Source organism: Candidatus Dorea massiliensis AP6 (assembly GCF_964245105.1).
GTDB classification, from domain to species: domain Bacteria; phylum Bacillota; class Clostridia; order Lachnospirales; family Lachnospiraceae; genus Laedolimicola; species Laedolimicola intestinihominis.
Genome location: NZ_CAXTKW010000004.1, coordinates 1 through 57,671 on the forward strand (window position 1 = coordinate 1; position 57,671 = coordinate 57,671).

A 57,671-nucleotide genomic window follows, 5' to 3' on the forward strand; every position below is an offset into this window, starting at 1 on the left:
GGGACGGGATAAACGCTGAAGGCATCTAAGCGTGAAGCCCCCCTCAAGATGAGATATCCCATTCGAAAGAAGTAAGATCCCTTGAAGACGACAAGGTAGATAGGGCAGAGGTGGAAGTGCAGTAATGCATGGAGCTGACTGTTACTAATAGGTCGAGGGCTTGACCAAGAGTGTGAAGCGAAAGCGGAACGCGAAGCGTCATAGGATAGAAAATGTCTAAGAAGATATGCAGTATATAGTTTTGAAGGTACAAGGAAGTACCTGAACACTTGACAAGGGTTGGGTGATCAGGTATTATGGTATCTGAATTAAATATTCCTCGATAGCTCAGTGGTAGAGCGTTCGGCTGTTAACCGAAATGTCGTAGGTTCGAGCCCTACTCGGGGAGTTAAGAAAACCTGTAAGCGTTGCTTGCAGGTTTTTTTGGGTCTACAATACCGTGTTACATTGAAGCGTGAAAGTCAGGCTTTTTATAGAACAAAAAATTTTCGAAGGAAGGTACATTCTTTTTTATTGCATCAAAACAGGCAGTAATTCAGACAATAGGGAATCATTAAGAGTATGATGATAGATAATTATTTTGAATAGATGAGGATAAAATAAGACCTCCCAGAATAGAAACTTGAGGTGACCCCTCAAAGTTAGACTTTTACGAGACGACTTCGGTCGTCTCGTTTTTCTTTATGCAGTTAAAAGATGGAGTCGGTATTGGACAGGACTCCTCCATCCTAACTTTTCTTTTATTCGTTTCTCATTGTAGTATTTTATAAAACGTTCTATTTCAAATTTTAATTCCTCGTAGCTATAATAAACAATACCGTAGTAAATTTCCTGTTTGAGCAGTCCAAAGAAGTTTTCCATTACTGAATTATCCAGACACTTTCCTTTTCTGGACATACTTTGAAATATTCGTTCCTCTTTTAATCTGTGGGAGTATGCTTTCATTTGGTATGCCCACCCCTGGTCAGAATGAAAAGTTCTTCTGTATGGGCAATCTGCAGTAACCTCGATTGCTTTATCTAAAGCATCCATTACGTTCTTTGCAGAAGGTCTTTGATCTATTCCATAGCTAAGTATTTCGCCATTGCACATATCCATGAATGGATCGAGATAAAGCTTATGTATCGTCATACGGCCTTTTTCGTCAACTTCATAATACTTGAATTCACTGGTATCTGTAGTGATCTTCTGATGAGGTATGTGTGTATTAAAACGTCGATGGATTCTGTTAGGTGCAACCGTACCAACCCTGCCTTTATAGGAACTATATTTTCTACTTTTATGAGTGTATGATGTTACCTGTAAGCCAAGTTTTTGAACAATACGTTGAACTTTCTTTTTGTTTATGGAATATCCCTGATTGCGAAGGTCTCCAAGAATCCTGCGATATCCATAATTTTTATGTTCTTCACGGATCTCGAGTACCTTTTTCTCAATTTCCTGATCTGGATTTCCTCTGTCAAAACGCTTTTGCCAATACATATATGTGGCTTTTGGCATTCCAGTATATGAGAGAAGGTCTTTTAATTTGAACTGTCTTCGGAGACTGTTGATGATTCTTGCCGTTCTCTCATTTTTGCTTCGTCCTCTAAGCGCAGTCTCCTCAGTTCTTTTAAAAACGCATTCTCTATTCTTAACTTTAGAAGTTCATCTTCCAGTTCTTTTACGTGCTCTACACTTGTGTCAACAGAAGATTCTTCTAATGGTACTATTTTGGAATTTTCAACTGATTTATTCAATGTTTTCTTTCGACCTTTCTTATGTGGTCTCAACGCATCAGGGCCAGCTGCTCGAAAGCGATTCACCCAGTTCGCAATCATACCGGAATTGGTAATACCTTCTTGCAGTGCCAAATCTTGATATGAGATTTCACTTGATAAATATAATTCTACAACAGAAAGCTTTTTTTCGAAAGAATATATATCATTTTTTCGAGAACGCAATAATCCTTCATCTCCCAAAGTTTGATAATTGTGAACCCATTGCTCAATATTTCTTTTAGCAGGGACTCCATACGTTTTAGAAAGATATTTGTACCCGCCTTCTCCGTTTAAATATGACAAAACAACTTTCTTTTTAAATTCAAAAGAATATTTAGCCATAAAAATACCGACCTCCAATCGTTAGATTTTTAGGTCTAACTTTTGGGGGTCGGTACAACTGGAAGGTCTTATTTCATATTGAGATTATACACAATACCTCGTGGTACATTCTTAGCAGAGCTCATCAGCCAGTGCTTCTATCTGCGCGCGGCTATCTTCGCTTAAGGCAGACAGAATACGAACGGTATTTTCTGCAAAGGTAAGCTTCTTACTGTTTTCCAGTAAAGCTTTCATACCTTTGGCAGCAGTCGGAGCCCAGGAACCATTTTCTATGAAGGCCACGGTGCGGTTCTGGTAGTTACGGTCGGTCAGGTGCTCGATAAAATCGCGCATGAACGGGAAAATGCCTGCATTATAGGTGATGGTAGCCAATATCAGCTTACTGTAGCGGAATGCGTCCTCGACGGCCTCGGCCATATCGGCGCGGGCCAGATCGTGAAGGATAACGTTCGGGCACCCCTTAGTGCGGAGCTTATCAGCCAGCAGTTCGACAGCCTCCTGTGTGTGACCATAGACAGAGGTATAGGCGATAACGACGCCGTCCTCTTCCGGCTGGTAGGATGACCAGGTGTTATAGAGATTCAGGTAATATCCCAGATTTTCCGTGAGCACCGGTCCGTGCAGGGGGCAGATGATTTGAATATCCAGGGTAGCGGCCTTCTTCAGCAGATTTTGTACCTGTACGCCGAATTTGCCCACGATGCCGATGTAGTAGCGGCGTGCCTCGTAGGCCCAGTCCTCATCCACGTCGAGAGCGCCGAATTTGCCGAAGCCGTCGGCGGAGAACAGTACTTTGTCGCAGGTATCGTAGGTCACCATGACTTCCGGCCAGTGAACCATGGGAGCGGCCACGAAGGCCAGGGTGTGCTTGCCGAGACAGAGCGTGTCGCCTTCTTTGATGACAACCTGTCTGTCAGCATAATCCGTGCCAAAGAACTGCTTCATCATGGCAAAGGCCTTTGCGCTGGACACGACGGTGGTATCCTGATAAAGCTCCATAAATTTGGCGATATTGGCGGAATGATCCGGCTCCATGTGCTGTACGATCAGGTAATCCGGATGGCGGTCGCCCAGAAGAGCGCCGATCTGATCCAGCCATTCCTGTCCGAAACGCGCGTCTACGGTGTCCATAACGGCGATTTTCTCATCCAGGATGACATAGGAATTGTAGGCCATGCCGTTCGGAACCACGTACTGACCCTCGAAGAGATCCACATCATGGTCATTGACGCCCACGTATCTGATATCTTTGGTAATTTCCATTGTAATACGCTCCTTTTAGTTAAGATAGGCTAATTATAGCATATTTGAAATAAGGTGTATAGAACAGAAAAGTCGAAAGAAAGGAGAAATGAAGAGAAAGTAAATAGAGTGCAGAAGCTTTTTCGTTCATCTGGATTCAGAAAAATCTGGATAAAAGAAAAAATCTGCACTCATGAACATAACTTATGATTCAGAAAAGTATTTTGGTAAAAGGTAGGAAAATATCTTTACAATACTTCCGGTTCATCTCTGCGCAGTTCCAGGTACACATGTCCCATACTTACATAGAAATAGGGACGTATCCACAGAAAACCGATGCCCATGGAACCGATACCCAGCAGGCACAGAGGCAGGAAGCCCAGCCACAGGCGCAGAATGCGGAAATACTGACCCTGCATGAGGCGGCGGCTGGTTTGCAGCGCGTCTTTGGCGGAGCAGTATGGGTCATCCAGCAGCACAAATTCGGTCAGACACCAGGGGATGGATATCAGTACTGCCGGGATGCAGGCGAGAACCGCATAGGCCGCCATATGAGTCAGAAGCTGAACGACTTCTGCGGACATATTTGCAATGTCAATACTCAAAGGAAGCTTCAGGTAACAGTACAGCGCAGGCGCGAACCAGACTAGAGATACCGCGTAGCGGAACAGATAGGTCAGGATAAAGGTATCCGGCTGATTGCGGAAAGCATAGAGAAAGGGCCAGGGCTGTACGATGGGTTCTTTTTTGCAAAGAGAATAAAGGTAGCGGATCAGTCCTATTGTAAGGAGGGAATTCAGGATCATGACAATCAGATTCAAGATCCAGAACAGCGCCTGATTCAAAGAAAGCGGTGATTCTCCAAGACTGGTACTCTGCAAAACGATGGTCAGTGCCAGGGTAAATATGGTCAGACTGATGGTTAAATTGACTGCAAAGAAATAATTTCCCTGCAGGGTCATGCGGGCCTGGCGGCGGATTTCCTTTGGTTTCATCATAAGGAGCCACCTCCTGTCATCGGAAGCTGTGTGGGCAGCTGATTATAAAGGTCGGAAATTGCTTTCTGCAAAGCATCCGGATCCATCAGCGTCTCCAGACCGAAAAGCTGAATGGCCAGATAGAAGCCGAGTACCAGAATTACCACAGTGATCAGGATAGCAAGGATAGAAACGGTCATGCCGCCTACAGCTTTTGGGGAAAGCCGGTAGCTGTCACCTTTGGACAGATGGGCGAACAGGATACTCATACAGCCAAGAGGCAGAGCCATATAGATGAAATAAATGCTGATAACCGAAAGGAGCGTCAGAACGCCGAGAATCAGAGAGAGATTCGCCATCCGGTTCGGCTTTTTTCTATAAGGATTAAAAGGTGGCTGTTGAAAATTCATATTTGGTTGTTCGGTATGATTATAGTCCATAAAAATTCCTCCTAATTAAACATGATAACATAGCTGATAATGAAAGACAAATAAATCTTACATACGGGCCGAAAAAGAAAAATCATGAAAAAGGCGCAAGCAGGAGAATGATACAGGCGGTCAAGTTATGGCTTGCGGGGAAAGGAGGATTTTCGTATAATAAGAGCAGTGCCGTGACCGGAAAAGGTCAAGGAGAGACAGGAGGAACACTCTTATGGATATTATCAGGAAACTGACAGAGGAGCTGGGCGTTCAACGCTGGCAGGCAGAGGCCGCGGTCAAGCTCATCGACGAGGGAAATACAATTCCATTTATTTCCAGATATAGAAAGGAAGCGACGGGGTCGTTGAACGACGAGGTGCTGCGAAATCTGCATGAGCGTCTGACGTACCTTCGCGGTCTGGAGGATAAGAAAAATCAGGTGCTGGGAAGCATCGAGGATCAGGGAAAGCTGACGGAAGAGTTGAAGACGCAGATTCTGGCGGCAGAGACCCTGGTGGCCGTGGACGATCTGTATCGCCCGTACCGGCCCAAGCGGCGTACCCGGGCGACCATTGCTAAGGAAAAAGGTCTGGATGGTCTGGCGGATGTGATTCGTTTGCAGTTGACGAAAAAGCCGCTGGAGGAAGAGGCGGCAGCTTATATTTCCGAGGAAAAGGATGTGCTGACGACGGCAGATGCTATTGCAGGGGCCGGGGATATCCTGGCAGAAGCTATTTCTGATGAGGCTGACTACCGGTCCTATATCCGGAAGGCGACCTTCGACGAGGGTCAGCTTCTGTCCGAGGCCAAGGATGAGAAGGCCCAGACCGTCTACGAGATGTATTACCATTATGAGGAGCCGGTGAAAAAGGCGGCCGGACACCGGATTCTGGCCCTGAACCGGGGCGAGGCGGAGAAGGTGCTGACTGTCCGTGTGGAAGCGCCGGAGGAGCGCATTTTACGCTATCTGGAGAAGAAGGTTATTGTGCGGGACAATCCGCATACGACGCCGGTGCTGAAAATGGTGATCGCGGACAGCTACAGCCGTCTGATTGCGCCGTCCATTGAGCGTGAGATAAGAAATGAGCTGACCGAGAAAGCGGAGGATGGAGCCATCAGTGTCTTTGGCAAAAATCTGAAGCAGCTTCTGATGCAGCCGCCCATCGTGGGTCAGGTGGTGTTGGGCTGGGATCCGGCCTTCCGTACCGGCTGTAAGCTGGCTGTGGTGGACGCCACCGGCAAGGTGCTGGATACGGTAGTCATTTACCCGACGGCGCCCCAGAACAAGGTGGCAGAGGCCAAAGCGACCCTGAAAAAACTGATTACCAAGTATGGCATTACTCTGATATCCGTGGGTAACGGAACCGCCTCCCGGGAGTCCGAGCAGGTTATCGTGGAGCTCATCAGGGAGCTGCCCACGCCAGTTCGTTATGTGATTGTAAATGAGGCCGGTGCGTCCGTCTATTCCGCCAGCAAGCTGGCCACCGAGGAATTTCCCAATTTCGACGTGGGACAGCGAAGCGCCGCGTCCATCGCCCGCCGCTTGCAGGATCCGCTGGCAGAGTTAGTGAAGATCGATCCCCGCTCCATCGGCGTCGGTCAGTATCAGCACGACATGAACCAGAAGAAGCTGGGAGAGGCTTTGTCCGGCGTCGTGGAAGATTGTGTAAATAAAGTCGGTGTAGACCTGAATACGGCCTCTGCGCCGCTCCTGGAGTATGTGTCCGGTATTAACAAAACCCTGGCGAAAAATATCGTAGCTTATCGGGAAGAAAATGGTCGCTTTAGCAGCCGCAGAGAGCTTCTGAAGGTGGCTAAGCTGGGTCCCAAAGCCTTTGAACAGTGTGCAGGTTTCTTACGCATCACAGGTGGCAAGAATCCTCTGGACGCCACCAGCGTACACCCAGAGTCCTACGCCAGCGCCGAGAAGCTGCTGACTACCATGGGCTACACCACAGAAGATTTGAAGAAGGGCGGAGTTAAAGGCCTGTCCGGGAAGATTCATGATTATAAGCATCTGGCAGAGAAGCTGGAAATCGGCGAGCTAACTCTGCGAGATATCGTCAAGGAACTGGAAAAACCGGGGCGGGATCCCCGCGATGAGATGCCTAAGCCCATTCTCCGTACGGATGTATTGGAAATGAAGGATCTGAAGCCGGGTATGATACTGAAAGGAACCGTGCGTAATGTCATCGACTTTGGCGTATTTGTGGACATCGGCGTTCACCAGGATGGTCTGGTGCATATCTCACAGATTACCGATCGATATATTAAGCACCCGCTGGAGGTGCTGAGTGTGGGAGATATCGTGGATGTGAAAGTCTTGAGCGTAGATTTACAGAAAAAACGAATCGGATTGACGATGAAAGATGTAAAATAAAATTTTTATGGTAAAACGGTAGCCCACTGCCGGGATAAAAAATAAATAGGTTGAAGGATACGCAGATTTTTCTACTCCTCGCAGGCGGCTTATACGCACCCGACCGGCCAACTCGGCCTTACGGCCTCAAACAGGGCCTCCTTCAGGTGCTGCCTAGCCTGCTCGTCCCTACGAAAAATCAGCTAACATCCTCCAACCTATTTATTTTTTATCCCGACAGTTCATCGAATGTCGTTTCGTTTATGTTTCTGGTAGTGTTACTTTTTATAAAGGATACGGATGGAATTCAGCACGCACAGCATAGCCACGCCCGTATCGGCGAATACAGCCAGCCACATATTCGGGTGTCCGGCCAGACCCAGAATCATAACCGCGATCTTGATAACCAGAGCGAAAACCACGTTCTGAACCGCAATACGGTTGGTGCTGCGGGCGATGGAGATGGCGGTGGGTATAGACTCCATACTGGAGGTCATGAATACCGCGTCAGCTGCCTCGATAGCCGCGTCTGCGCCGCTTCCCATAGCCGCGCCCACGTCAGCGCCGGCCAGAACCGGAGCGTCGTTGATGCCGTCGCCCACGAACATTACATTGCCGTTCTGCTCTCGGAGCCTGGTCATGATACTCAGCTTATCCTGGGGAAGAAGCTTTGCGTGAACCTCGTCGATACCGGCCATCTTCGCTACCGCCTCAGCGCTCTCCTGGGCGTCGCCGGTCAGCATGACAGTGCGAAGACCCATTTTCTTCAGACGGGCAATGGCGGATTTCGCGTCAGCCTTCAGGGTATCGGAAATAACCAGATATCCGGCCAGCTTGCCGTCCACAGCCAGGAAGACCTCGGAGCCGTAGCCAGTGTCGATGGCAGCGTCCATAGTTACCCCATTTTCATCCATCAGCTTCTGATTACCGCAGAGTACCTTGCCTGCCGCAAGGGAAGCGGAGATACCGTGGCCTGCGATTTCCTCCAGAGAAGCGGGATTCTCGAGAGCGATACCCTTCTCCTGTGCAGCGGTTACGATGCTGACAGCGATGGGGTGCGTGGAGAACTGTTCGCAGCTTGCGGTGATGCGGAGCAGCTCATCCTCGGAAATAGTTCCGGTGGCAACCACCTTCTGAAGCTTGAAGTTACCCTCGGTCACAGTACCAGTCTTATCCATAACCACAGCGCCCAGGTTGCTCAGAGCCTCCATAGCCACGCCGCCCTTGAACAGGATACCCTTCTTGGAGCCTGCGCCGATACCGGAGAAGAATGCCAGCGGTACGCTAAGCACAAGGGCGCAGGGGCAGCTCATAACCAGGAACGTAATTGCGGTATAAATCCATTGATGCCAGTTGTCGGTCACCAGAGACGGCAGGATAGCGGTTACCAGAGCCAAAGTTACAACGATGGGCGTGTAAACCTTGGAGAACCGGGTAATAAAGCGGTCGATCTTCGGCTTGCTTGCGGCTGCATTTTCTACGGAATCCAGAATACGGGTTACCATAGATTCGGACAGCGGCTTCTCCACGCGAATCTTCAGCTGACCGGAGGTGTTCACACAGCCGGAGGTGATGTCGTCGCCGGCTTTTACAGCCACCGGAACGGGCTCGCCGGTAATCGGTGAGGTATCCAGACGGCTCTCACCTTCAATGATTTCACCATCCAGAGGAATCCGGTCGCCCGGACGAATGAGCAGGATATCGCCCACCTTGGCGTTTTCAGCCGGGATGACTTTAATATCGTTGCCCTGTACCAGATTGACGACCTCGGGACGCATATCCACAGCGTCCATGATCTGTCCGCGGCTTCGCTCTACGGCCTTGTGCTCGAAGAACTCGCCGATGCGGTAGAAGAGCATAACGCCCATGGCCTCGGGATACATGCCGATGGCAAAAGCGGCCACAGTCGCCAGGCTCATCAGGAAATTCTCATCGAAAATCTGTCCATGGGAAATATTTTTTGCGGCGGTCAGAAGCACGCCTGCGCCAAGGATCAGGTAGCCGATGACAAATACGGGCAGGGTTACGATGGCAGCGACGCCTATGTGGCTTAAAATCTCGCCGACTACGAAGAAAACCGCGCCGATGATAATGGAAATGAGTTCTTGCCGTTCTTTTTTCTCATCATCTTCTTTGGCAGACTTTGCTGCAGCGTCTTTGGCAGCGGATTTCGGTGACGGATCACGCTCTACGATGGTGACTTCCGGCTCCAGTGCTACGCTGACACGGCGAATCTCGTCGATGAGAGCGTCCGGATTTTTGGCGGTGATGCGGAGCTGCTTGGTGGCGAAGGTCAGGACGGCATTTTCCACGCCGGGTACTTCATTGATACGCTCCTCTACCTTGGCCGCGCAGTGGGCGCAATCCAGGCCATCGATGATGTATACTTTCGTTTTTGCAGATGCATTCACGGTTTTGGGAACAATTTTCACTTCGGACTCAATGGAAGAGCAGATGTGCTGCATTTCCGGCAGCAATGCGTCCGGATCAGCGGCCAGGACACGGAGCTGCTTGGTGGCGAAGGTGATGGTTGCTTCCTCTACGCCGGGCAGGGCGTTGATTTTCTCTTCCATCTTGGAAGCGCAGTGGGCGCAGCCAAGATTCTCGATGATGTAGACCTGGCGGCGTGTGTTGGCGCTGTGCTCATGATGATGCTCATGGCCGTGGTCATGACCGCAGCCGCAGGAATCACCGTGGTCATGTTCGTGGTGGTGATGCTCATGCTCTTCATGATCGTGACCGCAGCCGCAGGAATCACCATGTTCGTGGTGATGATGCTCATGTTCTTCATGACCGTGATCGTGGCCGCAGCCGCAGGAATCGCCATGGTCATGATCGTGATGATGATGTTCATGATCTTCGTGTTCATGGTCGTGCCCGCAGCCACAGGAGCCGCCATGGTCATGGTGATGATGCTCATGCTCATGTTCTTCGTGTCCATGGTCGTGCCCGCAGCCACAGCTGCACTCATCGTCATCATGTTCGTGATGATGGTGGTGCGTATGCTCCTCGTGGTCATGATCGTGCTCACAGCAGCAATCGTCGTCATAATGTTCGTGATGATGGTGGTGCGTATGCTCTTCATGCTCATGATGATGTTCGTGCTCATGGTCATGATCGTGCTCACAACCGCAGCCGCAGTGCTCGTGCTCCTCATGCTCGGATACGGGATTCAATTTGTCCTTTTCCATATCTGCCATTTTATAGATCTCCTTTGAAGAATTATATTTATATATGATTAACTGTTCATATGATGATTTAACCACATTTATATAGGAATGTCAAGAGGCAATTCAGATAAATATAAGAAATCTTGCAATCACCACCGCGGTAAAGTATAATAAGACATAATTTAGGAAACCGAGGCGTAAATTATGACTTATGAGGAAGCGAGAGCTTTTATTGATGATACGGCGAAATACGGATATGTGCTGGGACTGGATACGGAGCGGGAGCTGCTTCGGCGGCTTGGAAATCCCCAGGATGATCTGAAGTTTGTGCATATCGCGGGAACGAACGGAAAGGGATCTACACTGGCGTATATTTCTACGATTCTGAAAGAGGCCGGATATAAGGTGGGGCGGTACATTTCCCCGACGATTTTTGATTATCGGGAACGGATTCAGGTGAACGAGGAATATATTTCGGAGGAAGCGGTAGCCAGACTGGCCGATAGTGTAGAGGCAGCAGGACAGGCGATGCTGGCGGAAGGTCTGCATCATCCCACGGCCTTCGAAGTGGAGACGGCCATGGCCTTTCTTTATTTTAAGGAAAAGCAGTGCGACCTGGTGGTGCTGGAGTGCGGCATGGGCGGTATGACCGACGCGACCAATGTAGTGAAGACCACGGTGATATCCGTATTTGCGGAGATCGGCATGGATCACATGGGCTTTCTTGGTAATACGGTAGAGGAGATCGCCGCAGTCAAGGCCGGAATCATTAAGCCGGGCACGATAGCGGTCAGCGCTGCGCAGCGACCGGAGGTCAGTGCGGTGTTGCAAAAGACCTGTGCGGAAAAGGACACGGAATATCGTGAGGTTCGAAAATCCGATATCAAAGATGTAAGATACGTATTTGAAAATCAGACCTTTACTTATAAGGAAGAGACGAAGCTGAAGCCCGGACTCACCGGAAGCTGGCAGATTGATAATGCGGCGTTGGCGGTGGAGGCAGTTCAGGCTCTTCGCGACTGCGGATGGAACATTTCCGATGAGGCTCTTCGAAAGGGGCTGACGGAGACTGTATGGCAGGGGCGCTTTACGACAGTGAGCCGCTATCCGCTCTTTATCGTGGACGGAGCGCATAACCGTGACGCAGCCGATCGGCTGCGAGAGACGCTGGAGCTTTATTTCCCGGAAAAACGGAAGGTCTTTATCGCCGGAGTGCTGGCAGATAAGGAATATGATTATGTGATGAGTCAGCTGACGCCGCTTGCTGACCGGGTTATCACGGTCATGACTCCGAACAATCCCCGGGCGCTGGCTGCGGATAAGCTGGCTGAGGATGTGAAGAAATATAATCCGGAGGTGGAGTCGGCTGGCAGCTTAAGGGACGCGGTACACCGGGCACGGGCCTATGCGGGCGAGGATGATATGATTCTGGCCTTTGGTTCCCTGTCTTATCTGGGCGATTTGATACGGGAGATCCAGGAGCAGCAATAAAGGAGTAAAAGAGGACGGACGATGAGAGATTTAAAAGAGCTGAGAGTGGAAATAGACCGGATTGACCGGGAGATGGTGGCGCTTTTTGAGGAGCGCATGGGTATCTCCAAAGAGGTGGCGGAGTATAAGATTGCCACCGGAAAGAAGATCCTGGATAAGGAGCGGGAAAATCAGAAGATTGAGGCGGTTAAAGCGCTGACCCACAATGATTTTAACGGTCACGGGGTGGAAGAACTGTACAAGCAGATCATGGGTATCAGCCGGAAGCTGCAGTATCAGCTGATGGAGGAGAAGGCGTTGGGACGCCTGCCCTTTATTATGGTGGATGAGCTGGAGAAGAAAAATGTCCGGGTGGTTTACCAGGGCGTGGAGGGCGCCTATGCCCAGCAAGCCATGTTCGCATTTTTCGGTGAGGATGTGAACCATTTCCATGTGGAGCGGTGGCGGGACGCCATGGACGCCATTGCGGAGGGTATGGCGGACTACGCGGTGCTGCCCATCGAGAATTCCACGGCGGGTATTGTCAATGACAGCTACGACTTGCTGGAAGAATATGATAATTATATTGTGGGCGAGCAGATTATTTCGGTGCAGCATGCGCTTCTCGGGATGCCGGACGCGGAAATTTCTGATATCAAGACGGTATTTTCCCACCCGCAGGGGCTGATGCAGTGCGCGAAGTATCTGGATGAGCATCGGGACTGGAAGCAGATCAGTGTGCTGAATACGGCGGTGGCGGCCAAGAAGGTGGCTGATGAGAAGAATAAGGCGCAGGCGGCCATTGCCAGTACACTGGCGGCGAAGCAGCAGGGCCTGAAGGTGCTGGAGCAGGGCATCAACCGCAGTGAGCATAATTCAACCCGGTTTGTGATTGTGACGAATCAGCCGATTTTCCGCAAGGATGCGGAGAAGGTCAGCATTTGTTTTGAAGTGACCCATGAGAGCGGCTGTCTGTACAATGTACTGTCGCATTTCATTTTTAATAATCTGAATTTGTGCCGGATTGAGTCCAGACCGATTCCGGATCGAAACTGGGAGTATCATTTCTTTGTAGATTTTGAGGGCAATCTCAATGACAGTGCGGTGAAGAATGCGCTGCGGGGAATCCGCGAGGAAGCTTTGAATATGAAAATTCTTGGTAATTATTAATTTTAAACATAGATTCTTGAGAAGTGAGGAGGAATTATAATGAACCCGTATGTAATTATGACTGACACGACCGCTGACTTACCGGAGAGCTACATCAGGGAGCATGGGCTTTCTATCCTTTCTTTAAATTATATTCTGGATGGACAGACCTACGATCGAGAGCATCCGCTGGATGTGAAGGAGTTTTACGCGAAGATGCGTGCCGGCTCCATGCCGACCACATCTCAGGTAAACCCGGAACAGGCGAAGACTGCCATGTGCGCATGTCTGGAAACGGGGCAGGATGTGCTTTATATCGCCTTTTCTTCGGGCTTAAGCGGCACATATAACAGTGGACGGATTGCGGCGGATGAGATCGCGGAGGCAGGCCTGTTCCCGGAGCGGAAGGTCGTGGTGGTGGATTCCCTGAGCGCGTCGCTGGGTGAGGGACTGCTGGTACACAAGGCTGTGATGTTGAAGGAAGCGGGAAAATCTCTTGAAGAGGTGGCGGACTGGGTGGAGCGGAACAAACTTCATATCTGCCATAATTTTACAGTGGATGATCTGTTTCATCTGCACAGAGGAGGCCGGGTGTCGAAAGCTACGGCGATTCTGGGAACCATGATGAATGTGAAGCCGGTGCTGCACGTGGACGATGAAGGACATCTGATTGCGGTTGGCAAGGTGCGCGGAAGAAAGAAATCAATTTCGGCTCTGGTGGATCGCATGGCAGAGCAGATGAATGGCTTTGCGGCGGAAAATGATGTGGTATTTATCAGCCATGGGGACTGCATCGAGGATGTGGAGTATCTGGAGAGGTTGATCCGGGAGAAGTTTGGGATTACGGAGTTTCTGGTGAATGAAGTCGGGCCGACCATCGGGGCGCATTCAGGACCGGGGACATTGGCGGTCTTCTTTGTGGGGGAGCCGCGGTAACAATATAACGGACGGAAATCCGGGAGAAGCCCCGGGGAATTTTTCTTGCGAGGTGTTCGGACGTTTCACGGACATCGTGGTGCAAGAGAAATCTGCCGGGGCTTCTCCCGGATTTCCTATGTTTGCGCATGTTTCCAGCGCATCTAGGGATACCCGTAGGGTGTTTCCTATGTTTGTGCATGTTTCCAGCGCATCTAGGTATACCCGTAGGGTATTTCCTGTATTTGCAAGTAAGGTTGTGTGCGCTTGCGCCTTCGGCGCATTGCGGGATTTACACTTCCTTAGCTTTATCTGCGGACGCAGTCGCGAGTGATTTCGGCGAGAGACGCGACGCCGCACATGGCCATGGTGTCTTTGAGTTCGGAGCCGATCTTGTTGATGTAAGACTCGACGCCTTCGCGGGCACCGCCGTAGACGGCTGTGACGAAGGGGCGGGCGATGATGACGGCGTCGGCGCCCAGGGCAAGGGCTTTGAAGACGTCGGTGCCGGAGCGGATGCCGCCGTCTACAAGGATTTTCATGGAGTCGCCCACTGCGTCTGCGATTTCTTCCAGGACTTCCGCGGTAGCGGGGCACTGATCCAGGACGCGGCCGCCGTGGTTGGAGACCACGATGGCTTCTGCGCCTGCTTCTTTGGCTTTCAGGGCGCCTTTGACGGTCATGACTCCTTTGACAATGAAGGGCACGCCGGCGGCTTCCCGGATGGCGCGAAGCTCTTCCACGGATTTGCTTCCGGCGGGTGGGTTCAGGTTCTGAAGGAACGGCAAACCTGCGGCATCGATGTCCATGGCTACGGCGAAGGGATGGGCGTCGTGTACCAGAGCCATTTTTTCACGGATGGTTTCGATATTCCAGGGTTTGACGGTGGGGATACCAAAGCCGCCTGCGTTTTTGATGGCTTTGGTGGCTGCTACCATGACGTTACTGTCGGTGCCGTCGCCGGTGAAGGCTGCAATGCCGAATTCGGCGCAGGCGGATACCAGAATGTCGTTGTAGCTTACGTCATTCAGGGAGTCGCCGTAGTGGAGATTCACTGCACCTACAGGGCCGGCGAAGAACGGATATTTGAAGGTTTTGCCGAACAGGTTCAGGCTGGTGTCGATGGGACGCTTTTCTGCCAGGGTGTCCATCTGGACGCGGATTTCCTTCCATTTGTTATAGTTGCGGATGGCGGTGTCGCCGATGCCTTTGGAGCCGGGGCCGGGCATTTTGTTGCCGCAGGCGCGGCCGTTGCATTCGGGACAGGCCTTGCAGATTTTGCCGACACGGCCTCTTGCGTTTTCGATGCATTCATTGTAGTTCATGGCAGGTACCTCTTTTTTATGTAGTAATGAAAAATCTTTGTTGATTATAGTATAAATTCCCCTTATTTACAAGAGAGGGTTGACAGATATCTTCAGCAAATGTAGAATAAAATATATATTCGGCAAATGCCGAAATAAAGAGTTTTACGAAGGAGAAATGCGAAAGGAGGTTTCGCGTATGAAGCGACTGCCGGATTCCGAGCTGGAACTGATGCAGATTATCTGGGACGCCGGGCATCCGGTGACCCGGTTGGAGATCGAGTATCAACTGCCGGTGGACCGGAAGCTTTCGGCGACCACGATTCTGTCCTTCCTGTCCCGTCTGCAGGATAAGGGTTTTGTGGACGTGTACCGGGAAGGAAAGAGCAATGTCTATGAGGCGGCGGTGCCCAAAAAGGCTTATCTACAGGAGGAAAGCCGCAGTATCTGGAAGCGGCTGTATCAGAATTCTGTGGGGAATTTTATGACGGCGCTGGGCAGCGGGGATGAGCTTTCTGATGAGGATTTGGACGAATTGCAGGATTTCCTGGATCGGGAGAGAAGGGAGCGTGGCAAATGAGGCAGGCGAAATATCGGAAGATTTTATGGGTGATTTTGCTGGCAGAGCTTGCACTGCTTCATTTGGGCGGGGTGCTGCGGCTGTATGTGCTGCGCTGGGAATACCCGCAGGTGCGCCGTCTGATATTGTTGTTTCCGATCTGGGCAGTGGGGACACTTTTGCTGGGGCTGTGGCAGTTGGGGTCTTATCAGCGGTTCCGTCGAAAAGCGATTGCGGCGATTGCGACGGTGGAGGAGGGCTGGATTCACAGCGCCTGCGAGCAGGCAGCCTCGGAGGTGGGGCTTTTGCGGGTTCCGCCCCTTTACCAGAGTGCCGCAGTGACGACGCCGATGCTTTTGGGATTTCTCACTCCGGTGATGCTGATTCCGGATACACGCTACAGCTTCGGGGAACTGAGAATGGTTTTTCTGCACGAGTGTACCCATGCGAAAAAGCGGGATCTCTGGTACAAGCTGATTTTCACAGTGGGAAGCTGTATCTTCTGGTTCCAGCCGGCGGTCTGGCTTCTGAAAAATGCAGCCCTTCAGGACGTGGAGGTAGCCTGTGACCAGAGCGTGGCGGTCGGAAGGTCTGAAGCGGAGCGGGACGCTTACGCGAAGTTCCTGCTGGATTCCCTGCGGCGGGGACGGGAGAAAAATAAGGCCTATTCGGCTTATTTCTATAACAGCAAGGCGGTCATGCGGGCCAGGCTTCGGGTGGTGACCCGGGAGCAGGAGCCGGGCTTCCTGGCAGGAGCGGCGGCCTTTTTGCTCCTGACGGCGGAGCTTGTGGTCTGCATCGGACTTCTGGGCGTGTCGGTACGCCGGGATGTGCGGGAAGAGGCATATCAGCAGGAGGCTGCGGTCAATCAGTACCTGGGTTATGACGCGCCGGACAGCTTCACAGATACGGCGGTGGCGGCCATGACAGGGCTTACGCCGGTGGATGGAGAAAATTATTATAACTGGCGGATGAACGCCATGGAGCAGTATCCGGAGACGGAGTGGGCGGATATGACGGAGACGGTGGACGGCCCCTGGCAGCTACGGGTGAAGACCCGGGCTTCCTATCTGGACGCAGTGTCGGATTTTGTGTACCGATACATCATGTATTATGAGGATCCGGAGCGTGGCAGCGCTTATAACCCGGAGGAGTCTAGTGGATATAATACGCTGGAGACCATTGACCGGACGCTGCTGGCGGGCGATGCGGACGAGTATGTGTGCCGCCTGCTGTTCCGGGATATTGTGTGGGCCGATGAGAGCACGGCAGACAGCCTTCCGGTGGAGGGCGAGCGCTATGGTGAAAATGGTACGGAATACCGCTACTATAACTGGGCGGTCCATGTGAAGCGCGTGGGGGAATATACCTATGAGCTGGTCGGCGTGGCGGAGACGGAGGCCGTGACAGCGGCTTTTGCGGAAGCTTATCCGGAGGATGCAGAGACTGTCTTTATATCCCTTGCGACGCTGGATTTGCGGCAGCAGGATCGCTGCCGGGCGGCCACGCAGGATGGCGTGACCCGGGTGACCTGGGACGATGGGGCAAACTGGACAGAGGTTCCGGTTTCCATGGAAAAGCTGACAGCCCGGGGAGACCAGATGGATGGGCAGCTCAGCGGCGCGCAGGAAAAGAGCTATGTGGTGTCTGATGAGGTAACGGCCTTTGCCTACGGCGGGTCCATGGAGGTTCCCGTGGCAGTGACTTTTACACATGATAAAGGAAATAACTGGAAAACAATTACCGTGACCAATGAGGCAGTCAGCGTGCGGCGGCTGTTCTTGAGCTTTCCGGATGCGGAGCACGGCTTTCTGATTTTCACCGGGGATCGGACCATGCACCAGGAGGGGAGCTCTGTCTACCGGACGGAGGACGGCGGCGAGAACTGGTTCGAGGTGAAGCCGGAGCAGGGGTACAGCGCAGATGGCGGTCATTCATTGCTGACAGGAGTGGCCTTTGTGACGGATCAGGCAGGCTTTGTGACCGGCGGCGACGGCTGTTATCAGACTACAGACGGAGGCCTGAACTGGAAGCAGTTGACGGTCCGGGTTCCAGCTGTGGAGTACGCGGAAAGCTACACGGTCTATTATCCGCCTGAGCGGCAGGGAGACAAGCTGGTGCTGTATCTGGGCATGGAGGAATACTCGGAGCTGGGCGGCACAAAGCTGCGCTATGAGTCGGAGGATTTGGGACAAAGCTGGAGTTATACGGGTGTGGTATATCGGAAGTAAAGTGCACAGAAAGGGCGCTGCGAAGCAAGGGGACGGCGGAGGTGACAGATAGATGGAAATGGTAGATAAGGCCACGGAGAAGCGCTGGAAGCGGAAAATGGGAAGGCTTTTGTGGACCAGACGGCTTTACAGCCCCTGGTTCCTTCTGGTCTATTACGGGTTCTGGCGGACCATGTTTCGCTTCTGCTGGCTGGGCGGTGTGCGGCGCAGGACCCCGGTTCTGACAGGCTGTATATTCCTGTTTTTCCTGTATTTTTTCTGGTATCTGTGGGAGAGGCATTTATACCGGAAAAACAGCTATCCGGGCGTCGTAAAGAAGCTGGAGATCGAAGAAAACCGTCTGGTTTTCGTGGATGGCAACCAGGTAAAGCTAGGGGAAATGCGCTGGTACCGTACGAAAGGAGAACAGGCGTGGCTGTGCTTAAAGGGGCACCGCTTCCTCTGGGTGGACATGGCGGAATGGCCGGAAAAGAAGAAAGGGTTGTTCCGGATGAAGCTGACTCAGCGGGGACTGCTGGCAGGGCATTTCTGGAAGCTGCCGGTGGCCGTATGTTTGGCAGCGGTAACGCTTCTGGGCTGCGCAGGGGTGGTTTGGACGGCGACGCCCTATAACGGAAAGCTATCCTGGAAGATAGACGAGTGGCGGTATCCGGAGAAGTGGCAGGAGCCAGAGAAAAATAAAACAGAGGATATCTTTTTATAAGAATTTATAATACAATAGATTTACAGAAGAAAAAGGGGGATTTCTATGAAACGGAGAACGGCATTTTCAGCTTTGACGCTTGGCCTCGGCCTGAGCTTGGGACTTCTGGCAGGCTGCGGGAAAAAGACGGTGCAGCCCGAAGAACTGTTGACGGAATATATCGATCTTCTGAATCAGGGAGATTACGTGGATATGTATGATTTCCTGACGGAGGAAGCGCAGGAAACTACGGATAAAGAGACTTATGTAAACCGTTATAAAAATATCTATGGTGGAATCGAAGCCTCGGACATCCGAATCGATATTGCGGACGAGGGTGATAAGAAAGATGAAAAGGCGGAGACTCAGCGGGTCAAGTATACTCTGACTATGGATACAATTGCCGGGGAGCTGTCCTTTGATACTGTAGCCATTTTTACCCAAAATGAGGATGGGGATTACAAAATGAGCTGGGATAGCCAGGACATTTTCCCGAATCTCTATAATGAGGATACGGTCAAGGTGGTGACGACCCAGGCCAAACGTGGCAATATCTATGACCGCAATCAGGTGGAACTGGCCCGGGAGGGTATCGCTTCTTCCGTAGGTCTGGTGCCGGGCAAGCTTCCGGAGGACCGGGACGGCGCCATCGCGCAGCTGTCGGAGCTTCTGGAAATCAGTACGGAGAAGATAGAGAAGGCCTTAAGCGCAGGCTGGGTGCGGGACGATACCTTTGTGCCGCTTCGGACCGTAGCCAAGGACGCCATGGAGCTGAAAGAAAAGCTGCTGGAAATTCCGGGTGTGATGATTTCGGACACGAAGGTGCGGTTTTATCCCTTTGGCGAAAAGGCAGCCCAGCTCACCGGCTATGTACAGAATATTACGGCGGAAGAACTGGAAAAAAGAACAGGGCAGGGGTATAATAGAAACAGTATCATCGGCAAGGCAGGCGCAGAGCGCATCTATGAGGAGCAGCTTCGTCCGAAGGATGGCTATACTATAGAGATCCGGAATCAGCTGGGCGAAGTGAAAGATGTGGTGTTGGAGAAGCCGGCGGAGGATGGACAGGATGTGAAGCTGACCATCGACATCACCCTGCAGCAGTATCTTTATCAGGAGATGGAGGGCGACGAGGGCTGCGCGGTTGCCATGGATCCCATTACCGGAGCAGTGCGGGCGTTGGTCAGCACACCGGCTTACGATCCCAATGATTTCGTTATGGGTTATACTGCCAGCGCGTGGGAGGCGCTGAATTCTGACGAGTCCCAGCCACTGTATAACCGTTATCTGGCGGCCTGGACGCCCGGATCCAGCTTCAAACCCGTGGTGGCGGCTCTGGGTCTGACAGCGGGAACGCTTAACCCGGACGAGGATGTGAAGAATGACGGCTTAAAATGGCAGAAGGACTCGAGCTGGGGCGATTATTATGTGACTACCCTGGTGGATTATCCGGTGAAGAATCTGGAAAATGCCCTGGTGCATTCCGACAATATCTATTTCGCAAAGGCAGCCTGCGCATTGGGTGAGAAAGACTTTATGAAGGGTCTGGATTCCCTGGGCTTTGGGGAGGAGCTGCCCTTTGATTTCGCGGCGACGGCGTCCGGCTATGGAAGCGATGGCAGGATCGCGTCCGAGACAGAACTGGCGGACAGCGGCTACGGACAGGGCAAGATACTGGTGAACCCGATTCACTTAAGCAGCATTTATTCCGCTCTGGTAAATGGAGGTAATATGGTGAAGCCTTATCTGCTGGACGGCGAGAGCGCCACATACTGGAAAGAGGGCGTGTTCACCAAAGAGGCAGCAGATACGGTGCTGGCGGATCTCTATCAGGTGGTGGAGGATAGCGCCGGCACGGCCCATGCGGCACAGCGGGATGCCTTCCGCATGGCAGGAAAGACCGGCACGGCGGAATTGAAGATTTCGAAGGATGACACGGAGGGTCAGGAGCTTGGCTGGTTCGTGGGTATGTGCGTGGAAAACACGGAGAAGCCGCTGCTGATTACGATGATGATCGAAGACGTCAAAGGCCGGGGCGGAAGCCATTATGTGATTCCAAAAGTCATGAAGGGCTTTGATGAATATATGAAATAAATGACAGGTATTACTGACAGGAAAGCAGGAAGCATATGAAAAATAACGGACCACTGAAAAAATATCTCTATAAAAGTCTGGCGGGTGCAGGTTCTATTATTATCTGCATCCTGGTATTTTTCGCCATGTACCGATTCGACCAGATCGTGGCGGCGTATAATCTAATGAAGGGAATTTTGATGCCCTTTATCTATGGTGCGGTGATTGCCTACCTGCTGACTCCCGTCTGCAATTTTATCGAACGGCATTTGTTTTGTTTTTTAGAAAGCAGAATGAAGAAGCCGGAAAAGGCGCACGGCATCGCCGGGGCGGCAGGCATCGGCCTCAGCATGGTGTTCAGTCTGCTGGTGATCTATCTCCTGATTGCCATGGTTATGCCGCAGGTATTTTTAAGCATCGGCAGCATCGTGACGGCGTTCCCGTCCATGGTTAATAAATGGTCGGCCTGGATTCAGAATTATCTGCAGGACAATGAAATAGTTTGGAATTATGTAAATCAGTTTATTGATACGGTTTCTGTCAATGTGGAGAGCTGGCTGGAAACCAAGCTTCTGCCTAATATGCAGACCATCGTAAGCGGTGTTTCCGCAGGGCTTTTGGGGGCTATCGTCGTGATGAAAAATATTCTGATCGGCCTGATTGCCGCCATCTACATGATGGGCAACCGCCGAAAATTCGCAGCTCAGGCTAAGAAGCTGATTTACAGTGCATTCAGTGTACGGCATGCCAACGCGATTCTGGACGAGTGTCGGCTGATTGACCGGATGTTCGGCGGATTCATCAGCGGCAAGCTTATCGATTCCCTGATTATCGGCTGCCTGTGTTTCTTCTTTATGAGCATTCTGAACCTGCCCTATTCCATGCTGATCAGCGTGGTGGTGGGCGTGACTAATATCATTCCGTTCTTTGGACCCTATATCGGGGCGATTCCCAGCGCTATCCTGGTGTTGACGGTGAATCCGATGCAGTGTCTGTATTTCCTGATCCTGATTTTACTTTTGCAGCAGTTTGACGGCAATTTTTTGGGACCGAAGATCCTGGGCAACTCCACGGGTCTGTCCAGCTTCTGGGTGTTGTTTTCCATTCTGGTGTTTGGCGGTCTCTTGGGATTTGTGGGCATGATCATCGGTGTTCCGGCTTTCGCGGTCATCTACGACCTGGTGAAAAAATGCGCCAACTATCTGCTGCGGCAGAAAAAGCTGACGACGGACACGGATACTTATCAGGAACTGGTATCCATAGAACAGGACGGAGGACAGCTTCGTTATGTACAGAATGCGGATAGGCCGGAGCGGAAAAAAGAGGAACAGGAGGAAACCCCATGATTTTAGCGGTAGATATCGGCAACACCTACATTGTGGTAGGCTGCATCCGGGACGATGAGATTGTATTCGTGGAGCGGCTTCACACAGATACGAAGAAATCAGAGCTGGAGTATGCCATCAGCATTAAGACGGTTCTGGAGATATATGGAATTGATAAAAAGGAACTGGCCGGAGCAATTCTCTCGTCGGCGGTACCGCCTCTGACCGGTGTGATGCGCCGGGCTGCGGGCAAGGTGACAGGCCGGGAGCCGCTGGTGGTGGGACCGGGCGTCAAGACCGGCCTGGACATCCGTATCGATAATCCGGCCCAGCTGGGCTCCGACCTGGTGGTAGGCGCGGTGGCAGCCATTGAGGAATATCCCTGTCCGCTGGTAGTGGTGGATCTGGGAACAGCTACCACTTTTACTGTAGTCAATGAGAAGAAGCAGGTTATGGGCGGCATGATTATGCCGGGCGTGGGCGTGGCCCTGGACGCCATGATCAGTCGTACATCCCAGCTTCCGAAGATCAGCCTGGATCCGCCGAAAAAGTTCATCGGCAGCAACACTGTGGATTGCATGAAGAGCGGCGTCCTCTATGGAAACGCGGCCTGCGTGGACGGTATGATTGGACTCATCGAGGAGGAACTGGGCCAGCAGGTGTCTGTGGTAGCCACAGGCGGTATGGCCAGGTACATTGCGCCCTATTGCAGGCGAAAGCTTAAGCTGGACGACGCACTGCTTTTAAAGGGCTTAAAACTTATCTACCGGAGAAATCAGTAAGCCCGCCCTTGTGAGGAGAATGACCATGACAGAGAACAGAAAAGAAAATGCCAGGGAAGAGGATCGGAGATATACGCAGGTCTTTGAGACGAGATGTCCTGTGGACTCATCCAAAGTAAAACATACGGTTACCTTCATCGCGGCCAGCTGCAGCCGGGTGGACGATCTCATAGAGGATTTTCATTGCAGCAGAAACAGCGCCTGCATTAAATGTCAGCAGAATTACCTGTAAAAGCAGGCTGGGCTCACAGTCGTACGCGATGGAAGGTTTGACATTGCTTCTGTACAGTAATGCAAAAAGAAATTGAAATTGTGAAAAAATAATAAAGATAATTCTGAAATATGCACAAAAAACCTTGATAAAATAGATGAAATATGACGAAAATGCTAATCGAACTTGACTGGGAAGAAAAAATCGTGTATAGTGAGTCTATCAACAGAAAACGGAAGAACATACATTGTTCGTACTGACGGACTGTTTTGAAAACAAGGTTGTTTAGCAAAATGGAGCCAGTATTCTATCGAGAAAGGTAGGATACTGGCTTTTTGTATGTTGAAAACCGGAAAAAGGACGGGAGAAGGAGAATGTTCGAGATTATTCTAATTTCACATGGGCCCCTGTCGAAGGCCATGCTGGAAACGGCGCAAATGATCGTAGGTGAACAGGAACACGTAACCTGTTTTGGACTGTATCTGGGTGACAGCGTAGATTTATTCCGGGAAAGGGTGGAGGAAGAGATTCGGAATAAGCTGGAAGAGAGCGACGTGCTCGTATTGACGGATATGCAGTCAGGCAGCCCCTTCAATGTTACTGTGGGGGCCATGGGATATTATGAGTTCCGGCACTTTACAGGAATGAATCTGCCGATGGTATTGGAGGTACTCTCCATGCGGCCTTATGAGTCGCTGGATGAAGTCTGTCAGGAGCTACTGAGAAGCAGCAAAGAAACCATGGTGGATGTAAATCAATTGTTATATGAATTGGATACAGCGTTTTAAAAAGAGGAAGGAGGTGGATGCGAATGAAAAACATAGTGTTAATTCGTATCGATGATCGTCTGATTCATGGACAGGTGGTAACCCAGTGGATAAAGGACACAAACGGAAACCGGATTCTGATTGTGGACGATAAGCTGGTCAATGATCGGATGATGATGCGGATTTTGAAAGCAGCGGCGCCGCCGGGAGTAAAAGTAGAGGTCATGACCGTGGCGGACGCAGAGACGGAACTGAAACAGGACGCAGTACCGGGAGAAAATATTGTCATTCTTGTAAAAGTTCCGTTGGTTCTGGAAGCGCTGATTGACGCGGGAATCCCCATGCAGAAGATCGTGCTGGGCGGCATGGGACTGACCCCGAAGCGGAAAAAGTTTAACAAAAATGTGGCGGCTACGGACGAAGAAGTGGAATGCATGAAACGCATTGTGGCAAAGGGAGTACCAATGGAGTTTCAGCTGGTTCCGGCAGAGCGCGCTATCAACGTAGAAAAATTATTTTAGAGGAGGTAATGTGTTATGGCATTATGGCAGGCAATTTTATGTGGCGTTTTCTATTATCTGAACGCAGGCCCCTGGGTATGTGGAATTGGTTTCTACACCTTTGGACGCCCCATGGTTCTGGGCTTCTTCGTAGGTCTGATTCTGGGCGATCCGATTACCGGTACAGTGGTAGGCGCAACCATTCAGATGATCTATCTGGGACTGATGTCTACAGGTGGTTCTTATCCGGCAGACTCTTCGCTGGCAGGTATTGTAGGTACGGCTACAGCGATTCTGACAGGACTTTCCGCGCAGGAAGCGGTAGCTATCGCAGTTCCCATCGGCCTGGTTGGCACGATTTTCTATCAGTTGCGAATGGTAAGCGCAGTACCCTTTACCCATCTGGCAGATAAATACGCGGCAGAAGGCAAGGCGGATAAAATCTGGATCGCGAATGTGTTGCTTCCTCAGATTATCCTGGCAGCGATTTACGTGATTCCCTGTACGATGGTCTGTTACTTCGGAATCGGCGCGGTACAGGGTCTGGTAAATGCATGCGAAGGCACCCGGATTCTTCCGATCCTGAGCGCCATCGGCGGCATCCTTCCGGCTATCGGAATCGCCATGAACATGAAGGCCATCTTCAAGGGCGACGCAAGATACTTCTTCTTCATCGGATTCCTGCTGGTCGTATATTTCAACCTGAATCTGATTGCAGTCAGCTGTCTGGCCGCTTTGATGGCTATTATCTACATGCAGCTTAAAAATGATACAAGTGAGGAGGCATAGGTATGAGTGAGAACACAACTGTAAAAAAAGCTTCGAAAAAGGCCGTATTAAAAAGTTTTCTGAACTGGTTATTCATGGCGCACAGCTGTTACAACTATGAGCGTCTCCAGGGAATCGGTTTCCTGCATGCCATGGCTCCGATTATCAATGACATCTATGACAAGGACGATGTGGAAGGAAGAACGGAAGCTCTGCAGCGCCACACCGCATTTTTCAATACCGAGCCCCGTCTGGGAAGTATGATTGTAGGTCTGTGCGCGGCCATGGAGGAGCGTATCGCTTCCGGCGAGAAGGAACTGGCAGGCGAGGACGCCATGGCTTCTATCAAATATGGTCTGATGGGTCCCATTTCCGGAATCGGCGATACTTTTATCCAGGCGATTCTGTCTCCGCTGCTTCTGTCCATGGGCCTTGGTCTTGCCATCGATGGCAACCTCTTAGGGCCGGTGCTTTACCTGGTACTCTTTATTGGAATTATTCTGGTGCTTGGCTATGAGTGCTATATGCTTGGCTATAAAAAAGGCGACGAGGCGATTCTGAACTTTATTGAGAGCGGCGTTATCCGCAAGATTATCTCCGGAGCGGGTATTATGGGATGTACCGTAATGGGTGCGCTGGTAGCAAACTTTGTAAGCTTAAGCACAACGGTTTCTTTCGAAATGACTACAGGAACCTTTGATCTGCAGACCAATTTCTTCGACGCGATTATGCCGAAGATGCTTCCGATGGTACTGACGTTACTGGTATATACCGGTATGAAGAAAAAAGATATTTCCGCGCTGAAGATGATGGGAATTCTGATCGTTGTCGGTGCAGTGCTTGGTATTATCGGATTGATTTAAAACACGATGAAATGGAGGAATGAAGGATGGGGCACAGACCAAATCCGTACTATGTTCTGGAAGAAAAAAAGCTGACCATGCATAAAAGTACCCTGCAGGTAACCATGGGCGACGGCGCGCTGGAACAGCTGAAAAATTATACAGGCGGGAAAATCGCCATCATTCTGGACACCTACCTGATGACGACCCCGATGTTTCAGCGGTTGACCACAGAAATTTTGGCAGGAAAAGATTTCAAGGTTATCTGCGACGTGAAAGCAGAGCCTTCTTACGAAGCCATCGACCCGTTTATTCCGGTGATCCGCGAGTATGGACCGCGATATATCCTGGCCATTGGCGGCGGATCCACCATGGATACAGCCAAGGCGCTGTGGGCCTTCTACGAGTGCCCGGAGCTTACCTGGGACACGATTCTGACTGATTTACCGGACTTCCCGGGCAAGGCGACCCTGATTACGGTTCCCACCACCAGCGGAACCGGAGCGGAGGCCACCGGAGCGGCAGTCTATAAGAAATACGACGGAACCAAGGCATTATTAATCAATCAGAAAATCCGTCCGAAGGAAGCGTTCCTGGATTTCTCATTACTGGATTCCCTTCCGCCCAAGGTAATCGTAAATTCTGGCGTGGATGCGCTGGCCCATGTGGTGGGCGCATTATCCACCCAGAACTGTAATCAGCTGGATCATATGCTCTGCACCCAGACAGCCATTCAGATTCTGAGGGCATTGCCCAAATCCTATAAAGGGGATAAGGACGCCAGAGCGCTGATGCATGTGTGTGCGTACCTGGCCGGAGACGAGATAGAAAACGCAGGCGGTGGACTGGAGCATAAGCTGGATATGTTTGCGAAGGCTTATCATATTCCCCACGGCGAGGTTATCGGTATTTTCCTGCCCTACACCATGCTGTATCTGATAGAGCAGAATCATTATCTGGATATCGCAGAGCAGATGGGGATGCCGGGTGAGATGGCTTACGAGAAGCAGAGAAACCTGATTGATTATATCTGGAAATTATATGATGAACTGGGTATGCCGAAAACCTTGAAGGAGACGGGTATTCCGGAGGAAGAATTCTTCGCGAATCTGCCGCAGTACATCGAGATGGTAAAAGAGATCGGACACATCTACTGGATTGCCGGATTCAAGGGGGATGACAGTCTGGAGGGACTGTACAGGATGTCTTATTACGGATTAAAGGAGGAATAGAAAATGAAGGTTGTAGCAATTGTAGAGGAGCGGAAAACAGGAATCTTCGATATTCCCAAACCGGTGCCTGGACCGAATCAGGTTCTGATTCGCATCCATGCCTGCGCGCTGTGTACTTTTGAGCAACGTGTATTTACCCAGATGACGAAGAAAACGCTTCCCTATGTGGGCGGTCATGAGCTGGCCGGCGTGATCGAAGAAGTAGGAGCTGATGTGGATCCGAAGTTATTCCCGATAGGTTCTAAGGCGGCAGCCAGAGTATTGAAAAACTGTGGTGTCTGCTATTACTGCCGTCACGGTCAGGAGAATCTGTGTAAGGGCGCGTACGCAAAATCCGCAGCGGCGGCAGGCACCCTGACACCGAACGGCTTGGGCGAATATATTGCTGTGGACGCAAATCAGACCTTCCTGCTCTCGGATGATATCGCTTACGAGCAGGCCGTATTTGTAGAACCCTTTGCCTGTGTCCTGAACAGTATTGAACGTGGAAAAATCGAGCTGGGCGACGATGTGGTTGTGATCGGCGGCGGCGTTATGGGCATCCTGCATGTGATTGCGGCAAAAATGTCCGGCGCGAGAGTCATTTTGAGTGAGCCGGATCCGGCAAGAGAAAAAGTGGCGAAGAGCTATGGCGCAGATATTGTTCTGAATCCGAAGGAAGTAGACGTGGTGGCGGAAGTGAAAAAGCTGACCGGCGGAGAGGGCGCGAACGTTGTATTTAATACTACCCCGATTACGGCATTGACTTCTCAGGCCATTGAGATGACAGCTATGATGGGTCGGATGGTTCAGTACAGCTCCATGCATCCGGATAACCCCATCGAGGTAAGCCCGAACTACATCCACAATTCCGAGATTATTATCACCGGTTCCAAGAGCCCCAGCATCAAGGCCTTTGATACGTCTGCCCGCATTCTGTCCAAGAAGATTGTGGATCTGGCTCCGCTGTTGACTGAGAGCTATTCCATGGAAGAAGCGGACAAGGCCTTTGAACGTGCCTTAAGTCCGGAGACTTACCGTGTTATGATTCGTTTTTAAGACCCTCCTGCTCCTCCTGGTAAATGTATGCTTATGTTAGAAAGTGTGATACAATGATAAGAAAAAGACATAACGGACATCAGGAGGAGCAGACAATGGAAAAAGTGTATAAGTACAGCCGCGAGATCATCATCGTGACATTTCTTCTGAATACGCTTGCGGAGCTGGCTATGATTATGTCCTTATATACGCCGGTTTATAAGAAAGCGCGGGTATTGGCAGCACAGCTTCAGCTGGAACATGCAGCAGGGGCAGCACAGATTGTGGAGCAATATTACAAGACAGATTCTATCTGCATTGCGATTTGTCTGGCGCTGAATCTGGTTTTGATTCTTGTGATGTTTGTGCTCCATGAAAATGATGTCATCAGCCGGGACCGCCTGGTCAAGCAGTATGAAGCCCAGCTGACAGAAAAGAATAACGAAGTAATGCGATATGCAAAATATACATCGGTGGGACGTGTGACAACAGACATTATTCATCAGTGGAAACAGCCGCTGAACCGGCTGATGCTTTTAATTTCAAATCTGGAGGACAGCATTTTAAGCGGCGAGGAAGACGAGGTTACGGTTCTGGAATTGTCCGGAGAGGCAAAAGAGACCGTCAGGCTGCTTTCGGATACCATCACGGAATTCCGCAGCGTGCTGGCACACGACGGCTGCAACAGCTTCTTCAGTCTGGAGGAAGCCGTGCAGTACGTGCTGAATATCTTCGCCACGAGAATCCGGGAAAATAACATTCTCTGCGAAGTGCGGATAGAGGCGGATTTGGAGATATTCGGGAAAAAGAGTATTTTGATTCAGGCTATTATGAATCTGGTGGATAATGCGGTGGATGCTATCGTGGAACGGGAAGAAGAGACAACAGAAAAAAACTGGATCGGCGTCATTGAGATTGAGGGAAGAGAGACAGCTGATGGCATCATACTGTCGGTTTGGGATAACGCGGGAGGCATCAAAGAAAAGGATCAGAAAAAAATATTCGAGATGTACTGTTCCGGCAAAGGGGACAAGGGATCCGGATTGGGACTTCCAATAGCCAGAAATACCATACGAAAAGATTTTCACGGGGATCTGACGGTTCAGAACAGAGGAGAGGGCGTAGAATTCCTGATTACTCTGCCGAAATATGGAGGGTGAGTTATGGATAAGAAAAGCTATCTTTCAAATCTCAGAGTATTGTTGGTAGAGGACGATCTGGATACCTTACGTCAGATGGAAATCATGCTTCGCAGACGGTGCGGCAAGGTCTATACGGCCAATAACGGAAAGCTGGGAATTAAGGCGTACGAAAGCGTGGATCCGGATGTGATTATTACGGATTTGAAGATGCCGCTGATGGGCGGAATTGAGATGAGCCGGAAGATTCGGGAAACGGATCGGGAGACGCCGATTATTATTACGACGGCCTTTGACGATAAGGAGGTCATTTTGAAAGCAGTCGATGTGGGCATCAACAAGTACATTGTAAAGCCCATCGACACGGAGGCCCTTCTGGGCGCACTCAGTGAGGTATCAGTTCAGGTGCTGAAGATTCAGGACGGAATCCTGACGGGATCCGGACTGATTGTGGACAGAGAGGAAAAACTGAAAAAGGAGGCGGATATCAAGCAGATTTTTGCTACGCTTCTGAAAGAGGAGACAGGAAAGGGACCGCAGGTCGTAAAAGTATTTATTCAGGGAACCATTGTGAAGGTCACGCTGGATTCAGTTCTGACGAAAATGGAACTGAGCATGATAGCCAATGAGAAGAATTACCGCATGATCAGCTACACAAGAGAGGTATTCTACCTGGATCGGAAAGAGCGGATGGAAAAGGCCATGTCCGGGCAGCTGGGAATGGATGTGATGCTCCGGCATGTGACCTGCAACGCGAAAGAAAACAGGGACGACCTGCAGTTTGAACTTAAGATTTATTAGTCGGGAGGATAAGCTTATGTATATTTCTATGATAGAACTGATGAAAAAAGCGAGAGAAGGACATTACTGTGTGCCGGCGATAGCAGTGGAAAATGAGCATTCCGTGCGGGCGGCGATTCAGGCGGCTGAGGAAAAAAAATCTCCGCTGATCATGATTGCACTATATAAAGTAAACCCGGATATCCATTATTTTGGAAGAATTGTGGAAGATCTGGCTATCCGCGCGAAGGTGCCGGTGGCCATGTGCCAGGATCATGGCGGAACCTACGCGGAGGCCATGTGGGCCATACGCGCGGGCTTTACCGACGTGATGGTGGATCGTTCGACCCTTCCCTTTGAGGAAAATATCGCCCAGGTAAGCGAGATTGTAAAGGTAGCGCATGCAGTAGGCGTGGGCGTAGAAGCAGAGCTGGGTCATGTGGGTATGGCAAATCAGTACGAGACGGACGGAACCGGTGGCTTCACCGTTCCGGAGGAAGCAATTGAATTCGTAGAGCGGACAGGCGTGGACGCTCTGGCGGTCGCTATCGGAACAGCTCACGGCGTATACAGCGGCGTGCCGAAGCTCCAGTTTGATTTGCTGGCAGAGCTCCGGGAAAAGGTTCCGGTTCCGTTGGTACTGCATGGGGGCTCCGGTACCGGAGACGAGAACCTGAAGAAGGCCTGCCAGATGGGCATCTGCAAGCTGAATATCTCCAATGACCTGAAACGGGGCGCGATTGCGAACCTGAACGAGAAGTGCAAGGACGGCATGGGCGCTTACGCCATGTATCCGCTGCTGTATGAAGGCTACAAGAACGTGGCGGCCCATTATATGACGCTGTGCGGTTCAGAAGGAAAAGCATGAGAAGCCGGAAGCTGATTGCACCGGATTGGGAAAAACGATATGAAATATGCATATTTAATTATGGGACGTTACGATGAAAAAACGGACAGAGCAGAAATTCAGGATGGAAAAGCCCGGATTGTGGGGGTGAAGGATCTGGAAACAGCCTGCACAGTGGCGAACGAGCTGATAAAAGAAGGCGTAAATTGTATTGAGCTGTGCGGCGGTTTTGGCTCTGCAGGAGCGAAGGCAATCATAGAAGCCACCGGAAATGAGATCCCGATTGGATATATAACGCATCTGCCGGAGCAGGACGAATTGTACGCAAAGGTATTTTCTAAAAAGTAGTCCCGGATTTCCCGTTGCTTTTTAGCTGTAAAACAACTATAATAACCCTAAAGTCTAATACAGCGAGGTAACGGATTATGGAAAAGAAAAAAGTAGTAGTTGCTTTGGGACATAAAGCACTGGGAACCACATTGCCGGAGCAGCAGGTGGCAGTAAAGAATGCGGCGAAAGCTATCGCAGATCTGGTGGAGGAGGGCTGTCAGGTAGCCATCAGCCACAGCAACGCGCCCCAGGTGGGCATGATTCATACGGCTCTCAATGAGTTCGGAAAAGAGCACGAAAATTACACCTTCGCGCCCATGTCGGTCTGCTCGGCCATGAGCCAGGGCTATATCGGATATGACCTGCAGAACGCCATCCGGGAGGAGCTTCTGGGAAGAGGCATTCTGAAGACCGTCAGCACCATCATTACCCAGGTAGTGGTAGATCCCTACGACGAGGCATTTGCGGAGCCTATCAAGGTGATTGGCCGTTATATGACAAAAGAAGAGGCTGAGGCAGAAGAAGAGAAGGGCAACTTTGTAGTGGAGGAAGAAGGCAAGGGCTTCCGCCGTGTGGTTGCTGCTCCGAAGCCCACGGATATCGTGGAAATCGACGCGATCCGCACACTGCTGGACGCGGATCAGGTAGTCATCGCCTGCGGAGGCGGCGGAATTCCGGTGCTTCGCCAGCGCGGCCACTTAAAGGGTGCTAGCGCCGTCATTGAGAAGGATTATGCCAGCGGAAAACTGGCGGAGCTTCTGGATGCGGACATGCTGATGATTCTGACCGGAGAGAATAAGATCTGTATCAATTATGGTACAGACCGTGAGAAAGAGCTGGATAAGGTAACACCGGAAGAAGTGGAGTCCTACGCGGCAGCAGGACAGTTTCCGCGGGCGTCCGTACTTCCGAAGATGGCGGCAGGCGCTTCCTTTGTGGCAGGCCGTCCGGGCCGGGTGGCGGTGATTGCGGATCTGGCGAAGGCAAAAGAGGCCCTTCACGAGAAGACCGGAACAATTATCAGAGAGGCAAAGTAATTTATGTCTGCGAAGATACAGAAGATATGCGTCGGCTTATTTTCCGGCGGAGCGGCACTGGTGTGGCTGCGGGTCTGCTATATGGCCGCAGTTTCCTTAAATGAGACAAAGAAAATCGGTCTTCTGGCCCTGGGGCTTCTGGTGGTTTTCCTGTTTTTGACATTTCTGACAGAGAAATTGTCCGGGCGGCTTAAAAATGAAAAAAGATTCTGGCGGGGAGCGTCTCTGACGCTCCTGCTTTTGATGGCGGCAGGATTACTCTATTGCGGCTTACAGCTTCGGGTTTACCCGGGCTGGGATTTCGGCTCCGTCTACCAGGGAGCGGTGGAAATTGCGGAGGACGGCGCGTTTTCGGAAAGCAGCAACTGGTATTTTACTACCTATCCCAATAATGTGGCAGTCTGCATGTTCCTGGCCGTATTTTTTAAAATATTCGGGGGCTTATGCTCCTACATTACCCTGGGCGTGTTGCTGAATGTGGGTCTGATTGTGCTGGGCGTTGCGTTTCTGTTCCTGCTGGCTGAACAGCTCTATGGCGGTCGAATGGCATGGCTGGCTCTGGCAGCCTGCGCCTGCTTTCTGCCCTTCTATATGCATAGCGCGATTTTTTATACGGATACCTTTGCCCTGCCCTTCGTGACAGGCTGTTTTCTGTCCTATCAGCTTCGGAAGAAGGATGCCCGGTTCCTGCTTCTGACGGCAGCCGTGCTTGCGGTGGGATATAAGGTAAAGGGAAGCCTGGGCGTGATTCTGATAGCGCTTCTGATTCATATCTGGCTGGAAAAGGAGAAAGCGGCGGAACGGATGAAAAAGAGCTTATTGCTTCTAATCCCGTTTCTGGCTCTGGTAGGAGCGCTTACGGTAATTCCGCAGAAAATGCCCTTTTTTGACGCGACGGATTCCTATCAAAATGAATTCCCGGTGGAGCACTGGCTGGCGCTTGGACTGACCGGCGTGGGCGGCTACGACGCCAACGTGTACTGGATGACGGCTTCTGTGGAGGGAAAAGCGGAAAAACAGGAAACAGATCGTACATATATCAAAGAGAAACTGGAAGAATATGGAAGTGAAGGCCTGCGCCAGCATCTGGACAGCAAGATTGTATTTACCTGGGGCGACGGCGTATATTTCGCTCCCGAGAAGCTGAAGCGGGATCCTCTGCGGGAGAGCTGGCTTCATTCCCGGTTCCTGTATGACGGCGTGGATTACGCGAAAACTTACCGGTATTGCAATGCAGTACAGCTTCTTCTGCTTGGCGGAATCCTCTTGTCGCTGCTTGTGAATTTCTTCGGGAAATGCGAAACACGGGAGATACAGGCCATGCAGATAGCAGTCTTCGGCCTGTTCCTGTTCCTGCTGATCTGGGAAACCCGCTCCCGGTATCTTGTGAATTTTGTCCCGATATTCATTTTGCTGGGGATAGACGGAATTCAGGAAATCCGTTCTCTGCTTCCGATGAAAAAAAACGGGCAAATGAAAACAGAAAAACCGGATAAATAAGGAAAACAAAAATGAGTACAGGATGTGAAAATCCCGTACTCATTTTTTTGCTAAGCAAACGTATTATTTACTGCAGCCGTATCACCTGTTGGCCGGGAGCTGCGCCGAAGGCCTTCTGACAATACTGGTCAATGGCCTCATTTTCCGGATCCAGGTTGATGAAATATTCGTACTCCAGATCGATGGCGATATTGACGATATCCGCAAATTCATCCTCTGAGGAGACGTCCACATGAACGTCTACGGTGGGGGTGTAGAGCAGGTATTTGGTCAGATGGTAGACATATCCCATATCATCTTCCGGGATGCAGATCAGATAATCCTGATAATGCTCGATGTCATATTCGTCCATAAGACGCTCCATTTCCGCGCGGACAGGGTATTCGCCGGTTCGATGGAGAATGGATGTGGACATGCCGAGCTTCCGGTACACGAGAAGCAGAAGCAGCGTGCCGATTACCGCCAGGGGCAGCTTCTGCTCATCCAGCTCCCGCAGAAGGTAAAAGAGCGCGTAGGCAAAGCAGAACATGATAATCGTGCGGTAATAACGTCCATAGCCGGCCATGACCACGGCTTCGCCCTCCGGCATGGAGAACAGATACATACACAGATTACCAAGCTGGTAGAGGACGTAAACCACAGTCAGAAAGACAGCGCGTCCGAGCCAGGGGCGTACAGAAAGCTTATGCATAGCGCAGGCGGCCATAAAAACCGCAAGGACAAGAAGCAGAAGCAGAAGGCCGCGTCCGGCGATAAGCTGCTGCCGGAAAGCTTCTGTAATCCGGGAGATGGAACCGTCTGCCATTTTCTGCTGCATGTTGGCGAGATAGGCGGAAAGAGACATACTGTGGGGAGATGACTCTGCGGCGGCGAAGACATAGGCCACATGCTTTTTCCATAGCAGCAGTGTGAGAAGCGGAGCAAAAAATACGGTGTACCAGGAGCGGCGCGCGGGAGCGGAAGCAGTTTTCCCGTGACGGCATGCATGCCAGATCAGCTTACCGGCCAGCAGCGCCCAGAAGAAAATACCGGAATTCTTAATCAGAATCAGGGCGACGGCAGGCAGGACGGAAAGCCAGGCAGTCTGGTCTTCTGCTCCCAGCTCCTGCTCCAGAAGAAGAAGCGCGGCAGCTCCGGTAAGGGCCAGAAGCGCGTCCACAAGGAGTTCGGAAGGAACCGTATTGTAGCTCAGGAAAAACAGCGCGCTTCCCAGCATCAGGAGAATACCCGTAAACCTTTGCTTTCGGATACAGGAGAATAAGGGCAGGATCATGCTGAGGGACAGCATCACCTGTGCGAACATCTGACAGCCTTCCGATACGCGGGAGATCAGACAGCAGACGTAATAAATAAAAGATGAGCTTCCCAGCGGATAGGCCTGAAACAGGATGAGCGGATCCTGAAAGGTTGGGAAACGATCCGTCAGAAGCATCTGTTTTACGACCAGGGCCCAATGGGAAAAATTGTCATAGGAATTGAAAACCTGTCCTTTCAGCATCAGTAAAAAATAAAGACAGGACAGCGCGAAAAACACATAACCCGGGCAGAGAAAATCCCGGTACAGTCTGTGATCCCGAAGGGAAAGCACAGCCAGAAGAAGCCCTGCGCCGAATAAAAGCCAGACGGACAGAGAAAGCAGGTTCAGGATGCCTGCCGCAAACAGGACGCAAATCTGTCCGCAGAAGACGATGGCCGGAAGAAACTCGACCGGCAGCTTCGTTTTTTTATGCAGAACCGTCAGATAGCCAAAGGTGGAAAGGGCAAACAGCAGTACGCGCAGACCCAGCAGCAGAGTATTCATAACAAGCTCCTCCAGAAATTAAATAGTTTTGAAAATATAGCGGCGCTGTATCTGGTAATTGAGCAGGTACAGAACCGTGTCCACCACAATTTTAATCAGAGTGGGCGGAACCGGCAGGAAGGAAAAGAGGCTTACCAGACCGGCTGAGCAGAGCATAACGACCACGCAGAGGGCGTAATACTTCGGAAGCGTGGAGCCTGTGCTGCCCTTATCGGAAAAAACCAGCTTTTTATTGCAGGAATAATTGACCAGCGAGGAAATAATCCGCGCGATGACCGTGGCTTCCAGAATCCGGTATGCGCCTGCCGGGAGAAGCAGCTCCGCAGCCGTAAAGCAGACCAGATCCACCAGAGAGGAAAATAACGAGGATACGGCGTATTTCAAAAAGGTGCCAAACAGAATTCGGTATATTTTGATGGAATCTACCAGCGGATTAAAATGGGATTCGGAATTATTGTCCAGATAAACGGTGCTAATCTCCAGGGTGTGTACCGGGGTTTTGGAGAGGGCCGCGTCAGTCAGCATATTCATCTCATATTCGAAGCGCTCGCCGGAGAGCTGGCACATATGGGAAAGCAGATCCCAGGAAATTCCCCGGAGACCGGTCTGGGTATCGGTCACGGATACGCCGTACAAAAGCCGGAACAGGGAGCAGGTCAGAAGATTGCCGAAACGGCTGCGGAAGGGAACGTCATCCTGATGGAAATTGCGGCAGCCAAGCAGGAGAAAGCGATCCTCCTTCCGGTGAAGCTCCTCCATCTCCTGATCCATCCGCCGGATATCCGCTGCCAGATGCTGGCCGTCGGAGTCGGCGGTAATGACGCCCAGTCCCGCCCATTGCGGCTGCTCTAAAATATAGGCAAAGGCGTCCTTCAAAGCCCGTCCCTTGCCCTGATTGACCGTATGGGTCAGAATATGGCACTGGGGGTGCTCTGAGAGCTTTTCGAAGATTGGTTTATATTCGGAAGCGCTTCCGTCATCCACCAGAACCAGGTGTTCCGCGCCGGAAGCAATCAGCTGGTCCACATATTCCAGAAGGTGCGCCGGCGGATTCAGAGCCGGAATTACAAGAATGCTTTTCATTTGTGTTACCTCGTGTATGTAAATTAATAAATTTTAGACATGTGAATCGTGGAAATGCCGTACCATGCAGCCAGAGAGCTGTTACGGTAGTCGGAAGGATCCTCGGACAGCTCCTGCGGATCCAGCAAGGTCGGGCAGACCGAGAGATTGGGAACCCATACCTCGTCGGGCCCCTGGGTGATCAGAGAGTAGCGGTACAGGGTTTCCCGGTGATAGGTCTGCGCGTACTGCTTATGAAGGGAATCCGCTGCGGACAGTCCGGTAATGCAGTCCTTGTCGGAGAAAATCACAAGCGCAAAGAAGGCAAGGGCGAGACCGGTCAGAAAGCTTTTCTTCAAACCGGAAGAAACTGTAAAATCAGCAGCAGCCTTCGGGAAACGGGTACAGAGCCATCCGATGCAGTAGACCAGGTTCAGAAAGAACAGCAGGTAAAACAGCATACGCATAATATTTAAGGAGCGGCCAAAGATGTATGTGTGTCCCATGGAATACAGGGACGGCGTATAGGAGGCCGCCACCAGACAGAAGGAAAAGCCAAGGACGATTCCGGGAAGCGGAAAAGAAAAACGGCAGCCGGAAAGAGCCCGGAACAAAAAGGGAGCCAGAAGGACGGCAAAGAATATGACATAGAGATTTGTCCATTCTCCAATGCCCTTTACCGCATATACAAAGGAATAGTAAACAGCCTCCACAGGCCCCATAGAATCCAGCTGGGCGGCGATTCGGACAGCATTTCCGGGGGCGCTGACATTGATGAAAAAACCAATCAGCATAATCAGAAGCGGGAGTATGCTGCCCAGACCCCGTTTTTCATGGGCGGGAATGCAGAGGAGAAGCAATGCCAGCAGAATCACGGGAGAAAGCAGTCCGGTAATATAATTGGCTCCGCCGATGACAAAGGCCAGAAAACAACAGCACAGAAGGAAAAATATTCTTTTGGAACGCTTTTCTTCTTTTATATACAGGAGAAGCAGAGCGAAGAAAAACAGCATGCAGCTGTGCATGAATGTATAGTGCAGGGCTCCGTTGTACCAGTAAAGGGCAGATTTTCCTTCGTCAATCACATGGACGCAGAGAAACGAGAGCGCCAGGGAAAGCATCAGCCGCAGGCTTCGGGAAAGCGGAATATAACGGGTAAACAGAACGTGAAACAGAGAAAAAATACTTCCGATTACCATAAAAAGCATCAGAAATGTGGTCAGAAAATAAAGACGCTGACTGAAAATGACCGGCTGCAGCGACATCAGAAAGATAGAAGAATACGTTCCCTGCCAGGAAGTATAGTAGCCCTTTACATTGGAAACAGCCGCTGCGAGAACGGCAGAAAGAGAATGGGTATCAGTCCAGGCAAGGTGCGCCGCTACGCCGTACGCATAGTCATCTCCGGCGGGATGCGCGTAAAAGGCCAGTCTGCAGACCGGCAGAAGGCTGATAAGAAAAAGGGTAAGCATGATAAAACAAAGCTTTTCCGCAAGGGAAAGCTTTGCGATGGTATGACGGATTCGACGCGGCATGAAATTCTCTCCTCATTGGTTCATGATTCTATCTTATCTAAATATACCCAATCGACAAACCAATGTCAAACCATAAAATGGAAGAAATGCGTGTCAAACAGGCGTCAAATCTTAAAATCCTTGCCATGGACGGCAAATAATGCTATACTGCAAATAACTATGAAGAAAAATAAGAATAAAATCGGAGGATTTTTTAAAATGAGAACTTATCTTGTAACCGGAGGAGCCGGCTTCATCGGTTCCAACTACATTCACTACATGTTCCGCAAGTACGGCGACACGATCCGCATCATCAACGTGGACGCGCTGACCTACGCAGGCAACCTGGAGAACTTAAAGGACATCGAGGATCGGGACAACTACACCTTTATCAAGGCAGATATCCGCGATCGCGAGGCCATTGAGAAGATCTTTGCGGAAAATGACATCGACCGCGTGGTACATTTCGCGGCAGAGAGCCATGTGGACCGCAGTATCGTGAACCCGGAGATCTTTGTAGAGACCAACGTACTGGGCACCCTGGTAATGCTGAACGCGGCAAAGAAAGCCTGGGAGCTGCCGGACGGCACCTTCAAGGCAGACAAGAAATTCCTGCATGTATCCACAGACGAGGTATACGGATCTCTGGAAGAGGGCGACACTTATTTCTATGAGACCACCCCTATCGATCCGCACAGCCCCTACTCCGCAAGCAAGGCATCCTCTGATATGCTGGTAAAGGCATACTGGGATACCTACCGCTTCCCCATGAACATCACCAACTGCAGCAATAACTACGGTCCGTATCAGTTCCCGGAGAAGCTGATCCCGCTGATTATCAACAACGCTCTGCAGGGCAAGAAACTCCCGGTATACGGCGACGGCAAGAATGTACGCGACTGGCTGTATGTGGATGATCACGCCAAGGCCATCGACATGGTACAGGAAAATGGCCGCCTGGGCGAGCGCTACAACATCGGCGGACACAATGAGAAGCAGAACATCGAGATTATCAATATCATCCTGGAGACCCTGCAGGAGATGCTGCCGGACGAGGATCCGAGAAAGAAGCTGGTAAGCAAGGATCTGATCACCTACGTGACAGACCGTAAGGGTCATGACCGTCGTTACGCCATCGCTCCGGACAAGATCAAAGAGGAGATTGGCTGGTATCCGGAGACCATGTTCAAGGACGGTATCCGTCTGACCATCCAGTGGTTCTTTGAGCATGAGGACTGGATGAAGAACGTGACCAGCGGCGACTATCAGAAATACTACGAAGATATGTATAAAAATAAGTAATAAACAGGGAGAAAATTACAAATGAAGGGAATTATTCTGGCCGGAGGTTCCGGAACAAGACTTTATCCGCTGACAAAGGCGATTTCCAAGCAGATTATGCCGGTATATGACAAGCCGATGATCTATTACCCGCTGTCCACGCTGATGCTGGCAGGCATCCGCGAGGTGCTGATTATCTCCACACCCCGGGATCTGCCCATTTTCGAGGATCTTCTGGGAGACGGTTCCCAGCTGGGCATGAAGATGAGTTATGCCGTACAGGAGAGCCCCAGAGGACTGGCTGACGCGTTTATTATCGGTGAGAAATTCATCGGCGACGACCGTGTAGCCCTGGTTCTGGGAGACAATATCTTCTATGGACAGAGCTTCTCCAGAGTTCTGAAGAACGCGGCGGAGCGCGAGACCGGCGCTACCATCTTCGGTTATTATGTAAAGGATCCCCGGGAGTACGGTGTGGTAGAATTTGACGAGCAGGGCAAGGCTCTTTCCATCGAGGAGAAGCCGCAGAACCCCAAGTCCAACTACGCGGTTCCGGGCCTGTATTTCTACGACAACGACGTGGTAGAGATTGCCAAGAATGTAAAGCCGTCCGCGCGCGGTGAGATCGAGATCACCAGTATCAACAACGAGTATCTGCGCCGTGGAACTCTGCAGGTAGAGACTCTGGGACGCGGCTTCGCATGGCTGGATACCGGCAATCACGATGCCCTTTTGGACGCGGCGGATTTCGTAGCAGCCTTCCAGAAGCGCCAGGGCATGTACATCTCCTGTATTGAGGAGATCGCGTACCGCCGCGGCTTTATCGACAAGGAACAGCTGGTGAAGCTGGCACAGCCGCTTCTGAAGACAGCATACGGCCAGTATCTGATCGATGTGGCCAACGGATTATAAATTTTTCAAATAGCTTACAAGGGAGACAATGAAAAATGGGAAAGATTACAGTTGAGACCTGCCCGATCGAAGGTCTGAAGGTGATTACTCCGACCGTATTCGGCGACGAGCGCGGTTATTTCATGGAGACATACAACTACAACGATTACAGGGAAGCAGGCATTGATATGCCCTTTGTACAGGACAACCAGTCCGCGTCCAAGAAGGGCGTACTGCGCGGCCTGCATTTCCAGATTAACCATCCCCAGGATAAGATCGTGCGCGTGGTAAGCGGCGAAGTGTTCGACGTGGCCGTAGACCTGCGCGAGGGATCCGCCACCTACGGACAGTGGTACGGCGTACTGCTTTCCGCGGAAAATAAAAAGCAGTTCTTCATCCCGAAGAATTTCGCCCACGGCTTCCTGGTGCTGTCCGATTACGCGGAGTTCGCGTACAAGTGCACCGATTTCTATCATCCGAATGATGAGGGCGGTCTGCTGTGGAGCGACCCGGATATCGGCGTGGAGTGGCCGATCCCGGAGGGAATGGAACTGACAATTTCTGAGAAGGATCAGAAATGGGGCGGAATTAAGGAGTTGAAGAAATAAGATGAGTGAGAGTGTACAGCTGACAGCAGAGGTATTTATTGATACAGGTAAGGATTTCCGTCCGGAGGATTCCCTGACAGTGCCCTATACCTGTGCCCTGGGTGAGACCGTAACTCTGGACTTTGACCTGACAGGCTTTGAGCACACCTGTGGCTTCCGGTTTGACCCGCTGCTGGAGGACAGTAGCATGGTGAAGCTGGAGAACCTGGCCCTGACCTATGAGGATGACGAGACCAGACAGATTGAGATGGAGCGGATCAAGACCAACAGTGATGTGGATTTTGATCCCATCTTCGTCTATCTGCATAACGACCCGAAGTTTTTTGTGGACGAGGCTCTGTGCCTGAAGCTTAAAAGCGCGAAGGTGACCTTCCGTGTACTGGAGCTGGGCAATGACAAGAAGGAATACTGGCAGGAGATCAAGAAGCACAGTGTTTCCGAGAAGGAGAAGGCGCAGCTTCTGGGCAAACTGGATATCGCCATGAAGGAAAATCATGCCCTGGAGAAGGAAAATAAGCGGCTGAAGGTGGAGGCTGAGGATATCTATTCCTCCGGCATCTGGAAGCTGCAGCATGACGCTCAGGGTCCCATGAAGGTGATTTTCGGCAAGGGCAATATTCTGACCTTCCTGGCAGCTGTCTATCTGGCTCTCTGCAGTGAGCTGTTCATCTTTAATAACGCTTATTATTCCACACCGCGGCCCAACGACCAGGTGCTGTGCTTCAGCTTTTTACGCTTCGGCATGGTATTCTTAGGAGCCTTTGTGCTGATTGCCGTGATCAACCGCGTGATTCAGAAAGGATACCGCCGTGAGCTTGATTAGTGTCTTTGTCAAATACAGAGCCCTCATTGACCAGCTGGTCCAGAGGGATATCAAAACCAAATACCGGCGCTCTGTGCTGGGACTTCTTTGGACGGTGCTGAATCCTCTTCTGATGATGACAGTACTGTCTATTGTATTTTCCTACTTTTTCTCCCGTTACGGAGATGTGGAGAATTTCCCGGTATATTTGTTGTGCGGCCAGGTCATCTTCAACTTCTTTAATGAATCGACCAGTATCGCCATGGGCTCCATCGTCCACAGCGGCGAACTGATTAAAAAGGTGTATGTGCCGAAATATCTGTTTCCGATCACCAAGGTTATGTCCAGCGGCGTCAACCTGCTGTCTTCCATGATTGCGCTGGTAATTGTGATGGTGGCTACACGCTCCCGTGTGACGCCGACGGTGCTTCTGGCGGTATTTCCACTTTTGTATGTACTTTTGTTTTCCACAGGCGTGAGTCTGTTTTTATCTGCGGCTGCAGTAAGCTTCCGTGATTTAATGCATTTGTACAGTGTTGTGACCACAGCATGGATGTATCTGACTCCGGTCATTTACCCCATGTCCATCCTGGACGGCGCGCCCAAGTGGGCAGTCTTTATCATCAATGCCAATCCATTGACTGCGTTTATCAAGATTTTCCGCGCAGTGGTGCTGGATGGTGTGACAGCGCCCTGGATTCTCCATGTGCAGAGTATCGTATGGTGCGTGATTGCGCTGGTGATTGGTTCCCTGGTATTTAAGAAATCCCAGGATAAGTTTATTCTGAAGATATAGGAGAGCAGTATGAAGTTAGAAAATGCCATAGAAGTCAAAGACGTATCCATGTGCTTCAACCTCTCCAGAGAAAAGGTGGACAGCATCAAGGAATACGTGATCAAGATGCTGAAGCGCCAGCTCTTTTACGAGGAGTTCTGGGCGCTGAACGATGTGAGCTTCGAGATTCGAAAGGGCGATTCCGTGGGTCTCATCGGCATGAACGGCTCGGGAAAGAGTACCATGCTGAAGATCATCGCGGGAGTTTTAAAGCCCACCAAGGGTACGGTGGAGACCACCGGAACCATCGCCCCCATGATTGAGCTGGGAGCAGGCTTTGACCACGATCTGACCGCCCGGGAGAATATCTTCCTGAACGGCGCCCTCATCGGCTATTCCCAGGAGATGCTGGAGGAGCGGTTCGACGATATTATCTCGTTCGCGGGGCTGGAGCGCTTCGTGGATGTGCCTATCAAGAATTTTTCATCCGGTATGCTGGCCCGCCTTGGATTTTCCATCGCGACCATCGTAGACGCGGACATTCTGATCATCGACGAGATTCTGTCTGTCGGCGATTATCAGTTCCAGAATAAATGTAAAAAGCGTATCCGGGAAATGATGGATCGCAATACTACGGTTCTTTTTGTGTCCCACAGTATCGAGCAGGTCAAAGAAATCTGCAATAAAGCCATCTGGATTGACCGGGGACACGTGCGGATGATTGGCGAGGCGGAGGAAGTCTGCGACGCCTATGAGGATCCGAACGCGAAGGAGTAAATAACGAGGAAAGTTATGGAGCAGAATATGGATCAGGAACAAATGGATTATAAAAAACTTTACGAGGCAGAACGGGAAAAGACCGAGGTCCTGGTGAGTAAAATTGAGGAGTCCGAAAAGGAGATTGAGGAGCTGAATTTCAAGCTGGACCGCATCAAGGGCAGCTTTGCCTGGAAGCTGGCGATACCCCTCCGGAAGGGTCTTCATTTCTATGAGAAAACCAGAGATCGTCTGACACGCTATGGTTCTATTCCGGGCATTATGCGAAAGGTTCGCAGTAAGCTTCAGGAGCGAAAGAATATGAAGCGCCACGGCACTGCCAGCTTTCCGAGTCCGGAGGAAGCGAAAGCCCAGCGTGAGACCGTATTTCCAAGGATGATTAAGTTCAGTATTCTGACGCCTCTTTACAATACGCCGGAGAAGTTTCTGACAGAGCTTCTGGACTGCGTACAGGCTCAGACTTACCAGAACTGGGAGCTGTGTCTGGCGGACGGCAGCGACAGTGAGCATGTCTACGTGGGTGAGATCTGCAAGAGATACGCGGAGAAGGATCCGCGTATCAAATATCAGGTGCTGGAGCACAACGAGGGGATCTCCGGCAACACCAACGAGTGCCTGAAAATGGCCACCGGCGAGTATATCGCCCTGCTGGACCACGATGATATTCTGCATCCGGCGGTGCTTTTCGAATACGCAAAGGTCATCAATGAGAAAAATGCAGATTATATCTACTGCGATGAGATCACCTTTGAGGGCGACAGCATTGACCACATGATCGTGCTGCACTTCAAGCCGGATTTCGCCATCGACAATCTGCGCGGCAATAACTACATCTGTCATTTTTCTGCCTTTTCCAGACATCTGCTGGACGAGACAGGCGTCTTCCGGAGCCAGTATGACGGAAGCCAGGATCACGATATGATCCTGCGGCTGACCGGCAAAGCGAAGCTGGTGTACCATGTGCCGAAGGCCCTTTACTACTGGCGCTCCCATAAGGCCAGTGTGGCACAGGATATCAACGCCAAGACCTATGCGGTGGACGCGGCCAAGCGTGCGGTTCACGATCACATCATGGATGTATACGGTATGGACGTAAAGGTGGAGAGCACCCGGGCGTTCCCGACGATTTTCCGGATCCGCTATCCGCTGCTGGAGCGTCCCCTGATCTCCATCGTGATTCCGAATAAGGATCATATGGAGGATCTGTCCCGCTGCGTGGAGTCCATCGTCAATAAGTCCACCTATGAGAATTACGAGATTGTCATTGTGGAGAATAACAGCGAGACAAAAGAGATCTTTGATTACTATAAAGCCCTGGAGCACAATCCGAAGATCCGGATCGTCAAATATGAGGGCGAATTTAATTATGCCAAAATCAACAATTTCGGCGTAAGATTTACCAACGGCAAGTACGTGCTGCTCCTGAACAACGACATGAAGGTTATCACCAGAGACTGGATGGAGGAGCTTCTGATGTACGCCCAGCGGCCCGACGTGGCTGCGGTGGGCGGCAAGCTGTACTATGCGGACAACACCATTCAGCATGCGGGCATCGTTATCGGCCTTGGCGCTCACCGGGCGGCAGGCCACACCCATTATAAGGATGACAAGATGCATCTGGGCTATATGGGACGTCTGTGCTACGCCCAGGATGTGACGGCTGTGACCGGCGCGTGCCTTCTGGTCAGCCGCGCCCAGTACGACGAGGTGGGCGGCCTGGACGAGGAGTTCCGGGTAGCCTTCAACGATGTGGACTTCTGTCTGAAGCTGCGCCACGCGGGATATCTGAATGTGTTTACGCCCTTTGCGGAGCTGTATCACTATGAATCCAAGACCCGTGGTATGGAAGAGGGCGAGAAGCAGAAGCGCTTCCAGCAGGAGGTAGACATGTTCCGCCGGAAGTGGAAGGCGGATCTGGATGCGGGGGATCCCTATTTTAACCCGAATTTCTCACTGGATTATTCGGATTATACGATTAAATAACTGGTTTTATTAGGAGAACATTTTGAGCAAAAAGCAGATCACACAGAACAGCATAGCGGTGCTTGCAGCCTTCCTGGCTGTGTGCGGGATCAATTTCCTGTATCAGATCCGGGGCACGAGTACCATGCTGTCCAACAGTGTGACGGCCATGCTGATGTTCGGTGCGTTTACTTACGTGGGTGCGCAGTTCCTGAAAAAAGCGGTAAATGCCAGACTTTTGGTTTATGGCGCGGCGGGCGGTATGATGTTCGCAGCGTTTGCCGCCTGGGGGTTTTCGCTGAATTATACGGATACGATCTGGAATCCGCAGGTGTTTCCGGCCTTTGCAGCCTTAAGTCCGTTTTTTACCATCTGTGTGAGCGCAGGGCTGCGGGTATTGGCAGGCGTGTCAGAAAAGAAAGCGTCTGTTAAAGCAGGAACAGAAGGAATACAACAAAAAAACGGAGCAATGGAAGCAGAGGAAACGGACGGATTGACGGGTGTGCATATGAGCGAGGCGGACGGTCCGATAGCCTACTTTATCGCCTACAGCTTCCCGGTACGGAAGTTTTACTGGTTCTGCTTTGCCGTACTCTTTTTATCTTGGATTCCGGTGCTTCTGGCCTCCTGGCCGGGAATTTTCTCCTATGACTGCGGCTGGCAGCTGGCGGCGGTGGCCGATCACGCATGGACTGCCCATCACCCGATACTCCATACAGCCATGCTGTGGCTGACGAGACAGCTCGGAAGGGCGCTCACCGGCTCCAATCAGGCCGGAGCGTTTATCTATTCCCTGCTTCAGATGGTTATCCTGTCTGCGTTATACGCGGACGTCTGCCTCTACCTGCGGCAGAAAAAAGCGCCGAAATGGCTGTGGGTCGGCGCGCTTGTATTTCTGGGTTTTCATCCGGTCAACAGCCTGATGGCTCTGTGCGCCACCAAGGATTCGATTTTTACCGCGGTCTTCGCGGTGTTTGTGGTACAGCTTTTACGCATGGCAGAGTACCCGGAGATATTTTTTGCGTCCGGGCGCAGACAGATTCTTTTCTGTGTCAATGTATTTTTCCTGTATGCCTTCCGCAATAACGGTCTGCATACGTTTCTGTTCTGCATCCCTTTTCTTCTGTGGGCATTCCGCAGATACTGGAAGAAAATGCTGCTGCTCTGCGTGATTTGCTTAGGGCTATACGGGGGCTATACCGGCCCGGTCTACAGCGCCCTTGGCATTCAGCCGGGAGACGCCCGGGAGATGTGCAGCGTCCTGATGCAGTCCGCCGCCCGTGTATACAATCTGGATTACCAGGGACTGACGGAAGAACAGAAAGAAGGAATCCTTGCCATGATTGACGAGGAGGGCCTGAATACCTATATGTCCCGGTTTGCCGATCCGGTGAAGGCTTATTTTCACGGAAGCGAATTCGCTGAGAATCCCATGCCTTTCTTAAAGACCTGGGTCAGTGTGGGAATGACCCACAAGAAAATGTATATCGACTCATTCCTGGTGGGAACCTTCGGATACTGGTATCCGGGCAATTCCATCGAGGAGACGGACAAGGGCAAGGATTACTTTGAATATGACTGCAAGGAATTCCGGGAGGACGTGGATGTGACCATGGAATCCAAAATCCCGGTCCTTTCAGAATTTTATAGAAAAATCGGAAATGAAGCCTCTTTCCAGAAGGCTCCGGTTATCGCGGCCACCTTTAATCTGGGGTTTTACACCTGGTTATGGCTGTTTACCATACTGGTGCTTCTGTATGCGCGGCAGTGGAAGCAGCTGATTGTGATGGCGCCCTTTACCGGCTATTTCCTGACGAACCTTCTGGGTCCTGTGGTGAAAATGCGGTATCACTACCCGTTTATCGCCTGCATGCCGCTGATGCTGTATCTGCTGTGGCGTGTATACAAAGAGAAAAAGAGTCAGGCAGAAACAGATTTTTAAAGACGGAGGACACGTCATATGGATAAAGTAGCGGTACTGATTCCCTGCTACAACGAGAGCAAAACAGTAAAAAAGGTGGTAGAGGATTTCCGAAAATCCCTGCCGGAGGCGGCGATCTATGTCTACGACAACAATTCCACCGACGGGACCGGCGAGCTTGCCAAAGAGGCCGGCGCCATTGTGCGCCATGAATACCAGCAGGGCAAGGGCAACGTCATACGCCGGATGTTCCGGGAGATTGACGCGGAAGTGTATGTGATGGTGGACGGCGACGACACCTACCCGGCGGAAGCAGCTCCGGAGATGGTACGAAAAGTAGTGGAGGAGCAGTCCGATATGGTGGTGGGAGACCGGCTTTCGTCCACATATTATACCGAAAATAAAAGACCTTTCCACAATTTTGGAAATTCCTTTGTAAAGAACTGCATTAACCGCTTCTTCGATACGAACATTCAGGACATTATGACCGGCTACCGGGCCTTTAATTATCAGTTTGTGAAGACCTTCCCGGTATTGTCTCACGGTTTTGAGATTGAGACCGAGATGAGCATCCATGCGGCGGATAAGCATATGCAGGTGGATCATGTGATCATCGACTACCGGGACCGCCCGGAGGGCAGCGTATCTAAGCTGAATACCTTTTCCGACGGCTTCAAGGTACTGACCCGGATCCTGAATCTTTATAAGAATTATAAGCCCCTGGGCTTTTTCTCTCTGTTGGCGGGTATCCTGACCGTGCTGGGCGTGGTATTCCTGATTCCGATTCTGACCGAATACTGGAAGACCGGACTGGTGCCCCGCTTCCCAACCCTGATTGTCTGCGGCTTCGTGCTGATTGCGGCGCTCCAGTCGCTTTTTGCGGGACTGGTGCTGCAGAGCATGGAGCAGAAGAACAAGCAGGATTTTGAGATGCAGCTTATCGCGGCCCATGAGACCTATAAAAGCCTGCAGAAGGAAGCAAAGGAGCAGGAAGTATGAAGCAGGCAGTGAAAAGAACAGGCGCAGCCGCGGCGGCGTCTGTTCTTCTTGCGTTTATCTGTGGTTTGGCGGTGTATCAGACCATGGGTTTTGTGTACGCCATCGCCGACGACGTGATTATGCGGGATATTGCGTCCGGAGCCTTTACCGGGACGCCGGACGGTCATCTGTTTTTTGTGCAGTACGCGCTGGGACGGACGATAAGTAGCCTGTACCGGATAAACGGCAGGGCAGACTGGTACGGCTTTTTTATGGCGGGCGCTGTATTCTTAAGCCTGGCAGCGATTCTTTACCGGGGTCTGGCAGCAAAAAAGAGCTGGAAATGGAAAGGTGTGTACTGCGTGGGCGCAGTCGGCGTGACGCTTACGGCCCTGCTTTCTCATGCGGCGCAGTTTGAGTGGACCATCAGCGCAGCAGCATTGGGCGCGGCGGCTTTGTTCCTTTATGTGTCCGCGGGGCGGCGTAAAACCGGTCTGGCCGACGGCGTATGGATCTGGATGCTTCTGATACTGACCTATGGGATCCGTTCAGACGTGTTCTTTATGGTACTGCCCGGTTTTGGTCTGGCTTTTCTGTGGAAAGCGTTTCAGAAAAATGAGAATGGAAATAAATGGAAAATAAATTTCCGGGAACTGCTGCTTCCGGTTCTGGTGTTTTTCGCCGTCGGTCTGCTGTTCCTGGTGGAGAGGAAGGCTTACAGCGGTCCCGAATGGGCGGAATTTCAGCGGTTCCAGAATGCGCGCTCGGAGGTTTATGATTATTACGGAGTGCCGGCCTATGAGGCGGATCCGGAATTCTTTGATGGACTTGGGATCAGCAGCGAGGAGGTACGGGCCCTGCGTCACTATGCCCTCTATCTGGTAGACGGCATGGATGCGGAGATGATGGAGAGCTTAAGCGTCGAAGCGCGACGGCAGACAGACGGAGAGCCTGGCACAATGGCGAAAATAAAAGCGGCGGTAAAGCTGGCCGCGGAACAGTTCTTTTCTCCGGAATATCGGAACGTCAGCCTGTCGGTGGCGGTATTTTTCCTGCTGGCCGTGATATTGCTATGGAAACGGGAAAAACGGCTGTGTCCTCTGCTCCTGTTGTACCTGTGCGCTCATGGCCTGTTGTGGCTGGCTCTGGGATACGCGGGACGGCTGCCGGAGCGGGTGGCATTTTCCCTGCATCTGGTGATGCTGGGGGGTTTTGGTGGTCTGTTTACGAGTCTTTGCGAAAAAGAGGAGGATCAGTGCCAGTGGCTTCGCCCGGTGGCCGGAATTCTCTGTATTCTGTCAGTCCTTACCGTGCTTTTGCAGTGGCAAAGCTCCACAGTCAGCAACCGGGAGAAGCTGGCCCTGGACAGCAGCTTCCAGACCTTTAAGAACGCGTGTAAGGAAGAAACGGAAAAGCTCTATTTTATCGAAACCTATATGGCGGAGCCGGTGGGCGGCGCCCGGGTCGTGACCAATGGCAATTTCGCCCTGAACCGCTGTCTGACCTTTGGCGACTGGTATACGGATTCCCCGCTGGATCAGGAGCGTTTCATGGCGCTTGGCGTGAAATCAGTGGAGCAGACCCTGTTTACCGATGAAAACGCGTACCTGGTGGCGCGCGATGTGGAGGATCCGGGCTTTCTGGCTTCCTGGCTTGCCTGGAAGAAGCCTGGGGCAGAGCTTACACTCACTGAAGATCGTGAGATAGACGGAAGAATGTACTATTTTTATCAGATACAGGAGTGAAACAGATGGACATAAGGACGAAAGGAGAAATGAACAGAGGATGGCGCGTCTTCGGCGCGATGCTGGCGGCATGTTTACTGACAGGCTGCTGGTTTCTCTTTGTATACAAAACCGTTCCCTTTATCTATGACATCAACGATGATGTGGCCATGCGGAATGTGGCGGCGGGCGTCATTACCGGCTCGCCGGACGCCCATCTTCTGCATATCAAATATCTGCTGGGCCTGGTGATAAGCGGTCTCTATCAGTGCTTCCCGGGGCTGGACTGGTACGGACTGACCATGATTGGCGTAGTGCTGCTGTCCTTTGCCCTCTGCCTGTACCGCGGTCTGGTATCTGAAAAAGGGATTTTCTGGAAAATCATATATGCGGCGACGGCATTGCTCCTGATGACGGCCATGGGAACCCAGCATGTATCGGCGTTTCAATGGACGACGGCGGCGGGCATTGCGGGCGCGGCGGGCATTTTCCTGTTTTACACGGCAGGGGAAGGCCCGGACTGGCAGATCCGGATGGAAGAAGGAATCGCGGTATTTCTGGTTCTGGTATCACTCCTGATTCGTGACGACGTCTTTTTCATTACCGTTCCGGCAGCAGCCCTGTGTTTTCTGTGGAAATATGCCAGTCTGGAAAGCTGGCAGTGCGGAAAAGTCACATTTCCGTTCCGCCTGAAGCACCTGTTTGTGCCGGTGACGCTGGCAGTGGGCGTCCTGGTGATTCTGGCAGTGGAGGCCTTTGCCTACCGTTCCCCGGAATGGAGGACCTTCCGGAAGTATAATACAGACCGGGAAGCCATCATGGATTATTATGGGCTTCAGAATTACGAGACCGACCCGGCCATTTACGACGAGCTTGGGATTTCTCCGGAGGAAGCGGAGAATTTACAACGCTATTCCCTGTATCTGGCGGACAATTTGTACCCGGAGAAAATGGCGGCGCTGGCCCGGCACGAGAAGGAGGCTTATACGGCTTCCCATCCGCTGAAGGAGCGCCTGAGTACAGCCTTTACGGAAATTTATGAGCATTTTACGAAGGATACCTATCATCCGGCCAATCTGATTGCCATCGCGGTCATTGCCCTGGGGCTTGCGCTCTGCGCGGCACGCTCCCGGCGAAGCCTGGGGCTGGGCTTAAGCTTTCTGGTGCTCTGGTTCGGTTACTGGGGCTATCTGGGCTACCGGGACCGTCTGCTGGAGCGTGTGGGCTTTGTGCTGTATTTTATGGCAATCTTCTTGTTCCTGGGAATCTGGTATCGGATTCAGGTACTGGGGGAGAACGACGACGGAACGGAGCGGCAGACAGACAGCGTGGGAAATATCTGCCCCGGCAGCATCGTACTGACCTTTGGGATCTTTTGTGTCCTGACCCTGACGGCCGTGAACACCTGGCGGAGCGTGCAGTCTTACAATACAGGCCGTCGCGACTACAACCTGGAATTCCTGGATGTGAACCGCTACATGGCAGAGCATCCGGAAAATGTCTACTTTATGACGACCTTTTCCATTGAAACCTATACGGATAATTTTACCGTAAAGCGGGATTTCACCTTCAGTAACCTGCTTTCCGTGGGCGGCTGGCACACCTTCTCCCCGCTGGAAAACGCAAAGTGCGCGAAGCTTGGCATCACCGATCCGAAAAAGGATATTGTGACAAAGGATAATGTCTATGTGATTTCCCTGGAAAATATCAATCTGCGTTATATGGATCGATATTTTGAGAGCATTTACGGCGGGCAGTACCGGGGCAGAGAGCTGGCAGATACGCTGAATTACGGAGAGCAGAATTTTGAGGTGTATGATTTTACGGCGGAGGAGTGAGAAACGATGATTGGATTTAATGTAGCGCCCTTTACGGGAAAAGAATTTGATTATATCAGAGAGGCCATTTCCGCGGAGCATATCTGCGGTGACGGCATGTTTACGAAGAAATGCAGCGCCTGGATCGAGGAGAAGACCGGAACGGCAAAGGCTCTTCTGACCACTTCCTGTACCCATGCCACGGAGATGGCGGCATTGCTTCTTAATATTCAGCCGGGCGACGAGGTCATCATGCCGGCCTATACCTTTGTGTCCACAGCGGACGCGTTCGTGCTGCGGGGCGCAACGCCGGTCTTTGTGGATATCCGGCCTGATACCATGAACATGGATGAGAAGCTGATTGAGGCGGCAATCACAGAGAGGACGAAAGCCATCGTGCCGGTTCACTACGCGGGTGTGGCCTGTGAGATGGATACGATTATGGAGATAGCGAAAAAGCATCATCTGGCGGTTGTGGAGGACGCGGCCCAGGGCGTCTGCGCCTGGTATAAGGGACGGGCTCTGGGGACCATCGGTGATTACGGCTGCTACAGCTTCCATGAGACGAAGAACTTTTCCATGGGAGAGGGCGGTGCGCTGCTGATTCGGGATCCACAGCAGATTGAAAACGCGGAAATCCTGCGGGAGAAGGGAACTAACCGTTCCAAATTTTTCCGCGGACAGATTGATAAATATACCTGGGTGAACTATGGAAGCTCCTATCTGCCCAGCGATATGAACGCAGCCTATCTGTGGGCTCAGCTGGAAGCGGCAGATCGCATCAATGGGGACAGAATGAAAACCTGGGATTTATACTGGAAAATACTGGAAAGCCTGAAAGAAGCGGGAAGGATTGAGCTTCCCTTTATTCCGGAAGGCTGTGAGCACAACGCGCATATGTTCTGGATCAAGGCGGCAGATCTGGAAGAACGTACCCGGCTCATTGCCTTTTTGAAGGAGCAGGGAATTCAGACGGTATTCCACTATATTCCGCTGCACACGGCTCCTGCAGGCCAGAAATTTGGCCGTTTCCATGGGGAAGATCGATACACAACAAAGGAGAGCGAGCGGCTTCTGCGGCTTCCGTTGTACTATGGATTAAAGGAAGAACAGGTACGCTTCATAGCGGAAAAGGTAAAAGAATTCTATGGAAAATAAGAAAAAAATCGTCATAATCGGCGCCAACAGCTTCCAGAATCCGTTGATTTTGAAAGCAAAGGCCCTGGGCTATGAGACCCATGTATTCGCATGGCAGGACGGTTCCATCGGAGAGCGGACTGCCGATCACTTTTATCCCATCAGCATCGTGGAACGGGACGTTATCCTGGAAAAATGCAGGGAGATACAGCCCGACGCAGTGGCTTCCATCGGCTCCGATCTGGCCATGCTGACGGTCAACTATGTGGCCGGGAAGCTGGGGCTGCCCTGCAACAGCATGGAATGTACGGAGATCTCCACAAATAAATATGCCATGCGGAAGGCCTTTCGGGCAGCGGGCGTGCCGGTGCCGGGCTTTTACGAGGCGGACGCGGAGACAACAGCGGCGGATCTGAGCGGACTGAAGCTCCCGGTGATTGTAAAACCCACGGACCGTTCCGGCAGCAGGGGGATAACTAAGGTGGAAGAATGGGGACAACTGTCGGAAGCATTACAGGCTTCGGTGGATAACTCCTTCGAAAAGAAGGCCATTGTAGAAGAATACCTGACCGGTCCCGAATACAGCTGTGAATGCGTCAGCTGCCGGGGAAAGCATCATTTCCTGGCAGTCACAAAGAAGTACACCACAGGAGAGCCCCATTTCGTCGAAACCGGCCACCTGGAGCCGGCACCCCTGACAGACGCTCAGAGAGAGGCCATTCAGAAGGCAGTCTTTGCGGGGCTCGACGCCCTGAAGGTGGAAAATGGCGCTTCCCACACAGAATTTAAGCTGGAGGGCGAGAGTGTCCGCATCATCGAAATCGGAGCCCGGATGGGCGGCGACTGCATCGGCTCGGATCTGGTGGAGCTGTCTACAGGCTATGATTTCGTACGGATGGTCATCGACGTGGCGGCGGGACGCGAGCCCTCCTTTGAGAAGGTGCGGGAACCGAAGACCGCGTACATCCATTTTATTTTCACGAAAAAGGATTTGGATCTGCTGGAGAAGTTAAAGAGAGAGATTCCGGAAAAGATACATTTTATCAGCGAGCTTACGGAGGTGCGTGAGGGCACCGTGACGGACAGCTCCACCCGGTTTGGCTATTTTATCCTGGCTTTTGAAAGCCTTACTGAAGCAAAGGAGTATGTAACCTTATGAAAAAGATTTCACCGAAATTAATTCTGGCGCTGCAGCTGGTGGTCATGCTTTACACCCTGTCCAGCGTGGCGGCGAAGATGGCCTCGGGCCAGTCGTTCTTAAGCCTTCCGTTTCTTATCTATTACGGCGTGGAAATCCTGATTCTGGGATTCTATGCCATCGCATGGCAGCAGATCATCAAGCGCTGCGATCTGTCCGTGGCCTATGCCAACCGTTCCATGGCGATTCTGTGGTCGCTGGTCTGGACTGTGATCTTCTTTCATGAGTCCCTGACGGTCAAAAATATCATAGGAGTGCTCATTGTTTTCGCAGGAACAATGATTGTGAACAGCGATGGTGAATAAATATATGCTTCTTCTGGTGGCGTCGGTCATCGTGGCGTCCCTGTCCCAGATTTTACTGAAAAAGAGCGCGTCCAAAGCCTATACGTCGGTCATAAGGGAATACCTGAATGCCTATGTGATCATAGGCTATGGCATGATGGTGCTCTCCACGCTTCTGACCGTAGGCGGCTATGCCGGTCTGGAGTACAAGAATGGCGCGGTCATTGAATCGCTGGGCTTCGTTCTTGTGATGATTTTAAGCCGCCTGGTCTTCGGCGAGAAGATCACGAAAAAGAAGCTTCTCGGAAATGTGCTGATTCTTCTGGGGATCTTCGTATTTTACAGTTAAAACATCGGTTTATCGCAGCTGCTGTCCGCAGTCACGACCTGACGGATGGTGTACTGGGGCGCGTTGTTGATGCTGATATAGATACGGCCAATGTATTCGCCGATCATACCCAGCATAATCAGAATCAGACCGCCCAGGAAAAAAATGGAAGCAATAATGGAGCTCCAGCCCATCTCAATGGAGCTGTCTACCAGCTTGCGGATAACCACATAGATTCCGTACAGAAAACCGATGCAGGCGCAGGCCGAGCCACAGAAGGTGGCAATTCGTAAGGGCTTTACGGAAAATGCGGTAAAGCCGTTGAACCACAGGGCCAGGAGCTTGCTGAAGGTATAGCCGGATTCGCCCACCATGCGCTCATGATGGGTCACGGGGACATTGGCGATGTTCCGGGTGGCACGGAAAATCAGGCCTTCGATATAGGGATAGGCATTTTCATAGCGGAGAATCTCATCGGCGATAAAGCGGCGCATGATGAAATAGCTGGTGACCCGGAGACCCTTTGGCTTACCAATCAGGCTTTCGGTCATACGCTCGTTCATCCAGGTGCCGAAGTTGCGGAAGCCGCTGTGCATTTTGTGGGCGTAGGAGGCGTAGACCACGTCCCAGCCTTCCTTCATCTTGTCCACCAGAGTGAACAGCTCGCAGGCGGGCGTCTGGCCGTCGTCGTCCAGAGAAATGATGAGATCCCCGGTACAGTGCCGGTAACCGGCCATCAGGGCTGCGTGCTGGCCGAAGTTTTTGGCCAGATCAATGCCGGTGATATGGGAATCCGCAAGGGCAAGGGCGCGGATGCGCGGCCAGACCCGATCCGGGGAACAGTCATTGACCAGAATGATTTCGTAATCATATTCCGGGCGCTGCTTCAGGGTTTCGCGGATTTCATTTACTACAATTTCAATTGTGGTTTCCGAGCCGTAGCAGGGAATCACAAAGGATAATTTTTCCATGTAAAATACTTCCTGTTTTCTTAAAATTTGACTGAGTTCAGTATAGCGTCTGCGGGAAGTCTTGTCAATCGGAGGCGAAGACGGTATACTGGTGCAGGTAACAGGAAAAAGACAGAGGAATTACGAATGAAAGATAAATTAAAGTGGCTGGCGGCATTTGCCATACCGGCTTTCGGGTATCTGATGTTTGAAACCACAACGGGGAATCTGCTGCATATCAGTTTTCCCAGAGCGGTTATCAATCTGCTTTTCTATTATTTCCTATACATACTGGTGTATCTGGCGGTGAACCGGTTTCGGGCAGCGGCTGCAGGAACGACGGTAGTATTGTATATTCTGGCGGCGGCAGATTATTATGTGCTGCAGTTTAAAGGGGCGCCTCTTCTTCTGCCGCAGGATCTGACAGCCTGGAGGACGGCGGCTGCAGTGGTATCCAATTATCACATCACGTTCGCAAAATCAGTGGCCTGCGGCGCAGTGCTTCTTATTTTGATGCTTCTGCTGATCTGGCGGCTGCGCATGGAAAAGCTGACCTGGAAAAAGCGCGGAATCGCGGCGGGCTGTTATGTGCTCTGTCTCACAGCCTGGCTGCTGGCTTTTTACAGATACGATATTAAATACACCCTGGCCGGAATTGACGACGATGTATTCTGGTGGAGCCTGGAGGGCAGCTATCAGGATTTCGGCTATGCCACCTCCACGGCTATTCTGGCGAAATCTATGATAATTGAGAAGCCCGCTGGATATTCCGTAAGCGAGGCAGCGCGAATCGGGGAAACGGTTTCTTACGAAAGCACGCCGGTTTCAGAGACCACTCCGGAGAATCTGATTGTGATTATGAACGAGAGCCTGTCGGATATGAGTGTTATCCGGGATTTTCAGACGAATCAGGAGTATTTTCCGTTTATCAGCAGTCTTACCGATAATACCATCCGGGGCAATCTGTATGTGCAGGTGTTTGGCGGAGGAACCAGTAATACAGAGTATGAGGTCCTGACCGGCCACAGCATGGCGCTTCTGCCCTATGTAATCAGCGCGTACCAGGCTTACTGCCGTCCGGAGGAATACGGTATGGCCAGCACATTGAAGGCCCAGGGCTATACCACGGTGGCCATGCATCCCAATATCTCGGGAAACTGGAATCGGAAAAATGTATATCAGTACATGGGATTTGACGAATTCATTTCCAGCGGCGGGTTCCAGGAGGCGGAGCGGCTTCGCAATTATGTCAGCGATCTGGGAGATTATCAGCGGCTGATAGAACGTTACGAGGAAAAGGAGCCGGGAGAAAAGCTGTTTGTGTTTAATGTAACCATGCAAAATCACGGGGGCTATGAGGAAGCATTTCCGGATTTCCGGCAGGAAATACAGGCCGGAGGCGATGTGGCGGGATACGAGCAGGCGGATCGCTATCTGTCGCTGATGAAAAAGTCAGATGAAGCCTTTGCCTATCTGCTGGATTATTTTTCACGGGTGGAGGAACCGACAATGATCGTGATGTTTGGCGATCATCAGGCTGCCATTGAAAATGGGTTTTATGAAGCATTGTATGGAAAATCCATGAAAGAGCTGACAGCGGAAGAAGCGGATAAGCAGTATGTGACGCCATTTATCATCTGGACAAATTATGAGCTGGAGAGTCAGGAGATAGACAAAATCAGCGCCAATTATCTGGGGGCGAAGATTCTCGAGACGGCCAACCTGGAACTCACAGATTATGATAAGCTGCTTCTGAAGACCTGGGACTCGGTCCCTGCCCTTACGAAAAATGGTTACTATCTGGCGGATGGCAGCTATACAGCCTGGGGCAAAAATACGGAAAAGCCGGAGGAGCTGTTGGATTATCAGAAGCTGGAATACAATGCCGTGGCGGATCGGAAAAACCGAATCGACGAACTCTTTACTATCACACCTTAGGAGATGACATGAAAAAAAAGTTCATAATAACAGCGCTCCTCATCCTGGCGGCCGGCGTCGGAGGATATGGGCTTCATCAGTATCTGTATGTGGAGGCAATCACGGACGTCCAAATCTTAAATATGCCGGAGAACGGATATACGCTCACCCGCTATACACAGGAAGCGCGGACGCCCATTGCGGCAAAGGCC

49 protein-coding genes, 1 tRNA gene, 1 rRNA gene and 1 pseudogene (1 of these 52 running past the window's edge) are annotated in these 57,671 nt (G+C 51.3%); 42 read left to right on the plus strand and 10 right to left on the minus strand.

Annotation, left to right across the window (positions count from 1 at the left end; genetic code table 11):
- Window positions 1-168, plus strand: a 23S ribosomal RNA gene (locus ACESZP_RS05225); the annotation flags it as partial.
- Between the two features lie 148 nt (window positions 169-316).
- A tRNA-Asn gene (locus tag ACESZP_RS05230) sits at window positions 317-388 on the plus strand.
- A 293-nt stretch (window positions 389-681) separates the two neighbouring features.
- Here ACESZP_RS05230 and ACESZP_RS05235 read toward each other — a convergent pair.
- From ACESZP_RS05235 to ACESZP_RS05250, 4 genes and pseudogenes are all read right to left on the minus strand, one after another.
- Window positions 682-2,102 (minus strand): IS3 family transposase gene (locus tag ACESZP_RS05235; protein WP_499708252.1). Its coding sequence is split into 2 segments (ribosomal slippage): window positions 682-1,616 and window positions 1,616-2,102, totalling 1,422 coding nucleotides; the frame shifts between segments, so codons are not numbered across the junction.
- A 114-nt stretch (window positions 2,103-2,216) separates the two neighbouring features.
- Window positions 2,217-3,365 (minus strand): annotated as a pseudogene (locus ACESZP_RS05240) (FprA family A-type flavoprotein); the annotation flags it as partial.
- Window positions 3,366-3,592: 227 nt separating this feature from the next.
- Window positions 3,593-4,342, minus strand: a complete 750-nt coding sequence (locus ACESZP_RS05245; protein WP_178038504.1) for a DUF975 family protein — start codon at window positions 4,340-4,342, stop codon at window positions 3,593-3,595.
- Window positions 4,339-4,761 carry a hypothetical protein gene (locus ACESZP_RS05250; RefSeq protein WP_178038503.1) on the minus strand — a complete coding sequence of 141 codons (423 nt, stop codon included), beginning with the start codon at window positions 4,759-4,761 and terminating at the stop codon, window positions 4,339-4,341. Before ACESZP_RS05250 ends, ACESZP_RS05245 begins: the two co-directional genes overlap by 4 nt.
- Before the next feature lie 214 nt (window positions 4,762-4,975).
- Here ACESZP_RS05250 and ACESZP_RS05255 point away from each other — a divergent pair, with 214 nt between their 5' ends.
- Complete coding sequence (locus ACESZP_RS05255; RefSeq protein WP_499708253.1) at window positions 4,976-7,123, plus strand: Tex family protein; 2,148 nt, start codon at window positions 4,976-4,978, stop codon at window positions 7,121-7,123.
- Between the two features lie 257 nt (window positions 7,124-7,380).
- Here the strand turns inward: ACESZP_RS05255 and ACESZP_RS05260 are convergent, their stop codons facing one another.
- Complete coding sequence (locus ACESZP_RS05260) at window positions 7,381-10,302, minus strand: heavy metal translocating P-type ATPase (protein ID WP_499708254.1); 2,922 nt, start codon at window positions 10,300-10,302, stop codon at window positions 7,381-7,383.
- 174 nt (window positions 10,303-10,476) lie between these two features.
- Between ACESZP_RS05260 and ACESZP_RS05265 the strand changes: the two genes are divergently transcribed.
- Genes ACESZP_RS05265 through ACESZP_RS05275 form a run of 3 tightly spaced genes read left to right on the plus strand, consistent with a single transcriptional unit; the run spans window position 10,477 to window position 13,827 of the window.
- Window positions 10,477-11,763 carry a bifunctional folylpolyglutamate synthase/dihydrofolate synthase gene (locus ACESZP_RS05265; protein ID WP_499708255.1) on the plus strand — a complete coding sequence of 429 codons (1,287 nt, stop codon included), beginning with the start codon at window positions 10,477-10,479 and terminating at the stop codon, window positions 11,761-11,763.
- Window positions 11,764-11,784: 21 nt separating this feature from the next.
- On the plus strand, window positions 11,785-12,912 hold the full coding sequence (pheA, locus tag ACESZP_RS05270) for a prephenate dehydratase (RefSeq protein WP_499708256.1): 1,128 nt from the start codon (window positions 11,785-11,787) through the stop codon (window positions 12,910-12,912).
- Between the two features lie 39 nt (window positions 12,913-12,951).
- On the plus strand, window positions 12,952-13,827 hold the full coding sequence (locus tag ACESZP_RS05275; RefSeq protein ID WP_499708257.1) for a DegV family protein: 876 nt from the start codon (window positions 12,952-12,954) through the stop codon (window positions 13,825-13,827).
- 287 nt (window positions 13,828-14,114) lie between these two features.
- Here ACESZP_RS05275 and ACESZP_RS05280 read toward each other — a convergent pair whose 3' ends face one another.
- Window positions 14,115-15,131: an alpha-hydroxy-acid oxidizing protein gene (locus ACESZP_RS05280; RefSeq protein WP_499708258.1), complete on the minus strand. Its 1,017-nt coding sequence runs from the start codon at window positions 15,129-15,131 to the stop codon at window positions 14,115-14,117.
- Window positions 15,132-15,309: 178 nt separating this feature from the next.
- On the opposite strand from ACESZP_RS05280, the gene ACESZP_RS05285 reads away from it, so the two are divergent.
- The 19 genes from ACESZP_RS05285 (at window position 15,310) to ACESZP_RS05375 (ending at window position 33,732) form a co-directional block, all read left to right on the plus strand.
- Window positions 15,310-15,690, plus strand: coding sequence for a BlaI/MecI/CopY family transcriptional regulator (locus ACESZP_RS05285; protein ID WP_349165477.1), 381 nt, complete (start codon window positions 15,310-15,312; stop codon window positions 15,688-15,690).
- Window positions 15,687-17,900: a M56 family metallopeptidase gene (locus ACESZP_RS05290; protein WP_499708259.1), complete on the plus strand. Its 2,214-nt coding sequence runs from the start codon at window positions 15,687-15,689 to the stop codon at window positions 17,898-17,900. The genes ACESZP_RS05285 and ACESZP_RS05290 overlap by 4 nt, the downstream gene beginning before the upstream one ends.
- A 52-nt stretch (window positions 17,901-17,952) precedes the next feature.
- Window positions 17,953-18,603: a hypothetical protein gene (locus ACESZP_RS05295; protein WP_499708260.1), complete on the plus strand. Its 651-nt coding sequence runs from the start codon at window positions 17,953-17,955 to the stop codon at window positions 18,601-18,603.
- A 45-nt stretch (window positions 18,604-18,648) separates the two neighbouring features.
- Window positions 18,649-20,676: a penicillin-binding transpeptidase domain-containing protein gene (locus ACESZP_RS05300; protein ID WP_499708261.1), complete on the plus strand. Its 2,028-nt coding sequence runs from the start codon at window positions 18,649-18,651 to the stop codon at window positions 20,674-20,676.
- 35 nt (window positions 20,677-20,711) lie between these two features.
- On the plus strand, window positions 20,712-22,001 hold the full coding sequence (locus ACESZP_RS05305; protein WP_178038493.1) for an AI-2E family transporter: 1,290 nt from the start codon (window positions 20,712-20,714) through the stop codon (window positions 21,999-22,001).
- A complete protein-coding gene (locus tag ACESZP_RS05310) occupies window positions 21,998-22,762 on the plus strand; it encodes a type III pantothenate kinase (RefSeq protein WP_178038492.1) in 765 nt (254 codons plus the stop codon). Before ACESZP_RS05305 ends, ACESZP_RS05310 begins: the two co-directional genes overlap by 4 nt.
- A gap of 25 nt (window positions 22,763-22,787) precedes the next feature.
- A complete protein-coding gene (locus ACESZP_RS05315) occupies window positions 22,788-22,994 on the plus strand; it encodes a hypothetical protein (protein ID WP_178038491.1) in 207 nt (68 codons plus the stop codon).
- Between the two features lie 353 nt (window positions 22,995-23,347).
- Window positions 23,348-23,761 (plus strand): PTS sugar transporter subunit IIA domain-containing protein, encoded by a 414-nt coding sequence (locus ACESZP_RS05320; protein ID WP_178038490.1) that lies wholly within the window; start codon window positions 23,348-23,350, stop codon window positions 23,759-23,761.
- 23 nt (window positions 23,762-23,784) lie between these two features.
- Window positions 23,785-24,261, plus strand: a complete 477-nt coding sequence (locus tag ACESZP_RS05325; RefSeq protein ID WP_178038489.1) for a PTS sugar transporter subunit IIB — start codon at window positions 23,785-23,787, stop codon at window positions 24,259-24,261.
- A 15-nt stretch (window positions 24,262-24,276) separates the two neighbouring features.
- Window positions 24,277-25,029 carry a PTS sugar transporter subunit IIC gene (locus tag ACESZP_RS05330; RefSeq protein ID WP_178038488.1) on the plus strand — a complete coding sequence of 251 codons (753 nt, stop codon included), beginning with the start codon at window positions 24,277-24,279 and terminating at the stop codon, window positions 25,027-25,029.
- Window positions 25,030-25,031: 2 nt separating this feature from the next.
- Window positions 25,032-25,871, plus strand: coding sequence for a PTS system mannose/fructose/sorbose family transporter subunit IID (locus ACESZP_RS05335; protein WP_178038487.1), 840 nt, complete (start codon window positions 25,032-25,034; stop codon window positions 25,869-25,871).
- Window positions 25,872-25,897: 26 nt separating this feature from the next.
- Window positions 25,898-27,082 carry an iron-containing alcohol dehydrogenase gene (locus tag ACESZP_RS05340; protein WP_178038486.1) on the plus strand — a complete coding sequence of 395 codons (1,185 nt, stop codon included), beginning with the start codon at window positions 25,898-25,900 and terminating at the stop codon, window positions 27,080-27,082.
- A gap of 3 nt (window positions 27,083-27,085) precedes the next feature.
- Window positions 27,086-28,120, plus strand: coding sequence for a zinc-binding dehydrogenase (locus ACESZP_RS05345; protein ID WP_178038485.1), 1,035 nt, complete (start codon window positions 27,086-27,088; stop codon window positions 28,118-28,120).
- A gap of 95 nt (window positions 28,121-28,215) precedes the next feature.
- On the plus strand, window positions 28,216-29,259 hold the full coding sequence (locus ACESZP_RS05350; protein WP_499708262.1) for a sensor histidine kinase: 1,044 nt from the start codon (window positions 28,216-28,218) through the stop codon (window positions 29,257-29,259).
- A 3-nt stretch (window positions 29,260-29,262) separates the two neighbouring features.
- Entirely contained in the window at window positions 29,263-30,039 is a 777-nt protein-coding gene (locus ACESZP_RS05355; RefSeq protein ID WP_178038483.1) for a Na-translocating system protein MpsC family protein, read from the plus strand.
- A 16-nt stretch (window positions 30,040-30,055) separates the two neighbouring features.
- Entirely contained in the window at window positions 30,056-30,886 is an 831-nt protein-coding gene (locus ACESZP_RS05360; protein ID WP_178038482.1) for a class II fructose-bisphosphate aldolase, read from the plus strand.
- A 39-nt stretch (window positions 30,887-30,925) separates the two neighbouring features.
- Entirely contained in the window at window positions 30,926-31,213 is a 288-nt protein-coding gene (locus ACESZP_RS05365) for a DUF6506 family protein (protein ID WP_178038481.1), read from the plus strand.
- Between the two features lie 77 nt (window positions 31,214-31,290).
- Window positions 31,291-32,232, plus strand: coding sequence for a carbamate kinase (gene arcC / locus ACESZP_RS05370; protein WP_178038480.1), 942 nt, complete (start codon window positions 31,291-31,293; stop codon window positions 32,230-32,232).
- Window positions 32,233-32,235: 3 nt separating this feature from the next.
- On the plus strand, window positions 32,236-33,732 hold the full coding sequence (locus ACESZP_RS05375; RefSeq protein WP_499708263.1) for a glycosyltransferase-like membrane protein: 1,497 nt from the start codon (window positions 32,236-32,238) through the stop codon (window positions 33,730-33,732).
- A gap of 67 nt (window positions 33,733-33,799) precedes the next feature.
- Here the strand turns inward: ACESZP_RS05375 and ACESZP_RS05380 are convergent, their stop codons facing one another.
- From ACESZP_RS05380 to ACESZP_RS05390, 3 genes are read right to left on the minus strand one after another with little or no spacing between them, the layout of a single operon-like run.
- Window positions 33,800-35,533, minus strand: coding sequence for a hypothetical protein (locus tag ACESZP_RS05380; protein ID WP_499708264.1), 1,734 nt, complete (start codon window positions 35,531-35,533; stop codon window positions 33,800-33,802).
- A gap of 18 nt (window positions 35,534-35,551) precedes the next feature.
- Window positions 35,552-36,616: a GtrA family protein gene (locus ACESZP_RS05385; protein ID WP_499708265.1), complete on the minus strand. Its 1,065-nt coding sequence runs from the start codon at window positions 36,614-36,616 to the stop codon at window positions 35,552-35,554.
- 23 nt (window positions 36,617-36,639) lie between these two features.
- Entirely contained in the window at window positions 36,640-38,130 is a 1,491-nt protein-coding gene (locus tag ACESZP_RS05390) for a DUF6056 family protein (RefSeq protein WP_499708266.1), read from the minus strand.
- A gap of 198 nt (window positions 38,131-38,328) precedes the next feature.
- On the opposite strand from ACESZP_RS05390, the gene rfbB reads away from it, so the two are divergent.
- Genes rfbB through ACESZP_RS05465 form a run of 15 tightly spaced genes read left to right on the plus strand, consistent with a single transcriptional unit; the run spans window position 38,329 to window position 54,613 of the window.
- Complete coding sequence (rfbB, locus tag ACESZP_RS05395; protein ID WP_178038475.1) at window positions 38,329-39,411, plus strand: dTDP-glucose 4,6-dehydratase; 1,083 nt, start codon at window positions 38,329-38,331, stop codon at window positions 39,409-39,411.
- Window positions 39,412-39,432: 21 nt separating this feature from the next.
- Window positions 39,433-40,302, plus strand: a complete 870-nt coding sequence (gene rfbA, locus ACESZP_RS05400; protein WP_178038474.1) for a glucose-1-phosphate thymidylyltransferase RfbA — start codon at window positions 39,433-39,435, stop codon at window positions 40,300-40,302.
- Between the two features lie 35 nt (window positions 40,303-40,337).
- Window positions 40,338-40,889 (plus strand): dTDP-4-dehydrorhamnose 3,5-epimerase, encoded by a 552-nt coding sequence (gene rfbC, locus ACESZP_RS05405; protein ID WP_178038473.1) that lies wholly within the window; start codon window positions 40,338-40,340, stop codon window positions 40,887-40,889.
- Window position 40,890: 1 nt separating this feature from the next.
- Entirely contained in the window at window positions 40,891-41,712 is an 822-nt protein-coding gene (locus ACESZP_RS05410) for a hypothetical protein (protein WP_499708267.1), read from the plus strand.
- A complete protein-coding gene (locus ACESZP_RS05415; protein WP_499708268.1) occupies window positions 41,699-42,487 on the plus strand; it encodes an ABC transporter permease in 789 nt (262 codons plus the stop codon). The genes ACESZP_RS05410 and ACESZP_RS05415 overlap by 14 nt, the downstream gene beginning before the upstream one ends.
- Window positions 42,488-42,496: 9 nt before the next feature.
- Entirely contained in the window at window positions 42,497-43,243 is a 747-nt protein-coding gene (locus ACESZP_RS05420; protein WP_178038471.1) for an ATP-binding cassette domain-containing protein, read from the plus strand.
- Between the two features lie 15 nt (window positions 43,244-43,258).
- Window positions 43,259-45,226 (plus strand): glycosyltransferase family 2 protein, encoded by a 1,968-nt coding sequence (locus ACESZP_RS05425; protein WP_499708269.1) that lies wholly within the window; start codon window positions 43,259-43,261, stop codon window positions 45,224-45,226.
- Between the two features lie 22 nt (window positions 45,227-45,248).
- Window positions 45,249-47,147 carry a DUF6020 family protein gene (locus tag ACESZP_RS05430; protein ID WP_499708270.1) on the plus strand — a complete coding sequence of 633 codons (1,899 nt, stop codon included), beginning with the start codon at window positions 45,249-45,251 and terminating at the stop codon, window positions 47,145-47,147.
- 18 nt (window positions 47,148-47,165) lie between these two features.
- Window positions 47,166-48,125 carry a glycosyltransferase gene (locus tag ACESZP_RS05435; protein ID WP_178038468.1) on the plus strand — a complete coding sequence of 320 codons (960 nt, stop codon included), beginning with the start codon at window positions 47,166-47,168 and terminating at the stop codon, window positions 48,123-48,125.
- Window positions 48,122-49,849, plus strand: a complete 1,728-nt coding sequence (locus ACESZP_RS05440) for a hypothetical protein (protein WP_499708271.1) — start codon at window positions 48,122-48,124, stop codon at window positions 49,847-49,849. The genes ACESZP_RS05435 and ACESZP_RS05440 overlap by 4 nt, the downstream gene beginning before the upstream one ends.
- 29 nt (window positions 49,850-49,878) lie before the next feature.
- Entirely contained in the window at window positions 49,879-51,666 is a 1,788-nt protein-coding gene (locus ACESZP_RS05445) for a hypothetical protein (protein ID WP_499708272.1), read from the plus strand.
- A 6-nt stretch (window positions 51,667-51,672) separates the two neighbouring features.
- On the plus strand, window positions 51,673-52,803 hold the full coding sequence (gene rffA / locus ACESZP_RS05450) for a dTDP-4-amino-4,6-dideoxygalactose transaminase (RefSeq protein WP_499708273.1): 1,131 nt from the start codon (window positions 51,673-51,675) through the stop codon (window positions 52,801-52,803).
- On the plus strand, window positions 52,793-53,941 hold the full coding sequence (locus ACESZP_RS05455) for an ATP-grasp domain-containing protein (protein WP_499708274.1): 1,149 nt from the start codon (window positions 52,793-52,795) through the stop codon (window positions 53,939-53,941). The genes rffA and ACESZP_RS05455 overlap by 11 nt, the downstream gene beginning before the upstream one ends.
- Window positions 53,938-54,285: an EamA family transporter gene (locus ACESZP_RS05460; RefSeq protein ID WP_178038463.1), complete on the plus strand. Its 348-nt coding sequence runs from the start codon at window positions 53,938-53,940 to the stop codon at window positions 54,283-54,285. The genes ACESZP_RS05455 and ACESZP_RS05460 overlap by 4 nt, the downstream gene beginning before the upstream one ends.
- Window positions 54,275-54,613, plus strand: a complete 339-nt coding sequence (locus ACESZP_RS05465; RefSeq protein WP_178038462.1) for an EamA family transporter — start codon at window positions 54,275-54,277, stop codon at window positions 54,611-54,613. The genes ACESZP_RS05460 and ACESZP_RS05465 overlap by 11 nt, the downstream gene beginning before the upstream one ends.
- Here the strand turns inward: ACESZP_RS05465 and ACESZP_RS05470 are convergent.
- Window positions 54,610-55,563, minus strand: coding sequence for a glycosyltransferase (locus ACESZP_RS05470; protein ID WP_178038461.1), 954 nt, complete (start codon window positions 55,561-55,563; stop codon window positions 54,610-54,612). The genes ACESZP_RS05465 and ACESZP_RS05470 overlap by 4 nt on opposite strands.
- Window positions 55,564-55,689: 126 nt before the next feature.
- On the opposite strand from ACESZP_RS05470, the gene ACESZP_RS05475 reads away from it, so the two are divergent.
- Window positions 55,690-57,480 (plus strand): LTA synthase family protein, encoded by a 1,791-nt coding sequence (locus ACESZP_RS05475; RefSeq protein WP_499708275.1) that lies wholly within the window; start codon window positions 55,690-55,692, stop codon window positions 57,478-57,480.
- Between the two features lie 8 nt (window positions 57,481-57,488).
- On the plus strand, window positions 57,489-57,671 hold the 5' portion of the coding sequence (locus tag ACESZP_RS05480; protein ID WP_499708276.1) for a glycerophosphodiester phosphodiesterase family protein. 1,272 nt of this gene lie beyond the right edge of the window; only the first 183 of its 1,455 coding nucleotides appear in the window; its start codon is at window positions 57,489-57,491; its stop codon lies beyond the right edge, outside the window.

Bases quoted from the DNA above. Each gene is read 5' to 3' on its own strand.
- ACESZP_RS05380 (WP_499708264.1), bottom strand. From the start codon at position 35,533: ATGAATACTCTGCTGCTGGGTCTGCGCGTACTGCTGTTTGCCCTTTCC.
- ACESZP_RS05360 (WP_178038482.1), top strand. From the start codon at position 30,056: ATGTATATTTCTATGATAGAACTGATGAAAAAAGCGAGAGAAGGACAT.
- ACESZP_RS05290 (WP_499708259.1), top strand. From the start codon at position 15,687: ATGAGGCAGGCGAAATATCGGAAGATTTTATGGGTGATTTTGCTGGCA.
- ACESZP_RS05325 (WP_178038489.1), top strand. From the start codon at position 23,785: ATGAAAAACATAGTGTTAATTCGTATCGATGATCGTCTGATTCATGGA.
- ACESZP_RS05345 (WP_178038485.1), top strand. From the start codon at position 27,086: ATGAAGGTTGTAGCAATTGTAGAGGAGCGGAAAACAGGAATCTTCGAT.
- ACESZP_RS05265 (WP_499708255.1), top strand. From the start codon at position 10,477: ATGACTTATGAGGAAGCGAGAGCTTTTATTGATGATACGGCGAAATAC.
- ACESZP_RS05245 (WP_178038504.1), bottom strand. From the start codon at position 4,342: ATGATGAAACCAAAGGAAATCCGCCGCCAGGCCCGCATGACCCTGCAG.
- ACESZP_RS05340 (WP_178038486.1), top strand. From the start codon at position 25,898: ATGGGGCACAGACCAAATCCGTACTATGTTCTGGAAGAAAAAAAGCTG.
- ACESZP_RS05315 (WP_178038491.1), top strand. From the start codon at position 22,788: ATGACAGAGAACAGAAAAGAAAATGCCAGGGAAGAGGATCGGAGATAT.
- ACESZP_RS05320 (WP_178038490.1), top strand. From the start codon at position 23,348: ATGTTCGAGATTATTCTAATTTCACATGGGCCCCTGTCGAAGGCCATG.
- ACESZP_RS05260 (WP_499708254.1), bottom strand. From the start codon at position 10,302: ATGGCAGATATGGAAAAGGACAAATTGAATCCCGTATCCGAGCATGAG.
- ACESZP_RS05310 (WP_178038492.1), top strand. From the start codon at position 21,998: ATGATTTTAGCGGTAGATATCGGCAACACCTACATTGTGGTAGGCTGC.
- ACESZP_RS05440 (WP_499708271.1), top strand. From the start codon at position 48,122: ATGAAGCAGGCAGTGAAAAGAACAGGCGCAGCCGCGGCGGCGTCTGTT.
- ACESZP_RS05470 (WP_178038461.1), bottom strand. From the start codon at position 55,563: ATGGAAAAATTATCCTTTGTGATTCCCTGCTACGGCTCGGAAACCACA.
- ACESZP_RS05410 (WP_499708267.1), top strand. From the start codon at position 40,891: ATGAGTGAGAGTGTACAGCTGACAGCAGAGGTATTTATTGATACAGGT.
- ACESZP_RS05300 (WP_499708261.1), top strand. From the start codon at position 18,649: ATGAAACGGAGAACGGCATTTTCAGCTTTGACGCTTGGCCTCGGCCTG.
- ACESZP_RS05460 (WP_178038463.1), top strand. From the start codon at position 53,938: ATGAAAAAGATTTCACCGAAATTAATTCTGGCGCTGCAGCTGGTGGTC.
- rffA (WP_499708273.1), top strand. From the start codon at position 51,673: ATGATTGGATTTAATGTAGCGCCCTTTACGGGAAAAGAATTTGATTAT.
- ACESZP_RS05475 (WP_499708275.1), top strand. From the start codon at position 55,690: ATGAAAGATAAATTAAAGTGGCTGGCGGCATTTGCCATACCGGCTTTC.
- ACESZP_RS05375 (WP_499708263.1), top strand. From the start codon at position 32,236: ATGTCTGCGAAGATACAGAAGATATGCGTCGGCTTATTTTCCGGCGGA.
- ACESZP_RS05355 (WP_178038483.1), top strand. From the start codon at position 29,263: ATGGATAAGAAAAGCTATCTTTCAAATCTCAGAGTATTGTTGGTAGAG.
- ACESZP_RS05295 (WP_499708260.1), top strand. From the start codon at position 17,953: ATGGAAATGGTAGATAAGGCCACGGAGAAGCGCTGGAAGCGGAAAATG.
- ACESZP_RS05330 (WP_178038488.1), top strand. From the start codon at position 24,277: ATGGCATTATGGCAGGCAATTTTATGTGGCGTTTTCTATTATCTGAAC.
- ACESZP_RS05435 (WP_178038468.1), top strand. From the start codon at position 47,166: ATGGATAAAGTAGCGGTACTGATTCCCTGCTACAACGAGAGCAAAACA.
- ACESZP_RS05255 (WP_499708253.1), top strand. From the start codon at position 4,976: ATGGATATTATCAGGAAACTGACAGAGGAGCTGGGCGTTCAACGCTGG.
- ACESZP_RS05420 (WP_178038471.1), top strand. From the start codon at position 42,497: ATGAAGTTAGAAAATGCCATAGAAGTCAAAGACGTATCCATGTGCTTC.
- pheA (WP_499708256.1), top strand. From the start codon at position 11,785: ATGAGAGATTTAAAAGAGCTGAGAGTGGAAATAGACCGGATTGACCGG.
- rfbA (WP_178038474.1), top strand. From the start codon at position 39,433: ATGAAGGGAATTATTCTGGCCGGAGGTTCCGGAACAAGACTTTATCCG.
- ACESZP_RS05425 (WP_499708269.1), top strand. From the start codon at position 43,259: ATGGAGCAGAATATGGATCAGGAACAAATGGATTATAAAAAACTTTAC.
- ACESZP_RS05390 (WP_499708266.1), bottom strand. From the start codon at position 38,130: ATGCCGCGTCGAATCCGTCATACCATCGCAAAGCTTTCCCTTGCGGAA.
- ACESZP_RS05455 (WP_499708274.1), top strand. From the start codon at position 52,793: ATGGAAAATAAGAAAAAAATCGTCATAATCGGCGCCAACAGCTTCCAG.
- ACESZP_RS05350 (WP_499708262.1), top strand. From the start codon at position 28,216: ATGGAAAAAGTGTATAAGTACAGCCGCGAGATCATCATCGTGACATTT.
- arcC (WP_178038480.1), top strand. From the start codon at position 31,291: ATGGAAAAGAAAAAAGTAGTAGTTGCTTTGGGACATAAAGCACTGGGA.
- ACESZP_RS05305 (WP_178038493.1), top strand. From the start codon at position 20,712: ATGAAAAATAACGGACCACTGAAAAAATATCTCTATAAAAGTCTGGCG.
- ACESZP_RS05280 (WP_499708258.1), bottom strand. From the start codon at position 15,131: ATGAACTACAATGAATGCATCGAAAACGCAAGAGGCCGTGTCGGCAAA.
- ACESZP_RS05365 (WP_178038481.1), top strand. From the start codon at position 30,926: ATGAAATATGCATATTTAATTATGGGACGTTACGATGAAAAAACGGAC.
- ACESZP_RS05385 (WP_499708265.1), bottom strand. From the start codon at position 36,616: ATGAAAAGCATTCTTGTAATTCCGGCTCTGAATCCGCCGGCGCACCTT.
- ACESZP_RS05275 (WP_499708257.1), top strand. From the start codon at position 12,952: ATGAACCCGTATGTAATTATGACTGACACGACCGCTGACTTACCGGAG.
- ACESZP_RS05285 (WP_349165477.1), top strand. From the start codon at position 15,310: ATGAAGCGACTGCCGGATTCCGAGCTGGAACTGATGCAGATTATCTGG.
- ACESZP_RS05250 (WP_178038503.1), bottom strand. From the start codon at position 4,761: ATGGACTATAATCATACCGAACAACCAAATATGAATTTTCAACAGCCA.
- ACESZP_RS05445 (WP_499708272.1), top strand. From the start codon at position 49,879: ATGAACAGAGGATGGCGCGTCTTCGGCGCGATGCTGGCGGCATGTTTA.
- ACESZP_RS05465 (WP_178038462.1), top strand. From the start codon at position 54,275: ATGGTGAATAAATATATGCTTCTTCTGGTGGCGTCGGTCATCGTGGCG.
- rfbC (WP_178038473.1), top strand. From the start codon at position 40,338: ATGGGAAAGATTACAGTTGAGACCTGCCCGATCGAAGGTCTGAAGGTG.
- rfbB (WP_178038475.1), top strand. From the start codon at position 38,329: ATGAGAACTTATCTTGTAACCGGAGGAGCCGGCTTCATCGGTTCCAAC.
- ACESZP_RS05335 (WP_178038487.1), top strand. From the start codon at position 25,032: ATGAGTGAGAACACAACTGTAAAAAAAGCTTCGAAAAAGGCCGTATTA.